The sequence below is a fragment of the Streptomyces sp. NBC_01476 genome (assembly GCF_036227265.1).
In the GTDB taxonomy this organism is placed as follows: domain Bacteria; phylum Actinomycetota; class Actinomycetes; order Streptomycetales; family Streptomycetaceae; genus Actinacidiphila.
Genome location: NZ_CP109446.1, coordinates 1,111,065 through 1,167,979, shown reverse-complemented (window position 1 = coordinate 1,167,979; position 56,915 = coordinate 1,111,065). Strand labels below are relative to the sequence as shown.

Here is a 56,915-nt window from a genome sequence, read left to right as displayed (position 1 = left end):
TGGTGCCGCCCGGGGTCAGGACGGTGAACTCCCACAGGGAGTAGCCGTACTGGGTGGCCCGGACGGTGCCGTACATCCGCACATAGCGGCCGGTGGCGGTGAAGTTGTGCGTCTCGGTGCCGCCCGCTCCGGTGGTGGTGGAGTAGACGGTGTTCCAGGCCGACCCGTTGTCGGAGGTCTGGATCTGGAACGCCTTGCCGTACGCCGTCTCCCAGGTGAGGGTCACCCCGCACAGCGGCTGCGAGCTGCCGAGGTCCACCTGGACCCACTGCGGGTCGGCGGCGGCGCTGGACCAGCGGGTGCCGGGGTCGCCGTCGAAGGCCGCCGAGGCCGGGGTGCCGGCGTTCTCGGTGGAGGAGGCGGTGGCGGGCTTGCCGACGGCCGCGGTGGTCGTGGCGCAGACGGTCGGGGTGGTGCCGCCGGAGCCGCCGTACACCTGGAACTCCCACAGGGAGTAGCCGTACGCGGTCGCCCTGGCGGTGCCGTTGATCCGCACATAGCGGCCGGTGCCGGTCACGTTGAGGGTCTGGGTGCCGCCGGTGCCGGTGGTGGTCGAGTAGACGCTGGTCCAGTTCTGCGCGTCCGTCGAGGTCTGGATCTGGAAGGACGTGGCGTACGCCGCCTCCCAGTTCAGCACGACCTTGGATATCGGCTGGCTGGACCCGAGGTCCACCTGCAGCCACTGCGGGTCGCTGAAGCCGCTGGACCAGCGGGTGCCGGCGTCGCCGTCCACGGCCGCGGAGGCCGGGGTGCCGGCGTTCTCGGTGGAGGAGGCGGTGGCCGGCCTGCCCTGCGAGAGCAGCACCGGGTCGGCGGCGCCGGCCAGGTGCGGGGTCGCGACCAGCGCGAGGGCCGCGACGAGGGCGAAGCCGATCAGGGCGGCGATCCGCGAGCGGCGGGTCGCGGCCCGCCGCCGGGCCCGGCCCGGCGGCCGTGGGGGTGGGCTGAACGGGGAGTGCCAAGCGAGCTGCATCGATTCGCCTCTCGGGTGCGGCCGTGGGGGCCGGAAGAGGTGGGGTGGGGGGGAAGACCGGCCGCCCCGGGCCCAGTTGCGGGCCCGGGGCGGCCGGTGGGCACCGGCTACTGCGAGACGCGCACGTAGTCGATGAGCATCCGCTGCGGGAGGACGGTGGTGGCGTCCGGGTTGCCGGGCCAGTCACCGCCCACCGCGTTGTTGAGGATGATGTAGAACGGGTGGTCGTACACCCACGGGCCGCGGGTCGACTCGACCGTCGCCTTGTCGGCGGTGAAGAAGGCGTGGCCGTCCACCGAGAAGGTCATGTGGCTGGAGTCCCAGTCGACCGCATAGGTGTGGAAGTCGTTCGCGAAGTCGCTGCCGGCCACGGTGTACGGCGAGCCGTAGCCGTTGCCGCCGTTGTACGCCGGGGCGTGCAGCGTCGAGTACACCGAGTCCGCGACCTTGCCGACGTGCTCCATGATGTCGATCTCACCGGAGTTGGGCCACGGCGTGCCGGTCTTGAAGTTCGAGCCCAGCATCCAGAACGCGGGCCACAGACCCTGCGTACCGGAGACCTTGATCCGGGCCTCGACATGGCCGTAGGTGAAGTTGAAGTGGTCGGAGGTGTTGATCCGGCCCGAGGTGTACTGCCCGTTGGCCTCCTTGCGGGCCTCGATGACGAGGTTGCCGTTGCCGTCCATGGTGGTGTTGTCACCGTTGGTGTAGGTCTCCAGCTCGCCGTTCTGGCCGTTGCCGGGGTCCTGGCTCCACTTGCCGGTGTCCGGCTTGGTGCCCGCGGCTCCGTTGAACTCGTCGCTCCACACGAGGTGTTCGGGGTTGCCCGGGTTCGGCGGCAGGGCGGGCGGGGCGGTGGGGTTGCCGCCAGTGCCGTACACGTCGAAGGTCCACAGGGAGTAGCCGTAGCCGTTGCTGCGGGCGGTGCCGTACATCCGCACATAACGGCCGTTGCCGTCGACGTTCAGGGTCTCCTTGAAGCCCTTGCCGGTGGTGGTGGAGTAGATGCTGGTCCAGTTGGTGCCGTCCGCCGAGGTCTGGATCTGGTAGGCGACCGCGTAGGCCGGGTCCCACTGCAGGACGACCTTGGTGATGTGCGCGGTGGCGCCGAGGTCGACCGCGATCCAGCCGGGGTCGACCCAGCCGTTGGAGTCACTGGTGGCCCAGCGGGTCGCGGGGTCCTCGTCGAACGCCTTGGCCGGGGTGCAGCCGACGCAGCTGTTGGCGTTCTGGTAGGTCGAGGCGGTGGCGGGCTTGTTGTACGACAGCAGGGTGGCGCCGTCGGACGGCGGGGGAGTGGTGCCGCCCGTACCGCCGCCGGTGGAGCCGCCGTTGCCGCCGGAGCCGCCGGTGAAGACCTGGAACTCCCACAGCGAGTAGCCGTACTGAGTGGCGCGCTGCGTGCCGTACACCCGGATGTACCGGCCGGTGGCGGTGAGGTCGATCAGCTCGGTGGCGCCGGGGCCGGTGGTCGTGGAGTAGGCGCTGGTCCAGTTGGTGCCGTCCGCCGAGACCTGGAGCTGGTAGGCCTTCGCGTACGCGGCCTCCCAGCTCAGCTGCGCTCCGCAGATGTTCTGCGACGAGCCGAGGTCGACCTGGAGCCACTGCGGGTCTGCGGCGGCCGACGACCAGCGGGTGCCGGTGTTGCCGTCGACGGCCGCCGAGGCGGGGGTGCCGGCGTTCTCGGTGGAGGACGCGGTGGCGGGCTTGTTCAGCGCGGCGTTGGTGGTCGAGCAGGCCGCGTTGCCGGTCTGCGTCGAGCCGTAGACCTGGAACTCCCAGAGGGAGACGCCGTATTGGGTGGCGCGCTGGGTCGTGTAGATGCGGACATAGCGCCCGGAACCGTTTACGGAAAGCGTCTGCGTGCCACCGGTCGCCGTCGTGGTGGAGTAGACGCTCGTCCAGTTGGTGCCGTCGGCGGAGGTCTGGAGCTGGTACGCCTTCGCGTACGCCGTCTCCCAGTTGAGGGTCACCTGGGAGACGGTGGAGGTGGCGCCGAGGTCGACCTGGAGCCACTGCGGGTCGGCGGCGGCCGACGACCAGCGGGTGCCGGCGTTGCCGTCGACGGCCGCGGAGGCGGGGGTGCCGGCGTTCTCGGTGGAGGAGGCGGTCACCGGCTTGCCCTGGGAGAGCAGGGTGCCCGCGGCCCTGGCCGGGGTCTGGAGGATCACCAGTGCGAAGGTCGCGATCAGCGCCGCGACGCAGACGAAGATCAGCGGTCGGGGGTTGGTACGGGACAGACGTGGGGGGGAGCCAGTCACGGCGTCTCCTGGGGGTGTCGCTGAGGGTGAGAGAGCGCTCTCTGGATGCTGCGATGATTACGGCGCTGTTGCTGACACGTCAAGAAAGTGAACAGGATTCGTCCCACTGATTCACGGCTTCGCAAGCTCGTTGTCGACACCCGAAGCCGAGGTGAACTTCTCGTCCGGTTAAGGGAGTTATGCCGGTTGTGGCTGTGTGCAAGAGCTTGACGCGGGCGATCGGCCCCGAAGACGCCGGTGGCGGCGGAGATCGCTCTCCGCCGCCACCGTTGGTTCATCAGGGCTCAGCACCGGCTCGCTGCCCGCTCGGCACCCGGTCGGCCGCAGGCCGGCCCCAGCTCAGCCGCAGCTCAGCACCGGCCCGGCCCAGTCGGCGTGGTCGTAGTCGATGCCGTCGCCGCCGTCGGTGACCACCAGGCGGAGCGTGCTCCCGCCGCGCAGGTCCGCGGTCAGCTGCCGGGGCGGATCGTTCTGGGTGACCACTCCGCTGTCGGCGACCTTCGTGCCGTCCCGGAAGATCTGGAAGTCCACCGATCCGCCGGCGGTCGACTCGTCGTCCACACCGGCGTACGTACGGAGCGACGAGCAGTTTCCGCCCAGGTAGTAGGTGATGTCGGCGGCGGCGTGGACGCCGAGGCCCTTGGGGTAGGCGGTGCCGCCGATGGTGAGGGTCCGGCCGTCGCCCGCGGCCTGTTCGCCGTTGCTGCGGTCGCGCTCCACCGGCCCCCAGCCGCTGACCGCCGAGGTCCACGGCAGGGCGCTGAGTTCGTTCGCCCCGGCCGGCGGCGGCACCGGCGAGCCCGGCGTCACCCGGTACATCACCGTGCCGTGCGCCGGCACCGACGCGCTGATCGTGCCGCTGGTCGAGGAGGCGGCCTTGGACCACAAATCCTTGACCGCGTAGGAGGACGCGCCGCCGAGCCCGATGGCCTGCACGGTGGTGCCCACCGTCTGCGCCGAGCCGTTCTCGTTGGTGAGCGTCACCGCGCGGGCGCCGTCGGCCAGCGGCTTGGACATCACCACCAGCCCGCCGGACGACGACACCACGGTGCCCTGCCGGCCCAGCGGGTCCTGGTCCACCGCGATCACATCGGTGTTCTTCAGGATCGCCAGGGTCGCGGCGCTCGCGCTGCGCAGATCGCTGCCGATCAGCAGCGGCGCGGCCATCTGCGACCAGAGGCTGAAGTGGGTGCGGTACTCGGTGTCGGTCATGCCGCCGTTGCCGACCTCCAGCATGTCCGGGTCGTTCCAGGCGCCGGGTCCGGCATACCGTGCCAGCGGCTGGTTCTGGTGTGCGATACCGATCATGCTCGACCAGGAGTCGGCGATGTCGCCGGTGGTGCGCCAGGAGTTTCCGAGCCCGGGGGCCCAGTTCCAGGGCTGGTTCGAGCCCCACTCGCAGATGCTGTAGAGGATCGGCCGGCCGGTGGCCTTCAGCGCGTCACCCATCGCCTTGTAGCGGGCCTGCGCGTCGGCGCCGGTGTTGTTGCAGTTGTCGTACTTCAGGTAGTCGACGCCCCAGGACGCCCAGAGGTTCGCGTCCTGCTGCTCGTGGCCGAGGCCGCCGGGGAAGCCGTCGCTGTCACAGGTCTTGGTGCCGGCGCTGGAGTACAGGCCGAACTTCAGGCCCTTGGAGTGCACATAGTCGGCGACGGCCTTGATGCCGTGCGGGAAGCGGACGGGGTCCGGGACCAGGTTGCCCTGGGCGTTCCGGTCGGGCAGCGCCCAGCAGTCGTCGATGTTCACATAGGTGTATCCGGCGGCCTTGAGGCCCTGCGAGACGAAGATGTCGGCGATGCCCTCGACCATCGACTCGTTGAACTCGGCCCGGCAGTGCGTGGAGTTCCAGTTGTTGAAGCCCATCTGCGGGGTCCTCGCCAGGCCGTTGTCCACCGCCGCGGCGGGCCCGGCGGTGGCGATCTGGGCGGTGACGGCGGCCCCCGCGGTGAGCGCGGCGACCCCGGTCAGGCCGCCCGCGGCCAGCGCCGCGGAGACGACCGAGGCGGTCAGCCGGCGGCGGAGAGCGGTCAGCGCCGTGCGCCGGAGAGCGGGTCCGCCGGCCGGGGCGGGGGCATGGCGATCGTACGTTCGGTGCGGCATGTGCGGCTCCGGGTGGGGGGTCAGTAGCGCACAATCCAACGGGGTCGAACGAAAGCAACCACATCACAGCGTCGCCGGGCGGACATGTCAACGACCCGCGCGCAGGAAAAGGCGCCGCCCGGCGGGCGCGCGGGTGAACGGGCGGCGCCGCGCCGTGCCAGCGGCGGTTCCGGCGCCGATCGACTTTAGGCTGTGCCCAGCGCGGCGCGGGAGCAGCCCAGGCGTGCGTCAGCGGGGTGCGCCGCGGCCCGGCGGTGTGCCGCAGGCCACGGTGTGCCGGAGCAGTCGGATCGCCGAGAGCGGGAAAGGGCAGGAGATGCCCGACGTACCAGAGCCCGTGGTCAAGCTGGTCCGGTGGACCACCGAGCCGGCCGGCGCCCAGATCGCCAGGTCCACCGCCGCCGCCGTCATCGCCTACCAGGTCGCCGTCTGGCTGACCCCCCAACCCGCCCCGCTCACCGCGCCGCTGACCGCCCTGCTGGTGGTCCAGGTGACCCTCTACTCCACTCTCACCACCGGCATCCGCCGGGTGAACTCGGTGGTGGTGGGGGTGGTGATCGCGATCACCTTCAGCGCACTGGTGGGGCTGAGCTGGTGGAGCCTGGGGCTGACCATCTTCACCGCGCTGCTGATCGGCCGGGTGGTGCGGGTCGGTGAGTTCGTCGTCGAGGTGGCGATCAGCGCGATGCTGGTGCTCGGGGTCGCCCGGGTGGCCGACACCGCGTGGGACCGGGTCCTTGAGACGCTGATCGGCGCCGCGGTCGGACTGCTCTTCAACCTGCTCTTCGCACCACCGGTGTGGGTGCAGTCGGCGGGGAGTTCCATCGACTCCCTCGCCCGCCGGATGGCCGCGCTCATCCGGGACATGGGCGGCGAGGTGGCCGGCCAGCTGTCGGTCGAGCGGGCCGCGGCGCGGCTGCACGAGGCGCGCCGGGTGGACCACGCCATCACCGAGGTCGACGCCTCGCTCCGCCAGGCCGAGGACAGCCTGCGCTGGAACCCCCGGGTGCGGGAGGGGCTGCTCTCCCGGATCGTGCTGCGTACCGGCCTTGACACGCTGGAAATCTGCGCGGTGGTGATGCGGGTGCTCTCCCGCAGCCTCACCGACCTGGCCAAACACCGTACCGACGAGCCGCTCTTCCCCGAAGAGGTGGCCCACGAGCTGGAGATCCTCTTCGACCACGTGGCCAAGGCGGTCGAGAGCTTCGCCGAGCTGATCACCACTCAGGTGGCCGCCAACGCCGAGGACGCGGAGGAGCGGCTGGCGCAGGCGCTCGCCGGCGCCGCCGTCAGCCGGGACCGGGTCGCCGACCTGCTGCTGGCCGGGGTCCAGCGGCACCCCCGGCAGTGGCAGCTGCACGGCGCGCTGCTCGCCGAGGTGGACCGCATCCTGGACGAGCTGGCGGTGGAGAAGCGGTCCGAGCGGCTGGTGGAGGAGCTGGACCGCAACTCCCGCGAGCTGAGCAACCGTCACCCGCGGCTGGCGCTGATCAGGCGCCGGCTGACCGGCAGCCGGGTCTTCTACCGCCGCTCGTCGTCGGCCCGGGACGCCTTCAGATAACGCCCGCCCGGCGCCCGCCGCGGGCCTCCGTCCGCGCCCGCCGAACGCCCGCCGCGGCGGCCTTCGGACCTGCCCCGCCGCCGCGGCCGGCCGACCCGGCGCCCCCGCCGCCGAACGTTTTCCGCCGCCACGACCGGATCGCGCCGGCCGGCCCGCGGGGTCGGCCGGTTTCCGGTGCCGGGACACGAATCGTTGCCTTCCGAGGCGTAGACGCCGCCGTAGCGCGTCTGTAACACTGCGCCAACACGCGCGCAAATTATGAGCAGAACAGCGATGGATCCGTATGGGAAGAGCGCAACTTCATCGGCTCAACCCGCACGTTCCAGATTGTCGAGTAGTTCGTCTCCTGATCCTCCGGACAACGACATAGAGGGACGCTATGAGATTGAAGCGCTCCGTACCTCGGCTGACGGCGGGGGTGATCTCGGCCAGTCTGCTGTTCCTCGGCGTCCAGGCCGTCCCCGCGATAGCCGCGGGGGGACCGAATCTGGCGACCGACAAGGCGGTCTCGGCCAGTAGCACGGACGGCGGCAGGACCGCCGCCAACCTCAACGACGGCGACCAGAGCACCTACTGGCAGAGCAAGAGCGGCAGCGCTCCGCAGTGGGCGCAGGTGGACCTGGGCAGGACCACCAGGGTCGGCCAGGTCCAGCTGAAGGTGCCGGCCGCGTGGAGTGCCCGTACCGAGACCCTCTCGCTCCAGTCGAGCACCGACGGCACCTTGTTCGACACGCTGACCACCTCGGCGGCGTACACGTTCAAGCCGTCGGCGGACAACACGGTCACCATCAAGTTCCCTGCCACCCTGGCCCGTTACGTACGGGCCGATGTCACCGGCAACTCGGCCGGCGGCAGCGCGCAGCTCTCCGAGATGACCGTCCAGGCGGCCGCCGCCGAGACGGGCAACCTCGCCCAGGGCCGTCCCACCGCGGAATCCGGCCACGCCGACGTCTACGGCTCGGGCAACGCGGTCGACGGCAACGCCAACACCTACTGGGAGAGCACCAACAACGCCTTCCCGCAGACGCTGCGGGTGGACCTCGGCAGCGCCGTGCCGGTCAACCAGGTGGTGCTCAAGCTCCCGCCGGCCACCGCGTGGGCGACCCGCACCCAGACGCTGTCGGTCCAGGGCAGCACCGACGGCAACACCTTCTCTGACATCGTCGCGTCGAACGGGTACGTCTTCAACCCGTCGTCGGCGAACACCGTCACCATTCCGTTCAACACGGTGACCACCCGCTACGTCCGGCTGAACATCACCGGGAACACCGGCTGGCCGGCCGGCCAGATCGGCGAGTTCGAGGTGTACGGGCCGGCCACCGGTGACATCACCGCGCCCAGCGCGCCGACCGGTCTGGCCTACACCCAGCCGGCCTCCGGCCAGATCAGGCTCACCTGGAACGCGGCCACCGACGACACCGGGGTCACCGGCTACGACATCTATGCCAACGGTCAGCTGCGCACCTCGGTGGCCGGCAATGTGCTGACCTACACCGACACCCAGCCGGACACCGCGACGGTCACCTACACCGTCAAGGCCAAGGACGCGGCAGGCAACCAGTCGGCGGCCAGCAACAGCGTGACCCGCACCGGCAGCACCGGTGACACGCAGGCGCCGACCGCACCGGGCAACCTCGCCTACACCCAGCCCGGCGGCGGCCAGATCAAGCTGACCTGGAGTGCCTCCAGCGACAACACCGCGGTCACCGGCTACGAGGTCTTCCGCAACGGCAGCCAGATCGCCACCACCGCGGCGAACGTGCTGACCTACACCGACACCCAGCCGGACACCGCCACGGTCAGCTACACCGTGAAGGCCAAGGACGCGGCGGGCAACGAGTCGGCGAACAGCAACACGGTGACCCGCAACGGCACCACCCCGCCCACCGGCGGCACCGACCAGGCGCTCGGCAAGCCGATCAGCGCCTCCTCCACGGTGCTGCAGTTCGTGGCCGCCAACGCCAACGACGGTGACGTGACCACGTACTGGGAGGGCAGCGGCACCAGCACGCTGACGGTCAAGCTCGGCGCCAACGTCGACACCTCCTCGGTCGTGGTGAAGCTCAACCCGAGCTCCGCCTGGGGCCCGCGGACGCAGACCATCGCGGTCGCCGGACGCGAGCAGAGCGCCACCGGCTTCACCCAGCTCTCGCCGGCCACGCAGTACAGCTTCAACCCGGCCACCGGCAACACGGTGACCATCCCGGTGACCGGCCGGGTCGCCGATGTGCAGCTGACCTTCAGCAACAACTCCGGTGCGGGCGGCGGCCAGGCGGCCGAGGTCCAGGTCATCGGCGTGCCCGGGCCGAACCCCGACCTGACGGTCACCGGCCTCACCGCGTCCCCGGCGGCGCCGGTGGAGACCGACCCGATCACGCTCAACGCGACGGTGAAGAACATCGGCACCAACGCGTCCGCGGCCACCAACGTCACCTTCTACCTGGGCACCACCAAGGTCGGCACCGCCAACGTCGGGGCACTGGCCGCCGGCGCGACCGCGACCGCCTCGGTGAACATCGGCGCGAAGGACGCGGCGACCTACCAGCTGTCCGCCAAGGTGGACGAAGCCAACACGGTCGTCGAGCAGAACGAGACCAACAACACCTTCACCAGCTCCTCGGGCCTGGTGGTCAAGCCGGTCGACACCTCCGACCTGATCGCGGCCCCCGTGGCCTGGTCGCCTGGCAACCCGTCGGCGGGCAACAACGTCACCTTCACGGTGGCGGTCAAGAACCAGGGCACGGTCGCCTCGGCGGGCGGCGCGCACGGCATCACGCTGTCGATCCTGGACGCCACCTCGGGCAGCGTCATCAAGACGCTGACCGGCTCGTACAGCGGTTCGCTCGCGCCCGGGGCCACCAGCAGCCCGGTGAGCCTGGGCAGCTGGACGGCGGTGAACGGCAAGTACACCGTCAGAACGGTGATCGCGGTCGACAGCAACGAGGTCTCGACCAAGCAGGCGAACAACACCAGCAACCAGTCCTTCTTCGTGGGCCGCGGCGCCAACCTGCCGTACGACTCCTACGAGGCCGAGGACGGCGTACTCGGCGGCGGTGCCACGGTCCTCGGGCCGAACCGCACCATCGGCGACCCCGCGGGTGAGGCGTCCGGCCGGAAGGCCGTGCACCTGGCCGCCAACGGTGCCTCCGTGTCGTTCACCACCCGCGCCAGCACCAACACGCTGGTGACCCGCTTCAACATCCCCGACGGCACCGACTCGACGACGCTGAACGTATACGTCGACGGCTCGCTGCTGAAGACGATCAGCCTCACCTCGAAGTTCGAGTGGCTCTACGGTGACGAGACCAGCCCGAACAACTCCCCGGGCTCCGGTGCTCCCCGGCACATCTACGACGAGGCAAATGTGCTGCTCGGGACCACCGTCCCGGCCGGTCACACCATCAAGCTGGAGAAGGACGCGGCCAACACCGCGGCCTACTACAACATCGACTTCATCAACCTGGAGCAGGCGACCGCGGTCGCCAACCCGGACCCGACGAAGTACGTGGTGCCGGCCGGCTTCACCCAGCAGGACGTGCAGAACGCGCTGGACACCGCCCGGCAGGACACCACCAAGCTCGGCGTCTACCTGCCCGCGGGTGAGTACTCCACGTCCAACAAGTTCAACGTCTACGGCCGTGCCATCAACGTGATCGGCGCCGGTCCCTGGTTCACCCGGTTCTCCACGCCGCAGGGCCAGGAGAACACCGACGCCGGCTTCGCGGCCTCGGTGAGCGGCACCAAGTTCAGCGGGTTCGCCTTCTACGGCAACTACACCAGCCGGATCGACGGGCCGGGCAAGCCGTTCGACCTGACCGGCGTCTCGAACATCACCATCGACAACATCTGGTTCGAGCACACCATCGTCGGGGTGTGGGCCACCAACGTCGACAACTCGACGTTCACCAACCTCCGCATCCGCGACACCTTCGCCGACGGCGTCAACCTCACCAACGGCAGCAGCGGCAACCTGGTCAGCAACAACGAGGCCAGGTCGACCGGCGACGACAGCTTCGCGCTCTTCCCGGCCACCGACCACTCCTCGGAACAGGAGACCAACAACACCTTCCAGAACCTCACCGTCTCGACCGTCTGGCGCGCGGCGGGTCTGGCCGTGTACGGCGGCGCCGGCAACACGTTCAGCAACCTCTACATCGCCGACAGCCTGACCTACCCCGGCATCACCATCGGGTCGCTGGCCTTCGGCGGTATCCCGGCGCTGGGCTTCGACGCCACGCCGCAGACCACCTTCGACAACATCTCGCTGGTACGGGACGGCGGCCACTTCTGGGGCCAGCAGTCGTTCCCCGCGCTGTGGATCTACTCCGCGGAATTCACCTTCCAGGGGATCCGGATCAGCAACGTCGACATAACAGACCCGACGTACTCCGGAATCATGTTCCAGACCAAGTGGAACGGCAGCACCCCGCAGCACAACATCACGGACACGGTCTTCACCAACATCAGCATCAGCGGCGCGCACAAGAGCGGTGACGCGTTCGACGCGAAGTCCGGGTTCGGTCTGTGGGCCAATGAGCAGCCAGAACCGGGACAGGGGCCGGCCTCCGGGTCTGTCACCTTCAACGGGCTGCATCTGAGCGACAACGCGGTGGACATCCAGAACACCACGTCCACTTTCACCATCAACGTCAACAACTAGCGGACAACCCGCCCGCACCCGGCGCGCCCGCGTTCGTATCCCGAACGCGGGCGCGCCTTTCTGTTACAGAAACAGAGAAGAGCGGAGAACTTCTCCCGGCGCGCCTTCAGTTGCCGAACTCAGGGTATTGACTCGGCATTGGTCTAGTCCTACGGTCACCCTCGGAAGCCGACAGTCACGTCGGCGACTCTCGTTCATTCCGCTGAATGCAACGGGCTCAGGCTGCCCGCTACCGGAAGGCCCCTCCCCCCATGAGAAAACCGCGTCTTAGGCTCAAGGCGCTCGGCGCCCTCATCGCCACCCCGACGCTCGCCGCCGGCGTTCTGCTGGCCACCGGCGGTACGGCACACGCCGCCGCCAACCCCGGCCCGGGTTTCCCCGCCCACTACGCGGCCCCCTACGCCGAGGTGTGGAACTCCCCGTCGGCGCTCGCCACCGTGAAGAACGCCACCGGGCTGAAGTACTTCACGCTGGCCTTCGTCATCGACGGCGGTGGCTGCAACGCCACCTTCAACGGTGACACCTCGATCACCGACGGCAGTTGGACCTCGGCCATCAACAGCCTGCGCTCCGGCGGCGGCGACGTCATCGCCTCCTTCGGCGGTGCGTCCGGCACGGAGATCGGCATCTCGTGTACCTCGGTGTCGGCGCTGGAGACCCAGTACAAGCGGGTCATCGACGGTCTGAACCTGACGCGGCTCGACTTCGACATCGAGGGCTCCGCGCTCAACAACACCGCGGCCAACGACCGGCGCAACACCGCGCTGGCCGACCTGCAGCAGCAGTACGCCGCGGCCGGCAAGAAGCTCGACATCGACTACACCCTGCCGGTCAACCCGACCGGCCTGGAGTCCAACTCGCTCAGCCTGCTGAACAACGCCAAGAGCCACGGGCTGAACGTCAACCTGGTCAACATCATGACGATGGACTACGGGTCCGCGATGGACATGGGCAACGCGGCCATCAGCGCCGCCAACGCCCTGCACACCCAGCTCGGCCAGATCTGGAACACCAAGACCTCGGCCCAGCTCTGGTCGATGGAGGGCAACACGCCGATGATCGGCGTGAACGACACCTCCAGTGAGGTCTTCTCCACCTCGGACGCCACGGATCTGGCGAACTTCGCCAAGACCAACGGCATCCAGGAGCTCTCCTTCTGGTCGCTCGGCCGCGACAAGGCGTGCGCCACCAACGGCGGTTCGGCGCAGGACTCGTGCAGCGGCACCTCGCAGTCGCAGTACCAGTTCTCCAGCATCTTCAACGGCATCACCGGCGGCGGCACCACCCCGCCGCCCACCGGTGGCGGCACCGGGCCGATCCAGTCGGGTTACGCCGGCAAGTGCGTCGACGTCGCCGCGGCCTCCACCGCCAACGGCACGGCGGTGCAGCTCTACGACTGCAACGGCACCAACGCGCAGAGCTGGACCGTCGGCAGCGACGGCACGCTGAAGTCGCTCGGCAAGTGCATGGACGTCGTCGCGGCGGGCACCGCCAACGGCACGCAGGTCGACCTCTACGACTGCAACGGCACCGGTTCCCAGGTGTGGCAGAAGTCGGGCAGCACGCTGGTCAACCCGCAGTCCGGCAAGTGCCTGGACGCCACCGGGCCCAGCTCGGCCAACGGCACCCGGCTGCAGATCTGGACCTGCGCCGGCTCCACCAACCAGCAGTGGACGCTGCCTGCTTGATCACCCTGCTTGACCACCGTGTCGAGCGGCACGTGAGGAATGACCGATGACGCCGGTCCCGGGCGGGGGATGCCTCCGCCCGGGACCGGCGTCTTTCCGCGCCGCTCCGTCCGGGCCGGCCGTCCTGGGTGTCCGCCCGGGCGGACAGGCGGCGGTCGGCGGATGGCGGTCGGCGGATGGCGGGTTTCGTACGGCGCCGCCGGGCAGTCGTGGGGAGAATGCGGATGGCCGCCCCGGAACCCGCGAAGAGGAGCCCCATGAACAGCGCTGACCTGCTCGCCGACGCTTTCGGCCGGATCCAGGAAGAGGTGCACGACGCCGTCGGGGGACTGACACCCGCCGAACTCGCCGAACGTCCCGACCCCGCCGCCAACTCGGTCGGCTGGCTGATCTGGCACCTCACCCGGGTGCAGGACGACCATGTCGCCGACGCGGCCGGCGACGACCAGATCTGGACCTCGCAGGGCTGGTACGACCGCTTCGGCCTGCCCTTCCCGCCGGAGGCCATCGGCTACGGCTTCGGCCCCGACGAGGTCGCCGCGGTCGAGATCGCCGACCCGTCGCTGCTCACCGGGTACTACGACGCGGTGCACGAGCGGACCATCGCCTATGTGGCGGACCTGAGCGACGCGGATCTGGACCGGATCGTCGACAAGCGCTGGAACCCGCCGGTCAGCCTGGGTGTCCGGCTGGTCAGCGTGATCGGCGACGACCTCCAGCACGTCGGCCAGGCGGCCTATCTGCGCGGGCTGCTGCTGCGCCGGCGCTGACGCGGCGCCGCCCGCCGGGCGGACGGCGGAGAACGGGGGTGCGCGGCCCTGGCCGCGCGCCCTTCGTGCCTCCGTGCCCGTCCTGCGGGGGCCACCCCGCGATGCTAGAGTTACTTAACCTAAGTTAAGTAACTGATCCGGGTGGGGTGTGAACCGTCCAATGGCGAACGAAGACGCGACACGAATACGGCGGCGGACACCGCGTATCGACGCGGACCATCCGCACTACAAGTGGGTGGCGCTGTCCAATACGACACTGGGCATGCTGATCGCCACCATCAACTCGTCCATCGTGCTCATCTCGCTGCCCGCGATCTTCACCGGCATCCGGCTCGACCCCCTGGAGCCCGGCAACGTCAGCTACCTGCTGTGGATGCTGATGGGGTACATGCTGATCACCGCCGTTCTGGTGGTGACCCTCGGCCGGCTCGGCGACATCCTCGGCCGGGTGAAGATCTACAACGCGGGCTTCCTGATCTTCACCGTCACCTCGGTGATCCTCTCGGTGGACCCGATACACGGCGGCGGCGGAGCGCTCTGGCTGATCGGCTGGCGGGTCGCCCAGGCGGTCGGCGGCTCGATGCTGATGGCCAACTCCGCGGCGATCATCACCGACGCCTTCCCGGCCCGCCAGCGCGGCATGGCACTGGGCGTCAACATGGTGGCCGGCATCGCCGGCTCCTTCATCGGACTGGTGCTCGGCGGACTGCTCGCCGAGTGGAACTGGCGCTCCATCTTCTGGGTCAATGTGCCGATCGGCCTGATCGGCACCGTCTGGGCCTACCGCTCGCTGCACGACACCGGCATCCGCCGCCCGGCGAAGATGGACTGGTGGGGCAACATCAGCTTCGCCGTCGGCCTGACCGCGCTGCTGGCCGGCATCACCTACGGCATCCAGCCCTACGGCGGCCACACCATGGGCTGGACCAACCCGTGGGTGCTGGCCGGCCTGATCGGCGGCGTCGCCATCCTGGTGGGCTTCTGCGTGATCGAGTCCAGGGTCGCCGAGCCGATGTTCCCGCTGGGGCTCTTCCGCAGCAAGACCTTCGCCGGCGGCAACGCGGCCACCTTGCTGGGCTCCATCGCCCGGGGCGGCCTGCAGTTCATGCTGATCATCTGGCTGCAGGGCATCTGGCTGCCGCTGCACGGCTACAACTACGACGACACCCCGCTGTGGGCCGGTATCTACCTGCTGCCGCTGACCGTCGGTTTCCTCGCCGCGGGACCGATCGCCGGCTACCTCTCCGACCGCTACGGCGCCCGGCTCTTCGCCGCCTCCGGCTTCGTGGTGATGGCCGCCTCCTTCGGCGGACTGCTGGCGCTCCCGACCGACTTCAGCTACTGGGTCTTCGCCCTGGTGATCTTCCTCAACGGCCTGGGCGGCGGCCTGTTCGCGGCGCCGAACACCTCGATCATCATGGCGAGCGTGCCGGCCGAGGCCCGCGGCGCCGCCTCCGGCATGCGGGCCACCTTCCAGAACGCCGGCATGGTGCTCTCCATCGGCGTCTTCTTCTCGCTGATGGTGGCCGGCCTGGCCCGCTCGCTGCCGAGCACCCTGTCCTCGGGCCTGACCGCGCAGGGCGTACCGGCGGGCAGCGCCCACCAGGTGGCCACCCTGCCACCGGTCGGCACCCTGTTCGCGGCCTTCCTCGGCTACAACCCGATCCAGCAGCTGCTCGGTCCCGACCTGCTCGGCAAGCTCCCGGCGGTCAACGCGCACACCCTCACCGGCCGTGAGTTCTTCCCGCACCTGATCTCCGGTCCGTTCCACGACGGCCTCGTCATAGTCTTCGGACTGGCGATCGTGATGTCCTTGGTCGCGGCGGCGGCCTCACTGATCCGCAGCCGCCCCGAGCGGGGCACCACCGCCGGCTCGGGTACGGCGACGGGCACGGCCACCACCGTGACCGCCGTGACGCCCGCGGGCTCCGGCCCGGAGAAGTAGACCGCACGCAGCAAGGCACCGAGGAGGGCGCCCGCCATGACCGCCGAAACCGACGGCCCGGGGGCGCCCTCCCCGTCCGAGGTGGCCCGGCTGCGGCTGCTCATCGCCCGGCTGTACCGGCAGATGGCGCAGGCGTCCGGCGGTGACCTCAACCTCACCTACGCGCAGCTGTCCGCGCTCGCCAGGATCGGCGAGCACGGTCCGCTGCGGCTGGGCGAGCTCGCCGCGTACGAGCAGGTCGCCGCCCCCTCGCTGACCCGTACCGTGCACCCGCTGGCCGCCGCCGGGCTCATCCGCAAGGAACCCGACCCGTCCGACGGCCGCTCCTGGCTGGTCAGCATGGCCCCCGCGGGCGACGAACTGCTCACCCGGATCCGCCGGGAGCGCTCGGAGCTGCTGACCCGCCGGATGTCCCGGCTCACCGCCGAGCAGAGCGACACCCTGCGGGCGGCCCTGCCGGTACTGGAGCTGCTGCTGACCGAGCCGGAGGATCCCGCCTCCTGAAGGCCCTCAGGCGGGGGCGGGTCAGGCCGTCTTGCGGGCGGCGGTGGCGCCCGGCTCCAGCGGCGGTGAGGAGAACCCGCAGTTCGTCCGGCACTGCGGCTGCGCCTGCTGCTCCCCGTCCTCCTTGAGCGCCCCGGACGGCACCAGCAGCGCCGCAAGCGCCGCGGCCACGGCGCAGAGCCCGGCGCAGATCCACATCGCCTTGCCGAAGGCGGAGTTCACGGCGTCCGGCGAACGGTACGCCCGGTCCGAGAGCCCGATCGCCAGCGGCAGCGCGGCCACCGCCAGCAGCTGGGCGACCCGGGCGGCGGCGTTGTTGACCCCGCTGGCGATCCCGGAGTGGTCCACCTCCACCGAGGCCAGCACGGTCGCGGTCAGCGGCGCCACGAACATGCTCATCCCCAGCCCCTGCACCACCACCGCGGGCAGCACATCCGGGAAGTACGCCGAGGAGCCGGGCGACACCCGGGTGAGGAGCAGCAGCCCGGCACCGGTCACCAGCGGCCCGGCCGTCAGCAGCGGCCGCGGGCCGATCCTCTGCGCCAGCGCGCCGGCCGGCGCCGACAGCAGCAGCATCAGCACCGTCACCGGCAAGGTGGCGATGCCGGCCCGCAGCGCGCTGTACCCCGCCGCGATCTGCAGCTGCACCGGCAGGACGAAGAAGACCCCGCCGATCGCCGCGTACAGACAGACCGTCACCACGTTCATCGAGGTGAACAGCCGTGAGGAGAAGATGGACAGCGGCAGCATCGGGTGCCGGCGCCGCTGCTCGACCCGGATGAAGGCCGCACCGCAGAGCAGCCCGGCGACGGCCGGCGCGATCACCCTGACGGGGGAGGGGTGCCCGGACGCGGCGATCAGCGCGTAGGTGACCCCGGCCAGGCAGAGCGCGGCCAGCGCCGCGCCGCCCATGTCGAAGGAGCCCGACGCGGTACGGTCCCGGCTCTCCGGTACGTGCCGCAGGGCGATGGCCACCACCACCGCGGCGATCGGCACATTGATCAGGAAGATCCACCGCCAGCCGGGGCCGTCCACCAGATAGCCGCCGAGGAAGGGCCCCACCGCGCCCGCCACCCCGCCGAGCCCCGACCACGCGCCGACCGCCTTGGCGCGGTCCTCGGGCCGGAAGGACGACTGCACCAGCGCCAGCGAACCGGGCGTGAGCAGCGCCCCGCCCACGCCCTGGAGGGCGCGCGCCGCGATCAGCATGGCGCTGTCCTGGGCGATGCCGCACAGCGCGGAGGCCACCGCGAACCAGACCACCCCGATGACGAAGACCTTGCGCCGCCCGTAGCGGTCACCGAGGCCGCCGCCGAGCAGGATCAGCCCGGCCAGCGTCAGCAGATAGCCGTTCACCGTCCACTGCAGGTCCGACAGCGGGGCGTTGAGGTCCTCGCCGATCCGGGGGAGTGCGATGTTGACGACCGTGCCGTCCAGCATCGCCATCCCGGAGCCGAGCACCGAGCACGCCAGCACCCACCGGCCCTTGGCCGACGCGAGCCGCACTCCTTGCGAGGCAGGCAGATCAACCGTGCTCATCGCGTATGCCTCTTCCCTACGACGCCGCCGGGGCGCCCCCACCCTAGCGCCGGGCCCGCCGCGGGTGGTCCCGGCGGTGCGGGCGACGCGCCCGGCGGGCGTGCCGTGCGGCGGACCGGTGGCGGGCGGGACAATGGGGAACGCGCAAGACGGGGAACGCTGAAGACGAAGTCACGCCGAGACAAGGAGACGCGGATGCCGCACGAGCGTGCCGGAACACCGGCCCGGCCGGAGGACCTGGTGGACGTCGCCCGACTGGTCACCGCCTATTACGCTCTGCACCCCGATCCCGGCGAGGCGGCCCAGCGGGTGGCTTTCGGCACCTCGGGCCACCGGGGCTCGGCGTTCAGCACCGCCTTCAACGAGGACCACATCGCCGCCACCAGTCAGGCGATCTGCGACTACCGGACCGGGCAGAACACCACCGGTCCGCTCTTCCTCGGCGCCGACACGCACGCCCTGTCCGAGCCCGCCCGGGTCACCGCGCTGGAGGTGTTCGCCGCCAACGACGTCACCGTGCTGATCGACGAGGGCGACGGCTGGACCCCGACCCCGGCGGTGTCGCACGCGATCCTCACCCACAACCGCGGGCGCGGCGACGCGTTCGCCGACGGTGTGGTGGTCACCCCGTCGCACAACCCGCCCGCCGACGGCGGCTTCAAGTACAACCCGCCGACCGGTGGCCCGGCCGCCTCCGGCGCCACCAGCTGGATCCAGGACCGCGCCAACGCGCTGATCGCCGACGGCCTCAAGGACGTCCGCCGGCTGCCGTACGCGAGAGCGCTGGCCGCCGACACCACCGGCCGCTACGACTTCCTGGGCCGCTATGTGGACGACCTGCCCTCCGTGCTGGACCTGGACGCGGTCCGCGGCAGTGGGCTCACCATCGGCGCGGACCCGCTCGGCGGCGCCTCGGTGGACTACTGGGGGCGGATCGCCGAGACGCACCGGCTCGACCTGACGGTGGTCAACCCGTATGCCGACCCCACCTGGCGGTTCATGACGCTGGACTGGGACGGCAAGATCCGGATGGACTGCTCCTCGCCGTACGCGATGGCGTCGCTGATCGCCCGCAAGGACGCGTACGGCATCGCCACCGGAAACGACGCGGACGCCGACCGGCACGGCATCGTCACCCCCGACGGCGGCCTGATGAACCCCAACCACTACCTCGCGGTCGCCATCTCGTACCTGATCGGGCACCGCGAGCAGTGGAGCCCCGAACTGGCCGTCGGCAAGACCCTGGTGTCGTCCTCGATGATCGACAAGGTGGTGGCGGGGCTCGGCCGTACCCTCACCGAGGTCCCGGTCGGCTTCAAGTGGTTCGTGGACGGACTGCTCGGCGGCACCCTCGCGTTCGGCGGCGAGGAGTCCGCGGGGGCGTCCTTCCTGCGGCGCGACGGCAGCGTGTGGACCACCGACAAGGACGGCATCCTGCTGGCGCTGCTGGCCGCCGAGATCACCGCGGTCACCGGCCGCACCCCCTCCGAGCACTATGCCGGCCTGACCGGCGAGTTCGGCGCCCCTGCCTACGCCCGGATCGACGCGCCCGCCACCCGTGAGCAGAAGGCGGTACTGGCCAAGCTCTCGGCAGAGCAGGTGCCGGCCGAGGAACTGGCCGGGGAGCGGGTCACCGCGGTGCTCACCGAGGCGCCCGGCAACGGCGCCGCCCTCGGCGGTGTCAAGGTCTGCACCGAGAACGCCTGGTTCGCCGCCCGGCCGTCCGGGACCGAGGACGTCTACAAGGTGTACGCCGAGTCCTTCCTCGGCCAGGAGCACCTGGGGAAGGTGCAGCAGGAGGCGCAGGCGATCGTCTCGGCGGCGCTGGGCGGCTGATCGCCCGGCCCGCCTGATCGCCGGGCCCGCTGTGGCCACCCCGGCCGCCTGACCCCTTGACCACCCCGACCCCCTGACCACCCCGTCCCCGGGGGTCCCGGCGCGTGCCGGGCCCCCGGCGGACCGTCAGGACTCAGGCCAGCTGCGCCGCCTGCAGTCCCGCGTAGGCGCCGCCGCTGCGCAGCAGCTCCGCGTGCGAGCCGATCTCCACGATCCGCCCGTCGTCCAGCACCACGATGCGGTCCGCGTTCCTGATCGTGGAGAGCCGGTGGGCGACGACGAAGACCGTACGGCCGCGGACCAGCCGGGTGAGCGCCTGCTGGACCAGCGCCTCCGAGCGGGAGTCCAGTGCCGAGGTGGCCTCGTCAAGGACCAGCACCCGCGGATCGCGGATCAGCGCCCGGGCGATGGCCAGACGCTGCTTCTGGCCGCCGGACAGCCGCGCCCCGCGCTCGCCCACCACCGTGTCGAGGCCGAGCGGCAGCCGGTCGATGAACTCCAGCGCGTTGGCGTCCCGCAGCGCCGCGCGCACCGCCTCGTCGGCCACGTCGGTCATGCCGTAGGTGACGTTCTCCCGGATGCTGCCCTCGAAGAGGATCGACTCCTGCGGCACCACCGAGAGCCAGTTGCGGTAGTCGCGCAGGTCCAGAGTCTCCATGTCGACACCGTCGAGCAGTATCCGGCCTTCGGTGGGCCGCAGGAAGCCGATCACCAGGTTGAGCACGGTGGACTTGCCGGCGCCCGAACCGCCGACCAGCGCGATCGTCTCGCCGGGCCGGACGTCGAGGTCGAAGCCGGCGACCGAGGGGCGGTCGCTCTCCGGGTAGGTGTGGCCGGTCCCACGGAACTCGAAGTGGCCCACCACACCGGTGACCTCGGCCTTGCCGTCGTTCTGTTCCAGGTCCGGTGCCTGCAGCACCTCGCCGATGGAGCGCACCGACTCCAGTCCCTTGCCGATCTGCGGGGTGAGGGTCAGCAGGGTGGTCACCGACGCGGTGAGGCTGGAGAAGTAGGCGCTGAGCATCACCACGGTGCCGGGGGTGACGTTCAGCCAGCCGTAGTACGCGACCAGCGCAGAGCCGGACAGGCAGGCGACACCGATGGCGTTGAGCAGGATCCAGGCGATCGAGCCGAACCAGCCGTTGAGCCGGTCCAGCCGCAGCCCGGCGTGCAGCACCTCGCCCAGGGTGCGGTCCACCCGGTGCAGCGCGGTGTTCTCCAGGCCGTGCGCCCGGGTGATCGGGATCAGCGTCGTCATCTCACTGACCCGGGAGGAGAGTTGCTCCACCTGCTGGCGGAAGGACTCGTTGTTGTCCCGCAGCCGGCTGCGCAGCTTCACCACCAGCAGGGCGGAGGCAGGCACCACGATCAGGAAGACGGGCAGGAAGGCCGGGGCCTGGATGCCGATCACCACCAGCCCGCCGGAGAGGGTGGCGACCGCGGCCAGCCCGTTGTCGGCGGTCTGCTGGGCGGCGGTCTCGATGCTCTCCACGTCCCGGATCACCTTGGCCTGCAGCACCCCGGCGCTGACCCGGGAGTGGTAGCCGATGGAGAGCTGCTGCATCCGCTGGCAGAGCGCGGTGCGCAACCGGGTGCCAGTACGGCGGATCGAGCCCTGCATGCAGCGCACGTATGCCAGGTGCAGCGGCAGGTTGAGCAGCAGGATCACCAGCAGGACGGCTGAGTTCCACCAGAGCACCGATATCGGGCGGTGCTGGACCACGACATCCACGATGTTGGCGGTGATCAGCGGCAGCAGCCAGACCGGAGTGTGCTTGCCGAAGAACGCGAGCACGGCCAGGGCGACCCGGCCGCGATCGGGGTGGAAGAGGTAACGGAGGGTACGGACCGGGTGCTCGCCACGGTAACGGTGGCTGAGCGTGCCTTCCGGCAACGCCATTGCGGGGCTCCTCGGATCACGTCTTCGCGACACAAGTGGGGTATGAGCGGTGCGACGGCACACGTACGCGCCGGCCACACGGAGGCGCGTCCGCGCGTCCTTGCGCCGACGCGTCCATGTGTACGCATACACCCTAGAGGCCGGGCGCCCCGCGGTGCCCGGCCCGGTTGGTGTCCCCGCTGGTAGGAGGGGTACGGATAACGGCTTGACCGTTTTGGAAACGGCCTCAGCGGCTGCTCAACGGCCGCCTGGCGCCCGTTCGTTCGCACCCCCCGGACTCCTGCGGGAGTCCCCCCGGTCAGCCGCGGCCGGGGCGGTACCTGCGGTAGAGGGCCGCGCCACCGAGCAGCAGACCGACACTGCCGGCCGCCGTCCAGCCCAGGCCGTCCGAGCCGGTGTGCGCCAGCACGGGGCCGGTGGTCTCCGGCACCACCGCGTTGCCCGGCGGCGCGGGGATCGGCAGGTGCTTCGGCGGCGCGGGCGGCGTCGCGACCGGCGGGGCCGGTGCCGGCGGGGCCGGAGTGTCGCCGTTGACCGAGGAGTTGCCGATGCTGGGGTTGCCGATGCCCACCACGTTCACCGAGTTGCCGGAGAGGTTGACCGGGATGTGGATGGGCAGCTGGAGGCTGTTGCCGGAGATCACACCGGGCGAGCCGGTGGTGCGGCCGGCGGCCTGCGCGCCGTCACCGGCGCTGCGGGCACCGGGGATCCTGGCGTGCGCGCCCGGTCCCCGATTCCCCCTGGCCGGACCGCCGGACTCCACCGCCGGGGCGCCCGCGTGCCGGGCCCAGCTGGACGCCTTGGTGCTCTGCGATACCGAAGGCGCCGTGGTCACCGAGGTGTTGGCGCAGCTGTTGCCCAGCGTGGGATTCAGCAGGCCGATGACATTGATCGTATTTCCACATACGTTCACCGGAATGTCCACCGGTACCTGGACCGCATTGCCCGACAGGACTCCGGGCGAGCCTGCGGCTTCTCCGTCAGCCGCCGAATCCGCCTGGGCGTACCCCGCCGAGGCCAGCACGCCACCGGCGACCATCGCGGTGACGAGTCCCTTTCGAGCGACCCTGTTCATAGGCTCCCTGCCTTCCGGAATTTCCGCACGGACCGTACGTCCGCAAGGGGAACAACGCGCCGGGGAGCCAATCAGGTCATGCCGAACCGCTAATTCATCCCAACGGGTGACGGTGCGCCGTTGGCCGCACGGTCCGTCGGATATCCGTTCCGACCAGCGCTTTTTCAGTAATTCAGCGGGCCGTGCGGAGTATTCCTACGAATTTCCCACCAGTGCGCGGAGTGGACCATTCCGGTGTGTCGGGGCCGGGGCATCCGCCGTCAGGCCGCCGCGCTCTGCGGGACGGTGCTCTGCGGGACGGAGCTCTCCGCGAACACCGAGCTCTCCATGTGCTCGCGGGCGGCGGCGAGCGCCGCGGCCACGTCCCGCGTCCCGGTGGACACGCACAGCGTGTAGACGGTGTCCTGCAGCTGCTGCCGGATGTGGGGGTCGACGCTCTCGCAGCCGTGCGCTTCTCCGGTCTCCCCGGCGCCGGACCGGCCGGCGAGCGCGTGGAGCGTCTCATAGCGATCCACCAGGGTCCGCAGCACGGTCGGGTGAGCCATCAGCATCGTCGTACTCCTCGGTGTTCGGCGAAGTCGAGGCGCGTCTGCCCGGAGCCGGCGGACGCATGCGTGCTGCACCGGAAAAAAATCCGGCCCGCCCCGCGCGGTGACGCCCCGCCGGGGCCGCCGCAGGGGGAGGGCGGGACCGCTCAGTCGATGCTGCGCAGGATGTGTGTCTCGGACGGATCGTCCTCGTAACCGGCCAGCCGGATCGGCGCGCACCGCGCCCAGGCGTCCAGTGGAGCCTCCACGTCGAGCAGGGCGATCCCGTCGCCGCGCTCGGCGGCCTTCTCCTTGAACTTGAGCTGATCAGGTGACACAGCGCACTCCTCACGTCGCGTGGCCGACAGCGCCTGACCCGGCCGCGGCGGGGCCTCGGCGCCAGGGGATCCTTCTTCGGGCGTTGCGGACGCGGTGGCGCCCAGGGTCCCCCGTGCCGCAGATCACGGGGGCGACTGGAGCCGGAACCGGGCCGAGGTGGCGACCTGTTCCGGGCCTGGCTCCGGGGCCCGGTACCACCCCGGGAGCCAGTTCGTTGGGCACAGCGTATGCCGGTCGGCCGCCCGCCACCAGCCGTTTTGGCCGGCACCCGGAGGCCGGGCCGGGTGCGCCGGCGGTCCCGGGTACGCCCCCGGCCGCGGTCAGGACCGGCGCGATTGTTACGGTTCTACGTGCTCAACAGTGAGAAGGACCGCCGCGAGCGCCCTGGGCCATCCGGGTCGCGCATACCCGAAACCGTGCCCGCCCGGCGGGGGTCCCGATTCACCCGGATGCTCGCGGACATCAGTCCGCTCCGCGACCACCCCGACTTCCGCCGGCTCTGGGTCGGCAACACCGTCTCCTACATCGGCCAGCAGATGACCGCGATGGCGGTCTCGCTCCAGGTCTACGCGATCACCGGCTCCAGCTTCTACGTCGGCCTGGTGGGTCTCTGCTCGCTCGTCCCGCTGATCGTCTTCGGCCTCTACGGCGGGGCGATCGCCGACGTGGTCGACCGCCGCAAGCTCGGCCTGATCACCTCGTCCGCGCTGACGCTGCTCTCCCTGGCGCTCGCGCTGGTGGCCATCGCCGACCTCCGGTCGGTGGCGGTGCTGTATACGATCGTGGCCCTGCAGGCGGTCTTCTTCGCGATGAACTCGCCGGCCCGCTCCTCGATGATCCCGCGGTTGCTCCCCGCGGCCCAGCTGCCCGCCGCCAACGCCCTGGCCTCGCTGGCCAGCGGCGTCGGACAGATGGCCGGTCCCATGCTGGGCGGTGTCTTCGTCGGCTTCTGGGGCTACCAGGCGGCCTACCTGATCGACGTCGGCGCCTTCACCGCCTCGCTCTACGCGATGTGGCGGCTGCCCGCGATGCGGCCGGAGACCGAACTGGCCGCGGCCGACGCCGGGACGAAGGCGGGCGCGGTGGCCCGGCGCCGGCCCTCGGTACTGGAAGGGCTCCGCTACCTCGGTGCCCGCCCCAACCTGCGGACCACCTTCGTCTCCGACCTCGCCGCGATGGTGCTGGCCCAGCCGCGGGTGCTCTTCCCCGCGGTGGCCGTGCTCTGGTTCGGCGGCCACTCCAGTACGGTCGGCCTGCTCGCGGCGGCGCCGGCCGTCGGGGCGCTGCTCGGCAGCGTCTTCTCGGGCTGGCTCGGCCGGGTGAACCGCCAGGGGCTCGCGGTGCTGATCGCCATCGGCTCGTGGGGCGCGGCGATCGCGGTCTTCGGCCTCACCCGCAACCTCTGGCTCGGCCTGCTCTTCCTCGGCCTCGCGGGCTGCGCGGACACGGTCTCCATGGTGTTCCGCAACACCATGCTCCAGGCCGCCGCCCCCGACGACATGCGCGGCCGGCTTCAGGGCGTCTTCCTCGTCGTGGTGGTCGGCGGCCCCCGCCTCGGCGACTTCCTGGCCGGCTCCGCCGCCGACCTCTTCAGCCCCACCGGAGCGCTGGTCGGCGGCGGCCTGGCCTGCATCCTGGCGATCACCCTGATCGGCCTCTTCCAGCGCGGCTTCGCGCGGTACGACGCCCGCAACCCGATCGCCTAGGACGGGACCCGGCCCCCGGACCCTGGCCTCCGGGCCCCCCGGACGCCGGCCTCAGCCCGCCTCGCCGACGTACACCCAGTGGCCGTCCGCGCGGGTGAAGGCGCTCTTCTCGCGCTGCTCGCCGTCCATGCCGGACAGCCGGTAGCGGGCGCGGAAGTCCACCGTGCCCTCGGTGTGGAAGGCGGTGCCGCCGGTGGTGGCGAGGATCTGCAGACCGGTCCAGCGCACCCGCGGGTCGAGTTCCAGCGCGGGCGGGCGGGTGGCCGCGGACCAGGTCCGCAGCAGATAGTCCTGGTCGCCCACCGCGAAGGCGCTGTACCGCGAGCGCATCAGGCGTTCCGCGGTGGGTGCCGCGGCGGCGCCCCGGTGGAAGAGGCCGCAGCACTCGCCGTAGGGCGCGGCGAGCCCGCAGGGGCAGGGCGCGGCGGGGGAGTGCGCCGGCCGGCCGGGGGTACGTGAAGGCTTTCGGGACATTCCCCGATTCTGCCGGACCCGGCCGGCCCGCCCACGCCCCACCGGTACCCCCATTCGCAGCAGCCCCGGGTTTTGCCGGGCTCTCACCGGAAATGCGCTCACCATGGTGCAAATCGGGTACACGATGATGACCGAGCATTCCGGTCCCCGCGAGCTCGTCGATCATGTCGTCGCGGCGGAGGCCGCGGGCTTCGACTTCTCCGTGACCTCGGACCACTACTTCCCCTGGCTGGACTCCCAGGGCCATGCCCCGTACGCCTGGAGCGTGCTCGGCGCCGCGGCCCAGGCCACCAGCCGGATCCCGCTGATGACCTATGTGACCTGTCCGACGACCCGCTACCACCCGGCCGTCGTCGCCCAGAAGGCCGCCACGATGCAGTTGCTCTCGCAGGGCCGCTTCCGGCTCGGCCTGGGCTCGGGCGAGAACCTCAACGAGCATGTGACCGGCGGCGGCTGGCCTTCGGCCTCGGTCCGGCTGGACAAGCTGGAGGAGGCGGTGGGCATCATCCGCGCTCTGTTCGACGGGGAGGAGCTGACCCACCACGGCACGCACTTCGACGTGACCGGCGCCCGGCTGTGGGACCTGCCCGACGCCCCGCCGCCGATCGGCGTGGCCGTCTCAGGTGACCGCTCCTGCCGGCTGGCCGGCGAGCTCGCCGACCTGGTGATCGCGGTGGAACCCAAGGCCGAGCTGATCGAGTCCTTCGACGCTTACGGCGGCGCGGGCAAGCCGCGGGTCGGCCAGCTCCCGGTCAGCTTCGACACCGACCACGACGCCGCCGTCGCCCGCGCCCACGACCAGTTCCGCTGGTTCGGCGGCGGCTGGAAGGTCAACTCCGAACTGCCGAACCCGGCGGCCTTCGCCGGCGCCACCCGGTTCGTCACGCCGGAGGACGTCGCGGCCGGCATCCCCTGCGGCGACGACGTGGATGTCTTCATCGACGCGGTACGCCCGTACGCCGACGCGGGCTTCGACGAGATCGCACTGGTCCAGGTCGGCGGCGACCAGCAGGAGCCGTTCATCCAGTGGGCCGAGAAGACCCTGCTGCCCGCGCTGCGGGACGCCCTGTGACCCTGTGACCCCGTGACCCCGTGACCCCGTAATTCCCTGTCCCTCAGGCCACTTCGGCCCTCCTCAGCCCTTCGATCCCCCTCGCCGTTCCCCGGAAGGAACCATCGTGACCACCGCGCCAGACCAGACCGCAGACCCGTCCGCCCAGGTGGCCGTCACCCTCGACGGGTGCGGCAAGGAGGACGCCCGCACCGTGCTCACCGCGCTCAACTCCAGTTTCCCGTCCGACCGCGCCGACGACGACGCGCCGGCCGACGACGACAGCGGCCTGCCCACCGTGTGGACGGCCACCTACGACGTCTCCACCACCCTGGGCCTGCCCGGACCGGCCCGGCTGACCGAGCCGGTCACCGTCACCGCCCAGGGCGGCTACCGCGCGGTGGACCGGCTGCGCGAAAGCCTCTCCGAGGCGTTCGCGGTACGCGTCATCGGTACGGCCGCCGGCGACCAGGAGCAGGAGGCCCGGCTGCGGCTGGAGAACCAGTGAGGCGCTGAACGCGTTCCGGTCTCCCGGAGTTTCGGCGTCCCGGCCGGGGACAGACGCTGCCCGTGGCATCGGAGTGGCCCGGTGTGGCGTGTCCCGGCCGGGACACGGCGCGCGGCGGTGACCGCCCGGTATACCGGGCGGAGACCGCCGGGTGGCGGCCACCGCGAGGGTGAGGGAGGGGCTGGGCATGGGACGCGGGCTGCCGGCGACCGTCGTCAACGTGCTGATCTGGTGGGGCCTGCTCTTCCTGCTCTACCTCACATGCGTCTCCACCGTCCCCCCGCTCGAAGTGCTGGTCGGCCTCGGCTCCGCGCTGCTCGGCGCGGTCACCGCGGAAGCCGTCCGGCGCGCCGAACACCCCCGCCTCCGCGGCAGCCGCCGGATCGGGGTGGCTGCCGCGGGTTTTCCGCTCACCTTGCTGGCCGAGACGGGCCGGCTCGCCGTCACCGTCGTCCGGGCGCTGCGCGGAACCGCGGGTCCCGGCAGCGTCGTCACCATCGGGCTTCCCCCGGGCACCGACGCCGCTCTCGCCGCGGTGCTGCTGTCCGCCTCCCCGGGCGCCTGTGTCCTCGACATCGCCGACACCACCCGGGACAAGACGGCCGCCACCCCCGCCACCGGCCGCACCCTGACGGCCCACGTGCTCGGCCCGCAGGTCTCCCGGCTGGAGCGGGCCCTGGGCGGAAGGCGGGACTGAGGTGAACGCCTGGATCGTGGCCGCCTGCGTCCTGCTGCCCGCCGGGCTCGGGCCGTGCCTGTGGCGCGCCTGCCGCGGGGAGCCGGCCCAGCGGCTGGCCGGGATGTCGCTGGCCGGGGTGATGGCGGTGGCCGTCTTCCTGCTGGTCGCCCGCGGGGTGCACCGCACCTCGTACGTGGACGTGGCCCTGGTGATGGCGGCGCTGACCCCGGCCGGGACGCTGGTCTTCGCCCGCTGCCTGGCCGGCGGCAGCGGACAGACCCCGCAGCAGTGGCGGCGGGCCGGGGACCAGGGGCGGGGCTGAGATGGACGTACGCCACGGGTTCGCGGTCGCGCTGCTGGTCTGCGGCATGGCCGCGCTGCTGCTCTCCGCCCTCGCGCTGCTCGCGCTGCCGACGCCGTACGCCCGGCTGCACGCGCTGTCGCCGGCCGCGAGCCTCGGGGTGCCGCTGATCTGCCTGGCGCTGGCGCTCGACGCCGGGCCGGGGCGGGCCGCGCTGAAACTGCTCTTCATCGGGGCGCTGACGGCGGTGTCGGGCCCGGTGGTCACGATCGTCATCGGCCGCACGATGGCCCGCGAGGGCGAACAGCCGGGCGGCGACGCCCCGGGGGAGCCGCCGGCGTGAACAACAGCCCCGGAGCCGTCGACTTCCTGGTGGTCACCGCCCTTGTGCTGGTGACCGTCGCCGCCACGGTCGCGGCGCTGACCCGCGACCCGGTACGGCAGTCCGTGGTGCTCTCCGTGCTCGGGGTGTGCCTGGCGCTGCTCTTCCTGGTGGTGCAGGCGCCCGACGTGGCCCTCTCCCAGCTCGCGGTCGGCACCGCCGTGACCCCGCTGCTGATCCTGCTGACGGTACGCAAGATCCGCCGCGGGCCCGGCGGTTCCGGTGACCGCGGGCAGGGGGACGACCGGTGAGCCGCCGGGTACGCGTCCTGCTGTTCCTGTCGGCCGCCGTGGTCTTCGCGGTCGCCTTCACCGCCGCCTGCACCGGTCTGCCGCACTTCGGCACGCAGTCCCACCCGTACGGCGACCGGGCGGTCCACGCGGCGCTGCAGCACCGCACCGCCAATGTGATCTCCGCCGTCAACTTCGACCAGCGCGCCCTCGACACCCTCGGCGAGGAGTCGATCCTCTTCGGCGCGGTGCTCGGCGCCGTGGCACTGCTGCGCCGGGCCCGCGACGAGAACCGCGGGGCGCCCGAGCCCGGCCGGGTGCTCCCCTCCACCTTGCTGCTCGGCGCCGGACTGCTGCCGGTGACCGTCCTGGTGGGCGTCTACATCGTCGCCCACGGCCAGCTCAGCCCCGGCGGCGGCTTCCAGGGCGGGGTGGTGCTGGCCACCGGGCTGCATCTGGCCTACGTCGCCGCCGACTACCGGGTGCTGCGCCGGGTACGGCCGCTGGCCGTCTTCTCCGCGCTCGACGCGGTCGGCGCCGGCGCGTTCACCGCGCTCGGCCTTGCCGGGCTGATCGCGGGCGCCGCGTATCTGCAGAACGTGCTGCCGCTCGGCACCTTCGGCCGGCTCTCGTCGGCCGGCCTGGTGCCGCTGGTGAACGCCGCCGTCGGCGTGGAAGTCGCCTCCGGGGTGATCGTGCTGATCGCCCAATTCCTCGACCAGGCGGTGGAGATCGCGCCTCCCGACGACAACTCCCCGCCGCAGGAGGCCGGAACGTGACCGTACTGCCCTTCCTCGCAGCAGGCTGGATCTTCCTGGCCGGCGTCTACGGCATGGTGACCAGCCGCAATCTCGTGCACGCCGTCGGCTGCCTCGCCGTCGCCCAGTCCTCCACCTACGTCCTGCTGCTCGGCGTCGGCTACCGGCGCGGCGCGACCGCACCGGTCTTCTCCGACATCCCGGTGAACACCCCCGTGGTGGACCCGGTGGTGCAGGCGCTGGTCCTCACCGATGTGGTGGTCGGCGCCACCGTCACCGCCCTGCTGCTCAGCCTGGTGATCCAGATCCGCAAGCGCACCGGGACCGTGAACCCCGAAGAACTCACCGAGTTGAAGGGCTGAGGGCCGCACGTGCCGACCACGGCTGACCTCTTCCCGCTGGCGGTCGCCATCCCCTTGACGGGCGCGGTGCTGCTGGTGCTCGGCGGCAAACTCCTGCCCCGGGTGGCCCTCGACGCCATCGCGGCCGGCTTCGCCGTGCTCACCACCGCCGACCTCGCCTGGCTGTGGGTCAAGGTAGGCGGAACGGGCGACGGGCGGGCGGTCTCCTGGGCGGGCGGCTGGACCCTGCGAGACGGGCACAGCGTCGGCATCGTGCTGGTCGGCGACCGGGTCGGCGTCGGCCTCGCCCTGCTGGTCGCCGCGCTGATGCTGGCCGTACTCGCCTACTCCTGGCGCTACTTCGACGAGCCGCCCCGCCACCACCAGGGCACCTTCCCCGCGCTGCTGCTGCTCTTCGAGGCCGGCATGTGCGGATTCGCCCTCACCGGCGACCTGTTCAACGCCTTCGTCTTCTTCGAACTGATGGGCGTGGTCGCCTACGCGCTGACCGGCTTCCGGATCGAGGACCCGCGGCCGGTGCACGGTGCCCTCACCTTCGGCGTGATCAACTCCCTTGCCGCGTACGTCTCGCTGCTCGGCATCGGCCTGCTGTACGCGCGCACCGGCGAGCTGGGGATGGCGCAGACCGGCGCCGCGCTCGCCGGGCACCGCGCCGACGCGCTCACCGTCACCGCGTTCGTCCTGGTGATGGCCAGCATGCTGGTGAAGTCCGCGACCGTGCCCTTCCACTTCTGGCTGCCGGACGCGCACGCGGTGGCGCCCACCCCGGTCTGCATGCTGATGTCCGGGGTGATGGTGGAACTGGGCGTGTACGGCGTCGCCCGCCTCTACCTCACCGTCTTCGGCGGCCGCGGCGGCGTACCCGCGGCGGCCTTCACCCACACGATGGCCGCGCTCGGGGTGCTGACCGCGGTGGTCGGTTCGGTGATGTGCTGGCAGCAGCGGCACCTCAAGCGGCTGCTGGCCTTCTCCACCATCGGCCACACCGGGCTGTGGCTGCTGGGCCTGAGCCTGCTCAGCCCGGCCGCCACCACCGGGACCGCGCTGTACGTGGCCGGGCACGCCGGGGTGAAGGCGGCGCTCTTCGCGCTCACCGGGGTGCTGCTCGACCGGCACGGGTCGGTGGACGAGTACGGGCTGCACGGCCGCGGGCGCGGCTCCCCGCTGACCGGCGCGCTCTTCGTCGCCGGCGGCCTCGCGCTGGCCGGGCTGCCGCCGTTCGGGACCGGCCTCGGCAAAGCGGTCGCCGAGCACGCGGCGGGCGAGGACGCCGGATGGCTCCCCGCGGTCTTCGTCCTGGTCTCCGCGCTGACCGGCGGCGCGGTGCTGCGCGCGGGCCTGCGGATCTTCTACGGGGCGGGGCCGCAGCCCGAGCCCAGCTGCTCCGACATCGAGACCAGCGGCGACGCCGAGGAGCCCGAGGTCCGCGACCCCCGCCGGGCGGTGCCGCTGGTGATGACCGCCGTCCCGGCGCTGCTGCTCACCGCCGCGCTCGCGGTCGGCGTCGTCCCGGGCGTCGGGCGCGCGCTGGCCGCCGCCGCCCGCACCTTCGGTGACCGGGCCGGCTACCTCGCCGAGGTCCAGAACCTCCCGGTGCCCGCGCTCCGTGTCCCGGTCCCCGACACCGCGTGGACCACCTCAGGCGTGCTGCTCGGGGTGCTCTCCACCGCCCTGGCCGCCGCCCTGGCCGCCGCCGCGGTGTGGCTGCCCGCCCGTACGTCTCCGGTGGCCCGCGCCCTGCGTGCGCAGGCATCCGCGGGCGACCGCCGCCTCATCGCGCCGCTGCGCCGCCTCCACTCCGGTCTGCTGGGCGACTACCTCACCTGGCTCACGGTCGGTCTCGCGGTGCTGCTGGTGGCGGTGGGCGCGCAGATGTAGCCGCCCGGGCCGGCCGGGGCCGGCCGGGGTCAGTGCGCCGCGTACCGGCCGGCCTGCTCCCGGACCTGCTCGGCCGCGTTCTTGTCCAGCGCGACCCGGACCAGTGCCGCGGCCAGCACGGCCGGCTCGGTGTCGCCGGCCGCCCGGAGCAGGGCCGCCGGGGTGTCGGGCAGGTCGAGGCGGCGGGCACCGTCCAGGGCCTTGGCGTCCAGGTAGGGCGCCACCTCCGGCCAGACCGCCTGGACCTCCCGCAGGAAGATGTCCGCGCCCGCCGGGCCGACACCGGGGAACTCACGCAGCTCCCGGCGGAGTTCTGCGATGTCACCGCCCGCGCGCTCGCGCATCCGGCGCAGGTCGCCGCCGTAGCGCTCGACGACCAGCCGGGCGCCGTCACCGAGCTGGGTCGCGGTGCGCTCGTCGTAGCGCCGGTAGCCGCCCCGGCCGAGCGCGTCGACCCGCTCCTGCCAGGTGGCGGCGGCCATCCGGTGCGGGTCGCGCATGCCCGCCTCGGTCAGGGCCTTCGCCGAGGCGACCGCGACGCCGGCCCGGATCCGCGCGCTCAGCAGGCTCGCCAGCACCAGCAGCCGGTACAGCGGCTGCGGGGTGTCCTTCAAGGCGATGCCCGCCTCCTCGGCGTACGTCTGCCCGTACCTGTCCAGCAGTGCCCGCACCGCATCGCGCTGTGTCGTGGTCATCGCGCTTCGCCTCCTGTCAGCTGCTCGCGGCCCTTCGGGTACCCGGCGCGCTCCGCCCGCAACCACCTGCCGCCGGCCACGACTGGCCGGGGCCGCCCCGGGTACCCGAGCAGCGAGTCCGGATTGTCCGCTCGGTGTGCGGGAGGAAGCCCCCCATGACGATGTACGGCTACTTCTTGTCCTGCGAGGAGTTCACGCCCCATGAGCTGCTCGAACAGGCCCGGATGGCGGAGCAGGCCGGCTTTCGGGCGCTGGCGATCTCCGACCACTTCCACCCGTGGAACGACGAGCAGGGCCAGAGCCCCTTCGTCTGGTCGATGATCGGCGCGCTCTCCCAGGTCACCTCGCTGCCGGTGACCACCCTGGTGAGCTGCCCGACCGTACGGCTGCACCCGGCGGTCAGCGCGCAGGCCGCCGCCACCTCCGCGAACCTCTCCGACGGCGGCTTCCGCTTCGGCGTGGGGAGCGGCGAGGCGCTCAACGAGCACATCGTCGGCGCCGACTGGCCGGACGCGGGGGTCAGGCTGCAGATGCTGGAGGAGGCCGTGCAGATCATCCGCCGGCTCTTCACCGGCGAGCGGGTCACCCACCGCGGCAACCACTTCACCGTCGAGAACGCCCGTCTCTACACGCTGCCCGACACCCCGCCCCCGATCTACGTCTCCGGTTTCGGCCCGCAGGCCGCAGCCCTGGCCGGGCGGCTCGGCGACGGCTTCGTCACCATGCAGCCGGACGCCGGTCTGGTGGGCCAGTTCCGGCGTGGCGGGGGCGGCGACAAGCCGGTGCTCGGCGGCCTCAAGGTCTGCTGGGACAGCGACCGGGACCGGGCGGTCAAGACCGTGCACCGGCTGTGGCCCAATGAGCAGCTGCCCGGCGAACTGCCGCAGATCCTGCCCACCCCTGAGCACTTCGAGCAGGCGTCCTCCCTGGTCACCGAGGAGATGACGGCCGCCGCCGGTACCTTCGGGGACGACCCGCAGGAGCACCTGACGGCGATCCGGGCCTTCGCGGACGCCGACTTCGACGAGGTGTACATCAACCAGATCGGGCCGGACCAGCGGCAGTTCTTCGACTTCTACCGCACGTCCGTGCTGCCGGAGCTCGGCTGAGGACGTCAGCCCACCGCGTGCGCGGCCCGTACGGTGGCCACCGTGTCCGCCTCGGCGGCCGGCTTGTCCTCCCGGTAGCGGATCACCCGGGCGAAGCGCAGGGTCAGGCCCGCCGGATAGCGCGGTGAGGTCTGCACCCCGTCGTAGGCGATCTCCACCACCAGCTCCGGGCGTACCGTCACCGTCCAGCCGTCGTCGGCGACCGCCAGCGCGCCCAGGCGCTCGGTCTGCCAGTCGAGCAGCTCGTCGGTCAGGCCCTTGAAGGTCTTGCCGAGCATCACGAAGGAGCCGTCCTCGTCCCGCGCCCCCAGATGCAGGTTGGAGAGTTTGCCGGTCCGCCTGCCGTGGCCGCGCTCGACCGCGAGCACCACCAGGTCCAGGGTGTGCACCGGTTTGACCTTGAGCCATGAGGCGCCGCGCCGCCCGGCCGCGTACGGGCTGCCGGCCGCTTTGACCACGACGCCCTCGTGGCCCCGGCCGAGCGTCTCGGTGAAGAAGTCGGTGGCCGCCCGGAGCTGAGCGGGGTCCTCGGGGGCGGCGACGACCGCCCGCCGGACCCGCAGATCGGCCGGCACCAGGGCCTCAAGCGCCACGTGGCGCTCGACGTACGGCAGGTCCAGCAGGTCGCGGCCGTCCACCGAGAGCACGTCGAAGAAGACCGCGTGCACCGGCAGGGTGACGGCCGCGGACTCGACGTCGACCCGGGAGCCGACCCGGCCCGCGGTCTCCTGGAACGGCCGCGGGCGCCCGGTGCCGTCGAAGGCCAGCACCTCGCCGTCGAGGATGAAGCGCTCGGCGGGCAGGGCGGCCACCGCCTCGACCACCTCCGGCAGCCGCGCCGTCACCTCGTCCAGTGTGCGGGTGTAGAGCCGCACCCCGTTCGCGTCCCGGTGGACCTGCACCCGGATGCCGTCCAGCTTCTCCTCGACCCCGCACGGACCGGCCTTGGCGACGGCCTCCTCGACGCTCTTGGCGGTGCTCGCCAGCATCGGCAGCAGCGGGGTGCCCACGGTCAGCGCGAAGTCGTCCAGTGCCTCGGGGCCCCGGGCCAGCAGCGCCGTCGCCACCGGCTCCAGCGCCCCGGCCAGCATCACCGCCCGGCGCACCGCGGCCGGCGGGGCCCCGGTCGCCGCCGCCAGGCCCTCGGCGGCGGACGCGTCCAGCGCGCCCTGCCGCACCTCGCCGGTGAGCAGGCCCAGCAGGTACTCCTGCTCCCCGGCGGTCGCGGCGGCGAACAGCTCCTGCAGCAGTGCCCGCCGGCCGGCCTGCGAGCCCGCCCCGGACAGCGCGCCCACCGCGGTCAGGGCGGCGTCCACCGCCGCCACGGTCAGCGTCGCCCGCGCGGCCGGCTCGGCCCGGTCCCGCAGCGCCGCCCAGCCCACACCGAGGCGCCCCTGCGGCAGCCGGCCGGCCAGGTACGCGATGGCGACCGGCGCGTCGGCGGGCTCCGCTGCTCGGAAGAACTCGGCGAGCAGCGCGGTCTTGCGGGACCGGGCGGAGGTCCGCGCGATCTCCCGGGACACCCGGGCGACTTCGGCGAAGAGCATGCCCCCATCCTGCGTCGCGGGCTCCGATCGCGCCTTCCGTTCGGACAGAATCGAATGTACGTACGACAGCCGGTGTAAAGTGGCAACCATGCACCTCCAGCAGGGATCCCTTTTCGCCACGGGCGCCCCCGGCCTCGGTGACCTGGCCGCGGTCCACCGCACCGAGCTGGGCCGGGGCGCCTGGATCGACACCTTCCCGGGCTGGCTCACCGGCGCGGACGACCTCTTCGACCGGCTGGCCGCCGAGGTCCCGTGGCGCGCCGAGGAGCGCCGGATGTACGACAACGTGGTGGCCGTCCCCCGGCTGCTCGCCCACTACGGAGCCGGGGCCCAGCTGCCCGACGCGCTGCTCGCCGAGGCGCGCAGCCGTCTCACCGCGCACTACGCCGCCGAACTCGGCGAGCCCTTCGTCACCGCCGGCCTGTGCTACTACCGCGACGGCCGGGACAGCGTCGCCTGGCACGGCGACCGGATCGGCCGCGGCGACGCCCAGGACACGATGGTCGCCATCGTCTCCCTCGGCGCACCGCGTCCCCTGCTGCTGCGCCCCCGCGGCGGCGGCCCGGCGACGGTCCGCCGGCCGCTCGGGCACGGCGACCTCATCGTGATGGGCGGCTCCTGCCAGCGCACCTGGGACCACGCCGTCCCGAAGACCCGGGCCGTGGTGGGCGGCCGGATCAGCGTCCAGTTCCGGCCGCGGGGCGTGGCATAGGGGGGTGTCGCACGTCAGCCGTGGTCGGCGCCCGCCGGGTGCGGCTGCTCCCGGCCCCGACCGCCCGCCTCGCCTTCCGGACGGTTGGGCGGGCCGGTGAAGATGTCCACCAGCGTGACCACCAGGGCGAGGGCGGCCAGACCGGACGCGGTGAGCAGGCCGAGCTGGAAACCCCCCGACCAGTCGGCGTGCCGGCTGTCCACCCGGCTGAAGAAGACCGAGCCGACCGCGGCGATGCCCGCCGCGGAGCCGATCCGCTGCGCGGTCTGCAGCACACCGCCCGCGCTTCCCGCCCGGGCCACCGGCACCTCGCTCAGCGTCAGCGTCTGGTTCGGCGAGATGACCAGTCCGCTGCCGAGCCCGGCAAGCAGCAGCGGAGCCGCGGTGGCGAAACCGACGCTGCGGGTCGAGTCCAGATGCACCGCGAGGGCCGTGCCCAGCAGCCCGATCAGCACCATGACGAGCCCGGCGGCCACCAGCGGACGCCCGATCCGGTTCACCACCCGGCCGCCCACCGCCGCCGCGGCCCCCGAGCCGAGCGCGAACGGCATGATCGACAGGCCCGCCTCCAGCGCGGTGTACCGCATCCCGTTCTGCAGATAGAGCGTCAGGATGAAGAAGATCGCGGTGAACCCGGCGAAGTACAGCAGCGACAGCAGCACCCCGAGCCCGTAGGACCGCTGCCGGAAGAGGGCGAGGTCGACCAGTGGATCGTGCCCCCTGGCGTACGCCCGCTCCCACAGCACGAAACCGGCCAGGATCAGCAGCGCCACCGGCACCAGCGCCCACTTCTCCGGGCCCCGCCACTGCTGCTCCTGGACGAACGGCAGCAGCAGGACGACCGTGCCGGCGCCGAGCAGCAGCACCCCCACCGGGTCGAGGTGGGTGCGCTCGCGCTCCTCGCCGGGTGCCCGCCGCGGCGGACCCGGCAGCAGCCGGTGGGCCAGCGGCAGCGCGGCGATACCGATCGGCAGGTTGACGTAGAAGACCCAGCGCCAGCCCTCATGGGTGCCGAACGCCTGGATCAGCAGGCCGCCGAGCAGCGGGCCGACCGCGGTGGACACACCGATGGTCGCGCCGAGCAGGCCGAACGCCCGGCCGCGTTCCGCGCCGCGGAACATCTGCTGGATGAAGCCGGAGACCTGCGGGACGAGGATGCCGCCCGCGACGCCCTGCAGCAGCCGCGCGACGACCAGCCAGGTCTCGTTCTGCGCCGCGCCCGCCAGCGCGCTGGTCGCGGTGAACATCGCCAGGCCGGCGAGGAAGACCGCACGCCGGCCGCGGATGTCGCCCAGCCGGCCGGCCGGGACCAGCACCAGGCCGAAGGTGAGCGCGTAACCCGACAGGACCCACTGCAGACCGCTCTGCGAGGCGTCGATACCGGTCCTGATCGACGGCAGCGCCACATTGACGATGCTGACGTCGAGCAGGGTCATGAAACTCGCGGTCAGACAGACCGCGAGCGCCGGCCACCGGCGGTCCCGGCCGCCGCCCGGCCGGTCCGGCCCGTCGCCGGACCGGCCTCGCGGTTGCGACGGTGAGGAGTGCGCTCTGCCCACGGTGCGGTCCTTCCCTCGGGCGCCGGCCGGTGTACGGAAAACGGGTGCCCTGTCGGCGCCGCCGTCATGCGTACGACCTGCGGACGGGCAGCCGCCCGGTCCATTCCGCCGGGTCCTGCGGGCGGCCGACGGTGAGCGCGGGGATCGGGGGTAGGCCATCTGCATGACGACCCCGACCGCCACCCTCGGCGTTGAAGAGGAGTACCTGCTGCTCGACCGGGACACCGGGCTGCCCGCACCCAGGGCCGGGCAGGTGCAGGAGGCCGCAGACCTGGAGCCCGTACTGGGCCGGGACGAGGTGGACAACGAGCTGCTCCAGGCGCAGGTCGAGGTGGCCACCCCGGTGTGCACCGGCCTGGACGACATCACAGGACACCTGGTCCGCTTCCGGCAGGCCGTCGGCGCCGCCGCCGACCGGGCCGGCTGCCGGCTCGCCGCCACCGGTGGCGCCCCGATGACCTCGCAGCGGGACGTACCGGTCACCGAGAAGCGCCGCTATCTGGAGATGCGGGCCGACGCCGGCCGGCTGGTGGACGAGCAGCTGATCTGCGGGATGCACATCCATGTGGCGGTGCCCGACCGCTCGGCCGGCGCCGCCGCCCTCGGCCGGCTGCGCCCCTGGCTGCCCGTGCTGGTCGCGCTCGGCGCCAACTCACCCTTCTGGGCCGGCCGCGACACCGGCTTCGCCAGCTGGCGCACGGTCGTCTTCGGCCGCTGGCCGGTGGCCGGCTCGCCGCCCTTCATCGCCGACGGGGCGGAGTACGAGCGGCGGGTCGGCGCGCTGCTGGACACCGGGGTGATCCGGGACCGGCACCAGCTCTACTGGCACGCCCGGCTCTCCGACACCTACCCGACGCTGGAGGTGCGCGCCCCCGACGTCCAGGTCGACATCGACAGCGCCGTCACCCTCGCCGGGATCGCCCGCGGCCTGGTGGCGACCGCGTTGCGCGAAGGGCGGCGCGGCGCGCGCCCGCTGGACCCGCCGGGCAGCATCCTGAACGCGGCCGGCTGGCACGCGGCCCGCCACGGACTGACCGGCGACCTCGTCGACCCGCGGCACGGCACACCCGCCAAGGCGGCCGGCGTGGTGGGCGCCCTGCTCGACCACATCGCCCCGGCACTCGCCGAACTCGGGGACACCGCACGCGTCACCGAAGGCGTCCAGCGGCTGCTCGACAACGGCACCGGCGCCACCCGGCAGCGGCGAGCGGTCGCCGAGGGCGGGGTGGACGCCCTGCTCGACCTGATCGCGCCCGGACCGGCCGGGCGCGACGGCGCCCCCGGCATCGTGGAGGAAGCAGCCCGGCCATGACCGACCAGCACCGCGGCGACGACAGTGCGGGGGCCCACCGCGACCCCGGTGACGGACGGGTGGACGCCCGTGGCCGCGACGAGACACCCGAGGAGCGCGCCGACCGGCGCTGGGGCGACCTGCTCCAGGAGCTGCGGGTCGCCCAGACCGGTGTGCAGATCCTCTTCGGCTTCCTGCTGACCGTCGTCTTCCAGCAGCGCTTCACCGACCTGTCCAGTACCGACCGGCACATCTACACGGTCACCGTGGTGCTGGGCGCGGCCACCACCGGCGCGCTGATCGGGCCGGTGGCCATGCACCGGCTGCTCACCGGCCGGCGGCTCAAGCCCGAGACCGTCGTGCTGGCGTCCCGGCTCACCGTGCTCGGCCTGGTGCTGCTGCTGTGCACGATGGCCAGCTCCCTGCTGCTGGTGCTGCGGGTGGCCATCAGGGACACCTCCGCGGCCTGGCTGGTCGGCGCGATGGCGGTGTGGTTCGTGCTCTGCTGGTTCGTACTGCCGCTCTGGGCCCGGCACCGCAGCGGGCCCGGCCCCGAGTAACGGCCCGCTCGCCGCCCCCGCCCGGCCTGATCAGGCGAAGTCGCGGTGAGCGGCAGATGATGGAGGGGAGGGCGTCCGCCGGGCGGCCGCCCTCCCGGGTGCCGGGCCGGCGGGCGGGATGTCCGTTTCCGTGCCGGACCCTCGGGTAGGCGACCGCCCGTAGCCGCGGAGGGCCGGGCACGACCCGGATCCCGGAAAGGGTGACGTCCGGGACCGGCCTTCCGCCGAACCGACCGAGAAGCGAGAGGACGTGATCGTCCGTGCGAACCGCATTCCTGGTGGCGCCGGAGGGCGTCGAGCAGATCGAACTCACCTCGCCGTGGCAGGCGCTCACCGAGACCGGTGAGACCCCGCAGCTGGTGTCCACCGCACCCGGCCGGATCCAGGCGTTCAACCACCTGGACAAGGGCGACACCTTCCCGGTTGACCTGACGGTGGACCGGACCTCGGCGTCCGACTTCGACCTGCTGGTGCTGCCCGGGGGCGTGGCCAACCCGGACGCGCTGCGCATGGACGACGCGGCGGTGGCATTCGTCCGCGGCTTCTTCGACGCGGGCAAGCCGGTCGCGGCGATCTGCCACGCACCGTGGACGCTGATCGAGGCCGACGTGGTACGCGGCCGGACACTCACCTCCTGGCCGAGCCTGCAGACCGACATCCGCAACGCGGGCGGCACCTGGGTGGACCAGAAGGCCGTGGTGTGCACCGAGCGCCCGAGCACCCTGATCACCAGCCGCAAACCCGATGACCTGGACGCCTTCAACAAGGCGGTCCTGCGTGAAGTGGGAGCGATGACATGACCGACCCCGGCGATTTCGGGATGGGGGACGACGTGTACCAGCCGGACGAGGACGACAGCGAGATCCGCGAGGACGCCGGGCCGCTGGAGCCCGAGGACACGCTGGTCGACCGCGGTCTGGAGGATGTGCTCGACGAGGGGTACTCGCCGCCGGAGAAGCCGCTGGCCGTCGAGGACGTCGGCACCACGGCGGACGAGCAGCGCACCGGCGAGTCGCTGGACGAGCGGCTGCGCCGGGAGGTCCCGGACGGGCAGGTGCCCGAGGGCGACGGCATCGGTGACGACAGCGACACCGACGGCGAACTCCTGGACGGCGAGGTCGGCGACCGCCGCTCCGGCCGGCTGGTCGGCCCCGACGAGGGCGCCCACGTGCGGCGCGACGGCGTGTCCGGTGAGGACGTCGGCATCGACGGCGGCGCCGCCTCCGCGGAGGAGGCAGCGGTGCACGTCGTCCCGGACGACGAGGACGACTGGGTCTGACCGTCCGCGGTTCCCCCGGCGGCCCTGGCCGCCGGGAGGAGCGGGCGGCCGGAGGTGAGACCGCCGGGGGCCGAGGAACACAGGCACGAGAAGGAGCCGGTGGACATGGCAGCAGCGAATGAGCGCAATGAGCCGGGCCGGGAGGCCCGCGGTCCCGACCGGGCAGCGGGTCCCCGTGCCGCGGCGGATTCCGGCGTGGAGCCGCCCGAGCGGAAGGGCACGGACACCGGTGAGGCGATGCCCGGCGGCACCGGGCGGGCCCGGGCCGGCGGGCCGGGCACGCCCGCTGCGGGGCGCCCGGCACCGGACCGCGCCGGGCAGCCGGAAGAAGGCGGCCCGGCGTCCGGTCAGACCTGCTCGGTGCCACGGCGGGCCGGCGACGCCTCCCGGTCGGCGGGACTCGCCCCGGAGAAGGAGACGGCGGCCCGGGAGAGCGACGGGGAGCCGCGCGGGGAGCGCCGGCGCCGCTCGCTGCACTGGCCGCACCGCCGCCGCAAGGACGGCCCCGGCGCCGCGGTCACCGAGGTGGCCGAGGAGAGGACGTACGGCCGCAACGGCCAGCGGGTGCCCACCGGGCTGGGCGCGAGCCTGACCACCTCCGGCGGGATGCTGCTCGCCATGGTCGAGGACGTACGGATGCGCGGCAGCGTGGCACCGGAGCAGGTACGCCCGCTGGCCGATGCCTTCGCCCGGCACCTCGCCGCCAAGGAGGCCACCGTCCGCAAGGTCCTGATCAGGCACGACATCGCCACCAAGGTCGTCGAACGCGACCGGCAGGAGGGCGAGCTGATCCAGGGCATCCTGGACCGGGCCCTGATGGGGCGGCACCCGGAGGAGACCCGGATGCTGACCGTGGACGGCGCGCTGACCCAGATGTACCAGTACCTCTCCCACGAGCGCCGCGACCTCGTACCCGCCATCGACACGGCGCTGTCGCGCGAGGACAGCGAGAGCCTCGCCGCCGCCTTCGAGGCCATCTCCGACCCCGCCGCCTGACCGGCCGCACCGACCGGCCGCACCGACCGGCCGCACCGGGCCCGGCTCCGCCGATGAAACCGCGGAGCCGGGCCCTGGCGTCAACGCGGGTAGCGGCAGGCGCATACTGGCGCAGCCGGAACATCTGTCCGAAAGGGGGCCGAGGGCATGACGGCCACGGACCCACGGCAGACGACGAAGGCGGCCCACCCGGCCGTGACGTCGCGATGACGACTGCCTCCGCCTTCCGGCACCCCGCCTTCTTCTACCGCGACGACGCGGAGTACACCGCCCGCACCAGCGCTTTCGTACGGGCCGGGCTCGCGGCCGGCGAAGGGGTCGCGGTGGCCGCCCCGCCGGACCGGCTGCGGCTGCTGCACGGCGCGCTCGGCCCGGACGCGGCGGCCGTCCGCTTCACCGACATGACCGGCGCGGGCCGCAACCCCGGCCGGATCATCCCCCTGGTGCTCCGGGCGTTCTGCGACGCCCAGCCGCCGGGCCGCCGGGTGCGGATCGTCGGCGAACCGGTGTGGCCCGGCCGCACCTCGCTGGAGTATCCGGCCTGCGTCCAGCACGAAGCGCTGATCAACACCGCCTTCGAGGGCCGGCCTGTCACCATCCTGTGCCCTTATGACGCGGCCCGGCTCACCCCCTCCGTGCTGGCCGATGCCCGCGCGACCCATCCGGCGGTCATCGAAGGCGGCCGGGAATCCCTGAGCCCCGGTTACGCGCCGCAGCGGGCCGCCGCCGCGTACAACACCCCGCCGGCCGCGCCCCGGGACGCGGCCTGCCAGCAGTTCGACCGCCAAGGGCTGCGCGGCGCAAGGGAGTTCGCGGTACGTGTGGCCGGCGGGCTGGGCATGGCCGGGAGCCGGCTCGACGACCTGGCGCTCACGGTCGCCGAGCTGACCACCAACAGCGTGCTGCACGGCGGCGGTTCAGGCGTCGTCCGGGTGTGGGCGGCGGACGGCGGACTGGCCTGCGAGGTGCGCGACGGCGGGCGCATCGGCGACCCGCTGGCCGGCCGCACCGTCCCGCCCCCCGGCCGCCCCGGCGGCCGGGGACTGCTGATGGTCCATCAACTCGCGGACCTGGTACGCGAACACACCGGCGCCGGCGGCACGGTGATCCGCTGCTACTTCTCGCTGCGTCCGCAGGAAGCCGATCACATCCGCATGCCGCCGACCGGCTGAGCGCGCGCGGCCCGGTGCCGGTGTCCGACACCTCCGGGCCGCCGGGCGGGAGGACGGCGCTGCCGGTGCGGCATGGCCTAGTTCACGCAGAACTCGTTGCCCTCCGGGTCCCGCATGACCCACCAGTGCCCGGCCGGACCCTGGTCCACCTCGCGGACCCGGGTGGCGCCCAGCGATTCCAGCCGGGCCACCAGCGCGTCGCGGCCACCGGGCTCGCTGTGCAGGTCCAGGTGGAGGCGGTTCTTCACGGTCTTCTCCTCCGGCACCTCCTGGAAGAGCAGCCGCCGGCCCTGCCCGATGCCGCTGACCTCGTCGAACGGATCGTCCGGGTGCCGGACCGCGGCGTACCCCCGCAGTCCCCGCCGCCCCCGGTGCTCGACCACGGCGTCCTCGGCGATCTGCCCGGCGGCCAGCAGCCGGCCGACGAGGACGCTCGCGTCCTCCACCTCGTACTCCAGCGCCGCGGCCCAGAAGTCCGCGAGTGCGGGCGCGTTCCTGCTGTCGATGACCAGCTTCCAGTGCAGTGGCATGCGGCCGGTTATACCCGGGCCGGGGCGGCGGCGCCCGGATCCGGCGTGACCGTGTCGGAGTGCGCCGCGATGCGGGCGGGCCTGAGTGAATCCAGTGGCCGCTCAGGCGGAGGCACGGCCATGATGCGGGGATGGCGCGTACTTTCGAGGAACTGGTGGCCGAGGCCGACGCGGTACCGGTCGACGGGTGGGACTTCTCCTGGCTGGAGGGACGGGCCACCGAGCAGCGGCCCTCCTGGGGATACCAGCGGCTGATGGCCGAACGGCTGGCCGCGGTGGGCGCGGCGCTGGACATCCAGACCGGCGGCGGCGAAGTGCTCGCCGGAGCGCCGAAGCTGCCGCCGGTGATGGCCGCCACCGAGTCGTGGCCGCCGAACATCGCCAAGGCCACCGCCCTGCTGCACCCGCGTGGCGCGGTGGTGGTCGCCGACGCCGACGAGCCGCCGCTGCCGTTCGCCGGAGCGGCCTTCGACCTGGTGACCAGCCGCCACCCGGTGACCGTGTGGTGGGAGGAGATCGCCCGGGTGCTGCGGCCCGGGGGCAGCTACTTCTCCCAGCACGTCGGTCCGGCCAGTGCCTTCGAGGTGGTGGAGTTCTTCCTCGGCCCGCAGCCGGCGCGGGTACGCGAGGGCCGCCATCCGGACCGGGCCCGGGCCGCCGCCGCGGCGGCCGGGCTCGACGTCGTGGACCTGCGCTCCGAGCGTCTGCGGATGGAGTTCTCCGACGTCGGCGCGGTCGTCTACTTCCTCCGCAAGGTGATCTGGATGGTGCCGGGCTTCACTGTCGCCCACTACCGCGACCGGCTCCTCGACCTCCACCGGCTCATCGACGCGGAAGGACCGTTCCTCGCGCACTCCGCCCGCTACCTGATCGAGACCCGCAAACCGTCCTGACCACCGCCCAGCCCGGGCCCGCGGCGCGCGGTGCGACGGTGCGGGCGGGGACCACCGGCCGGCGGTGCGCGCCGCTTGTCGCGGAGGCGGCGGGCCGGGCCGCGGGCCGCGTGGGCGGTGGCCGGTCAGTTGCCGGTGCCGAAGGTGCCGAAGGCGCCGTCGTGGTGGACCAGTGGTGCGGACCGGGCCGGGCCGCCGGCCGTCAGTAGTCGACCGACCACCAGGAAGTGGTCGCCGATGTCGTGCACCTGGACGGTGCGCGCGGTCAGCCACGCGTCCACCCCGGCCAGCAGCGGCACCCCGCCCTCCCCGGGCGCCCACTCCACCCCGGTGAACCGGTCGACCCCGCTGCGGGCGAACCCCCGTGCCAGCTCGGTCTGTTCAGCGGCCAGCAGATGGACGGCGAAGACGTCGGCGGCCCGCACCGCCGGGGCGGTCGACGCGCCGGCCGCCAGGTAGAAGGAGACCAGGGCGGGTTCGAGGGAGGCGGAGGTGAAAGAGGTGGCCGTGAACCCGGCGGGACCTGGCACGGTCACCACCGCCACGGTGTTCGCCTGCCGGCGAAGAGTCCTGCGCAGCAGGTCGCCGGTGCTGGGGACGGTTGTCGGAGTGGTCACGGTCATGACGAGCGGTTCCTTCCGGAGAGGGAGGACGGGGGACGGCCTGGCGCCACGGCTGCCCGGCGGTGCCGGTTACGGCCTCGCCGGGCAGCGGGTCACACGACGGGAGCGCCCTCGACGGTCAGCAGGGGTCCGTGCGCGCGGAGCCGTTCCAGCCACTGGACGATGAGCGCCGCCACACTGCGGTGCTGGATGTCGTTGAAGGTGTCGTGCCGGCCGTCGGTGACGGTGGCCAGGGTCGAGCCGGGCAGCCGGGCGGCCAGCGCGCGGGCCACCTCCGGAGGCGACACGGGGTCGGCCGCGCCGTGCAGCAGCAGCACCGGAACGGCGGGCGGGGCCGCGAGGGCCGCCTCGGCCGCCGCGGCGAGCTCCGCAGGAACCGGTACCGCCAGCGCGCCCTGGGCGAACCGCGGGTCGGCGCCGAGCCGGCCGCGGTGCGTCGGGCAGGCGGTCCGCGCCTCCAGTTCCCCGTCCCACGGCGGTGAGCCGGCCGCGGGGGACCAGGCGCCGTCGCCCGGCACCCCCGCCAGCAGCAGCGCGTCCGGCGGGGCCGAGGTCCGCCCCGCCGCCGCCAGCGCGTGCAGCGCCCCGGTGTCGGAGCCGGCCAGGATCAGCGGGGCCGGCGTGTCGGCGGCCACCGCGTCCACGGCCGCCGCGATCCCGGCCGGGCTCGCGCCGGGGTCCGCGTCCAGCACCTGGACGACGTACGCGTCCGCGGCCAGCCGGCGGCCCAGCCGTTCGTAGACCCCGGGGTGTTCCCCGCGGCCGGGGAGCAGGACGACGGTTCCCCGGTGCAGCAGGCCCTCGGCCGGGTACCACTGCGCGGTGTCGAGTGCGACAGTCATCGGGCCGCGCCGACGGGTGCCCCGGCCGGGCGGACGGCGTCGCGGCGGGCCACCTCCGCACGGACCAGCGGGAGCAGTTCACGGCCGTAGTCGACGGCGTCCTCCAGCGGGTCGTAACCGCGGATCAGCAAGGTGGTGACGCCGATGTCGACGTAGTCGAGCAGGGCCTGGGCGACGGTCTCCGGCGTGCCGACCAGGGCGGTGGAGTTGCCCGCCGCGCCGGTCGCGCTTGCGGTCGGCGTCCACAGGGCGCGGTCGTGGAGTTCGCCCTTGGCGGCGGCGGCCAGCAGCCGCTGCGAACCGGTGTTCTGCGGCTGCGCGTCGGGGCCGGCCGGCAGGATCGGGCGCCGGCTGCCGACGAAGGAGCCGGCCGCGCCCCGGGAGTTGATGGTGTCCAGGATGCGGTGCGCCCGGTCCCATGCCTCCTCCTCGGTCCTGCCGAGGATCGGGCGGAAGGAGACGCTGAACCGCGGCGGTTCTGTCCGGCCGGCGGCGGCAGCGGCGGCCCGCACCGAGGCGATCTGCTCGGCGGTCCCGGCCAGCGGCTCGCCCCACAGCGCGAAGACGTCGGCCTGCTTGCCGCCGACCCGGTAGGCGGCCTGCGACGAGCCGCCGAAGTAGAGCGGGATACGGGGCTCGGTGACCGGTTTGACCTCCGAGAAGAAGTCCTGCAGCCGGTAGAAACGCCCCTCGTGGTCGAACGGCTCGGTGCTCGTCCAGACCCGCTTGACGATGTCCAGGTACTCGTCGGTACGGGCGTACCGGTCGTCCTTGCTCAGGTAGTCGCCGTCCCGGCGCTGCTCCGCGTCGTGCCCGCCGGTGATGATGTGCACCGCGACCCGGCCGCCGGAGAAGCGGTCGAGGGTGGCGAAGGTACGGGCGGCCAGGGTGGGGGCGACGAAGCCGGGGCGGTGCGCCACCAGCAGCCCCAGCCGTTCGGTCCTCGCGGCCACGTAGGCGGCCACCTGGGTGCCGTCCGGGCTGCTGGAACCGTAGCCGATCAGGATGCGGTCGAAGCCGGCCTCCTCGTGGGCGCGGGCGAAGCGCAGCGTGTAGTCGGGGTCGACGACGGGACCCGCGGGCGGGCGGATCTCGGAGACGTCGCGGGTGCCGATCATGCCGATGAACTCGACGGGCATGGCAGGGCCTTTCGGGAGAGTCGGAGCCGGCGTGGGCGGTGGGTGGTGCGGGGGGCGGTCAGCTGCCGAGGGCCGCGCGGCCCGCCGACAGCAGTACGGAGTCGTCCTGCGGGGTGTGCACCCGGCTGCACAGCACGTCCCGCAGGTGCCGTTGCAGCGGGTTGTCCTGGGTGAGGCCGTTGTTGCCGATGAGGGCGACGGCCTGCTGGACGGAGTCGATGGCGGCCCGGGTGCCGAGCAGCTTCGCGCCGGGCGCCTGCGCTGCCGCGCCCTGGTCGCCGTCGTCCACCGCCCGGGCCAGCGCGGTCACCAGCCGCTCCGCGCCGGCGAGTCGCACCTCGATCTCGCCGACCGCGGACTGGAAGCGGGGGAGCGAGGCGAGCGGTGCGCCCAGGGCGCTGGGCACGCGCTCGTGCAGGAAACCGGTGAGCCAGCGCTGGGCGGTACGCGCCACCCCGAGGTAAAGGGCGGTCAGGCCGAGGGAGTTCCAGGCGCCGCCGATCACGTCCCGGCCGCCGTCGGCCCCCGGCCCGGCGAGCCCGGCCACCCGGTCTGCGGGCACCCGGACGGTGTCGAAGAGCACGTCGTCGCTGCGGCTGGCCCGTAGGCCCAGGTGGTTCCAGGTCGGGCGGATCTCGATGCCGGGGGTGTCGGTGCGCACCAGGAAGGTGCCGACCCGTACCGGGTCCTCGTCGGTACGGGCCCAGACCGCCATCCAGCGCAGTGCCACCGCGCCGGTGGAGAAGATCTTGTGACCGGTCAGCTCCCAGTGGCCGGCGCCGTCGGCGCCGTCGGCGCGGCGGGCGGTGGTGGCGGGCAGGCCGCCGCGGACCGGGCTGCCCAGGTCGGGTTCGACCCGCAGCGCGTTGACGAGCGCGGGGCGTCCGGCCGACTCGGCCAGGAGCCCGGCGTAGGCGGCGGCGGGCCAGTGGGCGGCGCGGGCCTCGGCGGCGTGCGTGAAGAGGGTCATCGCGGTGACCAGGGCGACGGCCGGGTCACCGGCGCCGAGCGCCTGCAGGATGCGGGTGGTGTCGGCGAGACCGGCGCCGGGGCCGCCGTGCCGGGCGGCGACGGTCGCGGTGAGCAGACCGGCGGCGTGCGCGGCGGCCACCCCCTCGTGCGGGAAGGTGGCGTCCCGGTCGTGCTCGGCGGCGTGCTCGGCGAGGGCGTCGGTGACCGCGGGCAGCCGGTCGTAGGCGGGGGCGGGCAGGACGGTGGCGGTCGCGGTGTCCGTGGTCACGAGGTGGCTTCCCTGTCGTCGGGGGCGTGCGGGTCAGGGGCTCGGCGGGAGTCCGGGGCCGGCGGCCCGGATCCGGTGCCCGGTGGCCTGGGGTCCGCCGTGAAGGGCGGCGGCCGGCGGACCGTGACCGGGGGCGGCTCGCCGCCGCTCCAGGGCTCCAGCTCGACCAGCGCGTGCTGGCCGGTGCAGCCCTGGGAGAGGCGGGAGCTCGGGACGTCCGCGGTGAGGACGTTGGGGTTGCCGTGCGCGCACAGCGGCGGCTCGTGGCCGGGCACCGGGTCGAACCACGCGCCGGTGGGCAGCCGCAGGACGCCGGGGCTGACCCGGTCGGTGAGCACGGCGCCGGCCAGGCACGCGCCGCGGTCGTTGAAGATCCGCACCAGGTCGCCGTCCCGGATGCCGCGGCCGGCCGCGTCGGCGGGGTGGATCTGGACCGCCTCGCGGCCCGCGACCTTGGCGGCGAGGCTGACCTCCCCGGTGTCGAGCTGGCTGTGCAGCCGGGTGGCGGGCTGGTTGGCGATCAGCAGCAGCGGCAGCCGGCCGGCCGCCGGGGCGCCCGGCCACTCGTCCGGTGCGAGCCAGGTGGGGTGTCCCGGGCAGTCCGGCAGACCGAAGGAGGCGATGGTCCGGCTGTACAGCTCGATCCGTCCGCTGGGGGTGGCCAGCGGCGCGCGCCGCGGGTCGGCCCGGAAGTCCGCGAACAGGGTGCGGTGGGCGGGCTCCTGGGGCAGCTCCCACTCGCCGGCCGCCCAGAAGTCCGCGAAGGACGGCGGTTGTCCCGCGCCCTGGGCGGTCAACTCACGCGCCCACTCGGTGTAGAGGTGCTCCAGCCACTGCGCCGGAGTGCGGCCTTGCGTGAACTCCTCGGCGAAACCGAGCCGTTCGGCCAGGCCGGCGAGAATGGCGTGGTCGTCGCGGGCCTCGCCGAGCGGTTCGACGGCGCGGTGCATCGCGATCAGGTGGGTGTCCCGCCGCCCGCCGCCGAGGTCGTCGCGCTCCAGCGAGGTGGTGGCGGGGAACACCAGGTCGGCGTGGCGGGCGGTGGCCGTCCAGTGGGTCTCGTGGACCAGGACCGTGTCGGGCCGGCCGAAGGCGCGGCGGAGCCGGCCCAGGTCCTGGTGGTGGTGGAAGGGGTTGCCGCCGGCCCAGTGGACCAGGCGGATGTCGGGGTAGCGGCGGCGGGTGCCGTCGTAGTCGTACTCCTCACCCGGGTGCAGCAGCAGGTCGGCGATCCGCGCGCAGGGGATGAACTCCTCGACCGGATTGGGGCCTTGGGGAAGGTAGGGGAGCCGCAGCTGCGGGCCGGTGTCGCCGACGTCGCCCATCGAGCCGTAGCCGTGGCCGAAGCCGCCGCCGGGCAGGCCGATCTGCCCCAGCAGGGCGGCCAGCGCGAGGGCGGCCCAGACCGGCTGTTCGCCGTGCTGGATGCGCTGCAGGGACCAGGTGACGGTGACCAGGGTGCGCAGGCGGGCGGCGCGGCGGGCCAGCGCGCGGATGCGGTCGGCGGTCACCCCGGTGATCGCGGCGGCCCAGTCGGCGTCCTTGGGCGTACCGCCGTCGGCGCCGCGCAGATGGCGCAGGAACTGTTCGCTTCCGGTGCAGTAGCGCTCCAGGAACTCCTGGTCGTGCAGGCCCTCGTCGGCCAGGGTGTGGCAGAGCGCCAGCAGCAGGGCGGTGTCGGTGGCCGGGCGGACCGGGTACCAGTCGGCGTGCACGGAGTCGGGCAGGTCGTCGCGGAGCGGGCTGACCAGGGCGACCTCGGCGCCGGCCGCGGCCAGCTCGGCGAGGTGGCCAGGGGTGCCGTGGCGGGTGACGCCGCCCGGGGTGACATGGACGTTCTTCGCCGGGATACCGCCGAAGGCGATGACCAGTTCGGTGTTCGCGGTGATCGTCGGCCAACTGGAGGAGGCACGCAGCACGGCTTCCGCGTCGCCGACCAGGTGGGGCAGCAGGACCAGCGAGGTGCCCAGGCTGTAGGAGTTGCGCGAGCCGGTGTATCCGCCGAACCGGGCCAGGAAACGGTGCAGTTGGCTCTGGGCGTGGTGGAAGCGCCCGGCGCTCGCCCAGCCGTAGGAGCCGCCGAAGACCGCCTGATTGCCGTGCAGGTCGCGGACCCGGGCGAGTTCGGCGGCGGCCAGGTCGAGTGCCTCGTCCCAGTCGAGCTCCACGAAGGCGTCGGCGCCGCGCCGGCCGGTGGGCCCCGGGCCGTGCTCCAGCCAGCCGCGCCGGGCGGCGGGCCGCAGGACCCGGGTCGGGTGGTGGAGGGAGCCCGGGACCCCGCGCAGCAGCGGGGACGGCGAGGGGTCGGCGGGGTGCGGGACGGCGTGGACCGTCCCTTCCGCGTCCCGCCGAACCCCGAACGCACCCCAGTGGGAGGTGGTCGGCGTGACGGTCCCGGTCATCTCGCTCATACGGCAGCGGCCCCCGCCAGCGCCGCGCCGTCCGCCTGCTCGCGCACCAGCCGCACCAGGGCCCCGTAGTCGCGGGAGTCCTCCAGCGGGCTGAAGCCGCGGATCAGCAAGGTGGAGACGCCCAACCGCACGTAGTCCAGCAGCGATTCGGCGACCTGCTCGTAACTGCCCACCAGAGCTGTGGAGTTGCCGGCGGCGCCGGTGACCTTGGCCAGCGCGGTCCACAGCCGCTTGTCGTGCACGTCGCCCTTGGCGGCGTACTCCAGCAGGCGGCGGGAGCCCTCCTGCTCGGCGTGGTCCAGATTGAACGCCTTGCGCAGTTCGCCGGAGCGCTCCTTGGTCAGCCGCAGGATGTCCTCGGCCCGCCGCCACGCCTCGGCCTCGGTCGCCGCGGGGACGGGGCGCAGGCTGACGCTGAAGCGCGGGTCCCGGCCGTAGGGCGCGGCGGCCTCCCGGACCTGGCGGATGCGCTCGGCGATGCCGGCCAGCGGCTCGCCCCAGAAGGCGTACACATCGGCGTGCCGGCCGCCGACCCGGACCGCGTCCTGCGACGCGCCGCCGAAGTACACCGGGATCGGCCGCTGCGGCCGGACCGAGGACCAGCCGCCGCGCACCGTGTAGAACTCGCCCTCGAAGTCGAAGGGTTCTGCCGAGTCCCACTCCTTCCGCACCACCTGCAGGAACTCGTCCGTGCGGCGGTAGCGGGTCGGCTTGTCGCTGATGTCGCCGTCACGGGCCTGGTCGGCGTCGTCGCCGCCGGTGATCACATGCAGCGCGATCCGGCCGGGGTGGAAGGCGTCCAGCGTGGCGTACTTGCGGGCGGTCTGGGTCGGTGCGACGAAGCCGGGCCGGTGCGCGAGCAGCACACCGAGCCGGGTGGTCCGGCCCAGCACCTGGTCGGCGACGGTGAAGCCGTCGGGGCTCGCCGAGGAGTGCGCGACCAGCACCCGGTCGAAGCCGGACTCCTCGTGGGCCAGGGCCAGTTCGGTCAGATAAGCGGGGTCCACGACCGGGCCTGGGGTGATTCCGGTCTCGCTGTGGGCCTGGGTGCCGGCGATGCCGATGAACTCGATGGGCACGGGGTCCCTCCCGGGAAGGTCGGTGGTCAGGGGGCCAGTTGGGCGATCGGGTGGTGGCAGGCCGCGGCCCGCCCACCGGGGTGCGGGGTGTCCGGCGGCTGCGTACGGCAGGCGGCGTCGGCGAACGGGCAGCGGTGCGCGAAGACACAGGCACCGGGCTGCGCCGCCCAGTCCGGCGGTTCGGTGCGGGCCGGGACCGGGGTGCGGGCGGCGCTCCGCCCGATCCGCGGCGCGGAGGCGGTGAGCAGCGCGGTGTACGGGTGCAGCGGGCGGCTCAGCACCTGGGCGGTGGGGCCCTGTTCGATGAGCCGGCCGCGGTAGAGCACCGCTGTCCGGTCGGCGATGCCGGCCAGGGAGCTGAGGTCGTGGGAGATGACGACGATCGCCACTCCGAGGTCGCGGCGCAGCTCGTCCAGCAGCCGCAGCACATGGTTGCGGTTGGAGGCATCCAGGGCGCTCACCGGTTCGTCGGCGAGCAGCAGCGCGGGACGGGTGACGATGGCCCGGGCCAGCGAGACCCGCTGGCGCTGGCCGCCGGAGAGCTCGGCCGGAATCCGGTCGCCGAGCGCTCGCGCGTCGAGTCCCACCCGGTGCAGCGCCTCGGCGGCGCGGGCCCGCCGCTCCCCCCGCTCCACCCCGGCCACCGCCAGCGGCTCGCCGACCAGGTCGGTCACCGTCAGATCGGGGTCGAGTGAACGCAGCGGGTCCTGGAACATGTACTGCACCCGGCCCGACCTGCGGTGCTCCCGCAGTGCCCGGCCGCGCAGCGCGCCGACCCCGACCCCCGCGACGGTGATCCGCCCGGCGGTGACCGGCGCGGCCCCGACCACTGCCCGGGCCAGCGTGGTCTTGCCCGATCCGGTCTCCCCGATCACGCCGAGGATCTGACCCGCCGTCACATCGAGGCCGACGCCGGACAGTACGGGCACGGTGCCGCCGCGGACACCGCGGCCGGGGTAGGCCACGGCGAGCCCGTCGATGCTCAGCACGGGCCGGCCGCCCTCGGCACCGGTGGCTCGGCCCGCCGCCGCTCCGGTGGAGGCGGTGGGTTCCGCGGGTTCCGAGGGTTCCGCGGGTTCCGCGGGTTCCGCGGGTACCTTGCCGGTCCCGGGCAGGCCGCCGGCCGCGGGCTCGGCCGGGCCGGCGGCGGACGCCCGCGGGCCGGCCTGCTCGGTGGTGGCCGGCGTCGTGGACCCGCTGGTGGAGACGGTCATGCGGGCACCTCCTCGAAGGCGTCGGAATCGGCCAGGACGGCGGCGAGTTCGGTGCTGCGCAGGCAACGCACCCGGCGGCCGTCCGCGGTCTCGGTGACCGGCACCGGGCCGGTGCGGCAGCGGTCCTCGGCGAACGGGCAGCGGTCGGCGAACCGGCAGCCGGTCAGTTCCGCGCCGGCCTCGGGCGGCCGGCCGGGGATCACGGCCAGGGCCCGCCGTTCCCAGTCACCGGCCGAGGCGACGCTCAACAGGGCGGCGGTGTACGGGTGCGCGGGGCGGCTGATCACATCCGCGGTACGGCCGTCCTCGACGACCTCGCCGGCGTAGAAGACCAGAACGCGGTCGGTGACCTCGGCGACCACCGCGAGGTCGTGGCTGACCAGCAGCAGGGCCAGGCCCCGCTCGTCGCGCAACCGGGCCAGCAGGTCGAGGACTTCGGCCTGGACCACGGTGTCCAGCGCGGTGGTCGCCTCGTCCGCGACGAGCAACCGCGGGTCACCGGCGACCGCGATGGCGATCAGCACGCGCTGGAGCATGCCGCCGGAGAGCTCGTGCGGATACTGGTGGAAGACCTCGGCGGGTGCGTGCAGGCCGACCGAGCCGAAGAGTTCGACGGCCCGGGCGTGGGCCTCGGCGCGGTTGAGCCCGTGCCGTACCCGCAGTGGTTCGGTGAGCTGGCGGCCGACGGTGAGCGCCGGGTTGAGGTACGAGGCCGGGTCCTGGAAGACCGCGCCGAGCGCGACGCCCCGCAGCCGCTCCCACTGCCGGGTGGTCAGGGAGGTCAGTTCGGTGCCGGCCAGCCGGGCACTGCCCGCCGAGACCGCGCACCCCGGCGGCAGGACGCCCAGCAGCGAGCGGCAGGTGAGCGTCTTGCCGCTGCCGGACTCGCCGACCACGCCGACCGCCTCACCGGCCCGGACGGTGAAGGAGACATCGCGCACGGCCTCGCTCCGGCCGCCGCCGACGGTGATGTGCAGGCCCTCGACCGCGAGTACCGGCTGCTCCGGCTCCGGCCGCACGCCGGCCGGTCCGGAACCCCGCTCAGACCGCGACAGGCTCATCGGTCCTCCTCTCCGGCGTGGCCGCGTCCCGCAGCGGGTCAACCCGCCGCTTCCCTGCGGGCGCCTGCGCGCCGTCCGCGGCGCCGCTGTCGCGTACCGCGTCGGCCAGCAGGTTCAGCGCCCCGACGGTGATCATGATCAGTACGGCCGGCAGTACCGGCGCCCACGGCTGCTGGGCGAGATATCCCAGGTCGCTGGCGAGCACCCCGCCCCAGGTGGGGGCCGGGGGCTGGATGCCGACGCCGAGGAAGGTCAGCGAGGTGACGGTGAGCAGCGCGGTGGCCAGCGCGTGCGCGGTGGTGACGGCCACCGTCGGCAGGATCTTCGCCACGATGTGGGTGCGCAGCACCCGCCCGCGGGAGGCCCCCATCAGCTCGGCGGCCTCCACGTACTGCGCCTGCTTCAGCCCGAGCGCGGCGGCCCGGGAGACCCGGAAGAACAGCGGGGAGAGCAGGACGCCCAGCGCCAGCATGGCCTGGTTGAGGCCGTTGCCGAAGACACCGATCGCCGCGATGGCGAAGAGCGTGAACGGCAGCGTCATCAGCGCGTCCACCGCCCGCAGCGCGGTCCACTCGAAGACCCGGCCGAGCCAGAGCGACGCCAGTCCGGGGAGCACCCCGAGCAGCATGGCCGCGCCGACCGCCTCCACCGCACCGAGCACCGACCGGCCGGTACCGGCCAGCAGCCGGCTCAGCACATCGCGGCCGAGGTAGTCGGTGCCCAGCAGGTGCGCCCCGCTGGGGCCCTGGAGCACCCGGGTGGTGTCCTGCGCCAGCGGGTCCTGCGGGGCGATGACGCCGCCGAAGACCGCCAGCACGGCGACCAGGAGGAGCACCGCGAGGGCGAACCGGGCCGCGGGCAGCCGCCAGGTGCGGCGCAGTGTCCTCACGACACACCGTCCACGGCCGGCTCCTGCGCCGCGGCGGCCACCGAACGGCGCCTGCGGGCAGCGGGGTTGAGCGCCACCAGACCCGCGTTGATCGCCAGGTTGGCGATCAGCACCACGCCGACGGTCACCAGCAACGTGCCCTGGATGACCGGTACATCGTGCTGCTGGGCGGCCTGCAGCGACAACTGCGCGATGCCCGGCAGGTTGAAGATCCGCTCGGTGACGACCGCGCTGCCGATCAGCATCGGCACGCTCATCCCGAGCACGGTCAGCGCCGGGCCCGCTGCGTTGCGCAGCACATGCCCGAAGAGCACCCGGCGGGCCGAGAGCCCGCGCATCGCCGCGCCGGTGACGTAGTTCGCCCGCAACTCGCCGACCAGCGAGGCCCGTAGCTGCCGTGCCACGTTCGCCGCGGTGTCCAGGCTCAGCGCGAAGGCCGGCAGGATCGCGAACCGCAGCCACTGCTCAGGACTCTGCCCGAAGGACGTGTAGCCGCCGGACGGCAGCCAGCCGAGCTTCACCGACACCACCGCGATCAGCCCGATGGCCACCACGAAGGCGGGCAGGGTGCCGAGCACCGAGCAGAGCAGCGTGATCGCCCGGTCGAGCCGCCCGCCGTTGCTGTGCGCGGCGGCGATCCCGCCGAGCGAGCCGAGCAGCACCGCGATCAGCAGCGCCAGCCCGGCGATCGACAGGTCGACCGGCAGCGCCTGGAAGACGCTGGTGGACACCGGCAGGGTGGTGAACCAGGACCGGCCCAGATCGCCGGTGAAGGCGTGACCGAGCCAGGTCACGTACTGCACCGGCAGTGAACGGTCCAGCCCGAAGACGTGGTTGAGCCGGTCGATGTCCGCCGGGGTCGCGGTGTCGCCGAGCACCGCCGCCGCCGGGTTGGCGTTCGACAGCGCGCCGAGCCCGAAGGTCAGCAGTGAGGAGAGCAGGAACACAGTGGCGGCGGTGAGCAGCGCCCGGCCGATCGGCTGCGGTGCCCGCGCGGCCCGGCGGACCAGGGACGCGCGGCGCCGGTCCGGCAGCGCCGCGGTGAGCACGCTCATCCGGCGGTCACCCCCTCGAACCGCTGCACCACGGTGGTCTCCGGCAGCGCCGACACGCTCTTGGCGCGGGCGAGGATGCGCGGCACCGTGTAGAGGAAGACATTGGGCGTGTTGCGGACCGCGTACGCGGTGGCCGCCTGCAGCGCCTTGGGGTAGTCGGGGGAGTCGAGCGGGGTCCGGGTCACCTTGTCCAGCGCCGCGGTCAGCTCCGGCGGAGTGGTCCGGCCGGGGTTCATCAGCCCCTGCTCGCCGAAGAGCACCTGGAACGCCTGGACGGCCGAGTCGCGCCCCGCGAACTGGTCGACGCTCAGCTGCCGGTCGTGCTGGATGTAGACGATCTGGGTGAACTGCGTCGCCGGGATCACCTGGATCTTCGCGTTGATCCCGACCTGCTTGAGCTGTGCCTGGATCTGCTCCGGCGCGCCCTCGGCCACCGAGGTGGTCAGCGTGACGTCCAGACCGTTGGGGTAACCCGCCTGCGCCAGCAGTTCCTTGGCCTTCGCCGGGTTGTACGGGAAGAGGTCCGCGCTGTTCGGGTCGTACCCCGCGTACCCCTTGGGGAAGGGCTGGTAGGCGGCCTCGCCGTGGCCGAACTCCTGGGTCTTCACCAGCGCTTCGCGGTCGATCGCGTACTTCAGCGCCTCGACCACCAGCGGCTTGTCGAACGGCGCCTTGGCGCTGTTGACGTCGAGGGTGGCGACCACCATCGACGGGATCACCTGCACCTCCAGGCCGGCCGCCTTCGCCGCGTCCACCTGACTGCCGGGGATCTGCGCCACGTTGTACTGCCCGGACTGCAGGGCGGCCACCACGGTGGAGGCGTCCGGCAGCGGGTAGAGCTCGAAGCCGGTCAGCTTGATCGAGGCCGCGTCCCAGTAGCCGGGGTTGCGGCGCAGCACCGCCTTGGCGTTCTGCGTGTACGAGGTCAGGGTGAACGGTCCGGCGCCGGCCGGCTTGGCGGCGATCCCGGCGGCGTCGGTGGTGAAGGCCGCCGGGTTGACGATCATGCCGG

The 56,915-nt window shown here is 72.9% G+C and carries 50 protein-coding genes (2 of these 50 cut by a window edge); 26 read left to right on the top strand and 24 right to left on the bottom strand.

Features of this window, described 5'->3' with window-relative positions; genetic code table 11:
* The 3 genes from OG552_RS05130 to OG552_RS05120 form a co-directional block, all read right to left on the bottom strand.
* Window positions 1–973, bottom strand: the beginning of a protein-coding gene (locus tag OG552_RS05130) for a discoidin domain-containing protein (RefSeq protein WP_329129976.1). Its footprint begins 2,336 nt before the window's first position; only the first 973 of its 3,309 coding nucleotides appear in the window; its start codon is at window positions 971–973; its stop codon lies off the left edge, out of view.
* Window positions 974–1,080: 107 nt separating this feature from the next.
* Window positions 1,081–3,234, bottom strand: a complete 2,154-nt coding sequence (locus tag OG552_RS05125; protein ID WP_443070871.1) for a discoidin domain-containing protein — start codon at window positions 3,232–3,234, stop codon at window positions 1,081–1,083.
* A gap of 339 nt (window positions 3,235–3,573) precedes the next feature.
* The gene (locus OG552_RS05120; protein WP_443070870.1) at window positions 3,574–5,334 is read right to left on the bottom strand and encodes an NPCBM/NEW2 domain-containing protein; all 1,761 of its coding nucleotides are present in this window, start codon (window positions 5,332–5,334) and stop codon (window positions 3,574–3,576) included.
* A 316-nt stretch (window positions 5,335–5,650) separates the two neighbouring features.
* Between OG552_RS05120 and OG552_RS05115 the strand changes: the two genes are divergently transcribed.
* From OG552_RS05115 to OG552_RS05090, 6 genes are all read left to right on the top strand, one after another.
* A complete protein-coding gene (locus OG552_RS05115) occupies window positions 5,651–6,895 on the top strand; it encodes an FUSC family protein (protein WP_329129975.1) in 1,245 nt (414 codons plus the stop codon).
* A gap of 379 nt (window positions 6,896–7,274) precedes the next feature.
* A complete protein-coding gene (locus tag OG552_RS05110; RefSeq protein WP_329129974.1) occupies window positions 7,275–11,555 on the top strand; it encodes a discoidin domain-containing protein in 4,281 nt (1,426 codons plus the stop codon).
* Between the two features lie 251 nt (window positions 11,556–11,806).
* Window positions 11,807–13,243 (top strand): ricin-type beta-trefoil lectin domain protein, encoded by a 1,437-nt coding sequence (locus tag OG552_RS05105; protein ID WP_329129972.1) that lies wholly within the window; start codon window positions 11,807–11,809, stop codon window positions 13,241–13,243.
* Between the two features lie 257 nt (window positions 13,244–13,500).
* Complete coding sequence (locus OG552_RS05100) at window positions 13,501–14,013, top strand: mycothiol transferase (RefSeq protein WP_329129970.1); 513 nt, start codon at window positions 13,501–13,503, stop codon at window positions 14,011–14,013.
* Between the two features lie 160 nt (window positions 14,014–14,173).
* The gene (locus OG552_RS05095) at window positions 14,174–15,958 is read left to right on the top strand and encodes an MFS transporter (RefSeq protein ID WP_443070869.1); all 1,785 of its coding nucleotides are present in this window, start codon (window positions 14,174–14,176) and stop codon (window positions 15,956–15,958) included.
* 36 nt (window positions 15,959–15,994) lie between these two features.
* Window positions 15,995–16,462, top strand: coding sequence for a MarR family winged helix-turn-helix transcriptional regulator (locus tag OG552_RS05090; RefSeq protein WP_329129969.1), 468 nt, complete (start codon window positions 15,995–15,997; stop codon window positions 16,460–16,462).
* Window positions 16,463–16,483: 21 nt separating this feature from the next.
* Here the strand turns inward: OG552_RS05090 and OG552_RS05085 are convergent, their stop codons facing one another.
* On the bottom strand, window positions 16,484–18,001 hold the full coding sequence (locus OG552_RS05085; RefSeq protein ID WP_329129968.1) for an MFS transporter: 1,518 nt from the start codon (window positions 17,999–18,001) through the stop codon (window positions 16,484–16,486).
* A gap of 195 nt (window positions 18,002–18,196) precedes the next feature.
* On the opposite strand from OG552_RS05085, the gene pgm reads away from it, so the two are divergent.
* Window positions 18,197–19,837, top strand: a complete 1,641-nt coding sequence (gene pgm / locus OG552_RS05080; RefSeq protein ID WP_329129966.1) for a phosphoglucomutase (alpha-D-glucose-1,6-bisphosphate-dependent) — start codon at window positions 18,197–18,199, stop codon at window positions 19,835–19,837.
* Between the two features lie 133 nt (window positions 19,838–19,970).
* On the opposite strand, the gene OG552_RS05075 is transcribed toward pgm, so the two are convergent.
* The 4 genes from OG552_RS05075 to OG552_RS05060 all read right to left on the bottom strand — a co-directional run bounded on the left by OG552_RS05075 (window position 19,971) and on the right by OG552_RS05060 (window position 23,677).
* Window positions 19,971–21,737 carry an ABC transporter ATP-binding protein gene (locus OG552_RS05075; RefSeq protein ID WP_329129965.1) on the bottom strand — a complete coding sequence of 589 codons (1,767 nt, stop codon included), beginning with the start codon at window positions 21,735–21,737 and terminating at the stop codon, window positions 19,971–19,973.
* A 298-nt stretch (window positions 21,738–22,035) separates the two neighbouring features.
* Entirely contained in the window at window positions 22,036–22,812 is a 777-nt protein-coding gene (locus tag OG552_RS05070) for a chaplin (RefSeq protein ID WP_329129964.1), read from the bottom strand.
* A gap of 260 nt (window positions 22,813–23,072) precedes the next feature.
* Window positions 23,073–23,363 (bottom strand): DUF5133 domain-containing protein, encoded by a 291-nt coding sequence (locus tag OG552_RS05065; RefSeq protein WP_329129962.1) that lies wholly within the window; start codon window positions 23,361–23,363, stop codon window positions 23,073–23,075.
* 143 nt (window positions 23,364–23,506) lie between these two features.
* Window positions 23,507–23,677 carry a hypothetical protein gene (locus OG552_RS05060; RefSeq protein WP_329129961.1) on the bottom strand — a complete coding sequence of 57 codons (171 nt, stop codon included), beginning with the start codon at window positions 23,675–23,677 and terminating at the stop codon, window positions 23,507–23,509.
* A 450-nt stretch (window positions 23,678–24,127) separates the two neighbouring features.
* On the opposite strand from OG552_RS05060, the gene OG552_RS05055 reads away from it, so the two are divergent.
* The gene (locus OG552_RS05055) at window positions 24,128–25,384 is read left to right on the top strand and encodes an MFS transporter (protein ID WP_329129959.1); all 1,257 of its coding nucleotides are present in this window, start codon (window positions 24,128–24,130) and stop codon (window positions 25,382–25,384) included.
* 51 nt (window positions 25,385–25,435) lie between these two features.
* On the opposite strand, the gene OG552_RS05050 is transcribed toward OG552_RS05055, so the two are convergent.
* Window positions 25,436–25,858, bottom strand: a complete 423-nt coding sequence (locus OG552_RS05050; protein ID WP_329129958.1) for a YchJ family protein — start codon at window positions 25,856–25,858, stop codon at window positions 25,436–25,438.
* Between the two features lie 103 nt (window positions 25,859–25,961).
* Between OG552_RS05050 and OG552_RS05045 the strand changes: the two genes are divergently transcribed.
* From OG552_RS05045 to OG552_RS05005, 9 genes are all read left to right on the top strand, one after another.
* Window positions 25,962–26,930 (top strand): LLM class F420-dependent oxidoreductase, encoded by a 969-nt coding sequence (locus OG552_RS05045; RefSeq protein ID WP_329129957.1) that lies wholly within the window; start codon window positions 25,962–25,964, stop codon window positions 26,928–26,930.
* Window positions 26,931–27,036: 106 nt separating this feature from the next.
* Window positions 27,037–27,417: a hypothetical protein gene (locus OG552_RS05040; RefSeq protein WP_329129956.1), complete on the top strand. Its 381-nt coding sequence runs from the start codon at window positions 27,037–27,039 to the stop codon at window positions 27,415–27,417.
* A gap of 187 nt (window positions 27,418–27,604) precedes the next feature.
* Window positions 27,605–28,114: a hypothetical protein gene (locus OG552_RS05035; RefSeq protein ID WP_329129954.1), complete on the top strand. Its 510-nt coding sequence runs from the start codon at window positions 27,605–27,607 to the stop codon at window positions 28,112–28,114.
* Between the two features lies 1 nt (window position 28,115).
* Window positions 28,116–28,418: a monovalent cation/H+ antiporter complex subunit F gene (locus tag OG552_RS05030; RefSeq protein ID WP_329129953.1), complete on the top strand. Its 303-nt coding sequence runs from the start codon at window positions 28,116–28,118 to the stop codon at window positions 28,416–28,418.
* A gap of 1 nt (window position 28,419) precedes the next feature.
* A complete protein-coding gene (locus OG552_RS05025) occupies window positions 28,420–28,740 on the top strand; it encodes a cation:proton antiporter (protein ID WP_329129952.1) in 321 nt (106 codons plus the stop codon).
* A complete protein-coding gene (locus OG552_RS05020; RefSeq protein ID WP_329129950.1) occupies window positions 28,737–29,030 on the top strand; it encodes a Na(+)/H(+) antiporter subunit B in 294 nt (97 codons plus the stop codon). The genes OG552_RS05025 and OG552_RS05020 overlap by 4 nt, the downstream gene beginning before the upstream one ends.
* Window positions 29,027–29,788 carry an MnhB domain-containing protein gene (locus OG552_RS05015; protein ID WP_329129949.1) on the top strand — a complete coding sequence of 254 codons (762 nt, stop codon included), beginning with the start codon at window positions 29,027–29,029 and terminating at the stop codon, window positions 29,786–29,788. Before OG552_RS05020 ends, OG552_RS05015 begins: the two co-directional genes overlap by 4 nt.
* Window positions 29,785–30,129, top strand: a complete 345-nt coding sequence (locus tag OG552_RS05010) for a sodium:proton antiporter (RefSeq protein WP_329129948.1) — start codon at window positions 29,785–29,787, stop codon at window positions 30,127–30,129. The genes OG552_RS05015 and OG552_RS05010 overlap by 4 nt, the downstream gene beginning before the upstream one ends.
* A gap of 9 nt (window positions 30,130–30,138) precedes the next feature.
* Complete coding sequence (locus OG552_RS05005) at window positions 30,139–32,007, top strand: complex I subunit 5 family protein (RefSeq protein ID WP_329129946.1); 1,869 nt, start codon at window positions 30,139–30,141, stop codon at window positions 32,005–32,007.
* A 29-nt stretch (window positions 32,008–32,036) separates the two neighbouring features.
* On the opposite strand, the gene OG552_RS05000 is transcribed toward OG552_RS05005, so the two are convergent.
* Window positions 32,037–32,702 carry an endonuclease gene (locus OG552_RS05000; RefSeq protein ID WP_329129944.1) on the bottom strand — a complete coding sequence of 222 codons (666 nt, stop codon included), beginning with the start codon at window positions 32,700–32,702 and terminating at the stop codon, window positions 32,037–32,039.
* A 155-nt stretch (window positions 32,703–32,857) separates the two neighbouring features.
* On the opposite strand from OG552_RS05000, the gene OG552_RS04995 reads away from it, so the two are divergent.
* Window positions 32,858–33,811: an LLM class F420-dependent oxidoreductase gene (locus OG552_RS04995; protein ID WP_329129942.1), complete on the top strand. Its 954-nt coding sequence runs from the start codon at window positions 32,858–32,860 to the stop codon at window positions 33,809–33,811.
* 5 nt (window positions 33,812–33,816) lie between these two features.
* Here the strand turns inward: OG552_RS04995 and OG552_RS04990 are convergent, their stop codons facing one another.
* Window positions 33,817–35,358: an ATP-dependent DNA ligase gene (locus tag OG552_RS04990; protein WP_329129939.1), complete on the bottom strand. Its 1,542-nt coding sequence runs from the start codon at window positions 35,356–35,358 to the stop codon at window positions 33,817–33,819.
* A gap of 88 nt (window positions 35,359–35,446) precedes the next feature.
* Between OG552_RS04990 and OG552_RS04985 the strand changes: the two genes are divergently transcribed.
* Window positions 35,447–36,070, top strand: coding sequence for an alpha-ketoglutarate-dependent dioxygenase AlkB (locus OG552_RS04985; protein WP_329129937.1), 624 nt, complete (start codon window positions 35,447–35,449; stop codon window positions 36,068–36,070).
* A gap of 14 nt (window positions 36,071–36,084) precedes the next feature.
* Here OG552_RS04985 and OG552_RS04980 read toward each other — a convergent pair whose 3' ends face one another.
* Window positions 36,085–37,506 carry an MFS transporter gene (locus OG552_RS04980; RefSeq protein ID WP_443070868.1) on the bottom strand — a complete coding sequence of 474 codons (1,422 nt, stop codon included), beginning with the start codon at window positions 37,504–37,506 and terminating at the stop codon, window positions 36,085–36,087.
* A 286-nt stretch (window positions 37,507–37,792) separates the two neighbouring features.
* On the opposite strand from OG552_RS04980, the gene OG552_RS04975 reads away from it, so the two are divergent.
* The 6 genes from OG552_RS04975 (at window position 37,793) to OG552_RS04950 (ending at window position 42,927) form a co-directional block, all read left to right on the top strand.
* Complete coding sequence (locus tag OG552_RS04975; protein WP_329129932.1) at window positions 37,793–38,941, top strand: carboxylate-amine ligase; 1,149 nt, start codon at window positions 37,793–37,795, stop codon at window positions 38,939–38,941.
* Window positions 38,938–39,480, top strand: coding sequence for a DUF6328 family protein (locus tag OG552_RS04970; protein ID WP_329129930.1), 543 nt, complete (start codon window positions 38,938–38,940; stop codon window positions 39,478–39,480). The genes OG552_RS04975 and OG552_RS04970 overlap by 4 nt, the downstream gene beginning before the upstream one ends.
* A 260-nt stretch (window positions 39,481–39,740) precedes the next feature.
* A complete protein-coding gene (locus OG552_RS04965) occupies window positions 39,741–40,280 on the top strand; it encodes a type 1 glutamine amidotransferase domain-containing protein (RefSeq protein ID WP_329129928.1) in 540 nt (179 codons plus the stop codon).
* Complete coding sequence (locus OG552_RS04960) at window positions 40,277–40,759, top strand: DUF5709 domain-containing protein (RefSeq protein ID WP_329129927.1); 483 nt, start codon at window positions 40,277–40,279, stop codon at window positions 40,757–40,759. Before OG552_RS04965 ends, OG552_RS04960 begins: the two co-directional genes overlap by 4 nt.
* A gap of 105 nt (window positions 40,760–40,864) precedes the next feature.
* A complete protein-coding gene (locus OG552_RS04955; protein ID WP_329129926.1) occupies window positions 40,865–41,755 on the top strand; it encodes a hypothetical protein in 891 nt (296 codons plus the stop codon).
* Between the two features lie 206 nt (window positions 41,756–41,961).
* The gene (locus tag OG552_RS04950) at window positions 41,962–42,927 is read left to right on the top strand and encodes a sensor histidine kinase (protein ID WP_329129924.1); all 966 of its coding nucleotides are present in this window, start codon (window positions 41,962–41,964) and stop codon (window positions 42,925–42,927) included.
* A 77-nt stretch (window positions 42,928–43,004) separates the two neighbouring features.
* Here OG552_RS04950 and OG552_RS04945 read toward each other — a convergent pair whose 3' ends face one another.
* A complete protein-coding gene (locus tag OG552_RS04945; protein WP_329129923.1) occupies window positions 43,005–43,457 on the bottom strand; it encodes a VOC family protein in 453 nt (150 codons plus the stop codon).
* Window positions 43,458–43,588: 131 nt separating this feature from the next.
* Between OG552_RS04945 and OG552_RS04940 the strand changes: the two genes are divergently transcribed.
* Window positions 43,589–44,350, top strand: coding sequence for a class I SAM-dependent methyltransferase (locus OG552_RS04940; RefSeq protein ID WP_329129921.1), 762 nt, complete (start codon window positions 43,589–43,591; stop codon window positions 44,348–44,350).
* A gap of 125 nt (window positions 44,351–44,475) precedes the next feature.
* Here OG552_RS04940 and OG552_RS04935 read toward each other — a convergent pair whose 3' ends face one another.
* From OG552_RS04935 to OG552_RS04885, 11 genes are all read right to left on the bottom strand, one after another.
* Entirely contained in the window at window positions 44,476–44,973 is a 498-nt protein-coding gene (locus OG552_RS04935) for a flavin reductase family protein (RefSeq protein ID WP_329129919.1), read from the bottom strand.
* A 92-nt stretch (window positions 44,974–45,065) separates the two neighbouring features.
* Window positions 45,066–45,815, bottom strand: coding sequence for a serine aminopeptidase domain-containing protein (locus OG552_RS04930; protein WP_329129917.1), 750 nt, complete (start codon window positions 45,813–45,815; stop codon window positions 45,066–45,068).
* Window positions 45,812–46,954, bottom strand: coding sequence for an LLM class flavin-dependent oxidoreductase (locus OG552_RS04925; protein WP_329129916.1), 1,143 nt, complete (start codon window positions 46,952–46,954; stop codon window positions 45,812–45,814). The genes OG552_RS04930 and OG552_RS04925 overlap by 4 nt, the downstream gene beginning before the upstream one ends.
* Window positions 46,955–47,012: 58 nt before the next feature.
* Entirely contained in the window at window positions 47,013–48,194 is a 1,182-nt protein-coding gene (locus OG552_RS04920; protein WP_329129914.1) for an acyl-CoA dehydrogenase family protein, read from the bottom strand.
* Window positions 48,191–50,605, bottom strand: a complete 2,415-nt coding sequence (locus OG552_RS04915; protein ID WP_329129913.1) for a molybdopterin-dependent oxidoreductase — start codon at window positions 50,603–50,605, stop codon at window positions 48,191–48,193. The genes OG552_RS04920 and OG552_RS04915 overlap by 4 nt, the downstream gene beginning before the upstream one ends.
* On the bottom strand, window positions 50,602–51,684 hold the full coding sequence (locus OG552_RS04910) for an LLM class flavin-dependent oxidoreductase (protein ID WP_329129910.1): 1,083 nt from the start codon (window positions 51,682–51,684) through the stop codon (window positions 50,602–50,604). The genes OG552_RS04915 and OG552_RS04910 overlap by 4 nt, the downstream gene beginning before the upstream one ends.
* A 26-nt stretch (window positions 51,685–51,710) precedes the next feature.
* Window positions 51,711–52,898, bottom strand: coding sequence for an ABC transporter ATP-binding protein (locus OG552_RS04905; RefSeq protein ID WP_329129909.1), 1,188 nt, complete (start codon window positions 52,896–52,898; stop codon window positions 51,711–51,713).
* Window positions 52,895–53,959 carry an ABC transporter ATP-binding protein gene (locus tag OG552_RS04900; protein WP_329129908.1) on the bottom strand — a complete coding sequence of 355 codons (1,065 nt, stop codon included), beginning with the start codon at window positions 53,957–53,959 and terminating at the stop codon, window positions 52,895–52,897. The genes OG552_RS04905 and OG552_RS04900 overlap by 4 nt, the downstream gene beginning before the upstream one ends.
* Window positions 53,940–54,848: an ABC transporter permease gene (locus OG552_RS04895; protein ID WP_329129906.1), complete on the bottom strand. Its 909-nt coding sequence runs from the start codon at window positions 54,846–54,848 to the stop codon at window positions 53,940–53,942. Before OG552_RS04895 ends, OG552_RS04900 begins: the two co-directional genes overlap by 20 nt.
* Window positions 54,845–55,903 carry an ABC transporter permease gene (locus OG552_RS04890; RefSeq protein ID WP_329129904.1) on the bottom strand — a complete coding sequence of 353 codons (1,059 nt, stop codon included), beginning with the start codon at window positions 55,901–55,903 and terminating at the stop codon, window positions 54,845–54,847. Before OG552_RS04890 ends, OG552_RS04895 begins: the two co-directional genes overlap by 4 nt.
* Window positions 55,900–56,915: the 3' portion of an ABC transporter substrate-binding protein gene (locus OG552_RS04885; RefSeq protein WP_329129903.1), read on the bottom strand. It continues 544 nt past the right edge of the window; the window shows 1,016 of its 1,560 coding nt (coding positions 545–1,560); its start codon lies off the right edge, out of view — the gene reads right to left on this strand; it ends in the stop codon at window positions 55,900–55,902. Before OG552_RS04885 ends, OG552_RS04890 begins: the two co-directional genes overlap by 4 nt.

Bases quoted from the DNA above. Each gene is read 5' to 3' on its own strand.
- OG552_RS05120 (WP_443070870.1), bottom strand. From the start codon at position 5,334: ATGCCGCACCGAACGTACGATCGCCATGCCCCCGCCCCGGCCGGCGGA.
- OG552_RS05115 (WP_329129975.1), top strand. From the start codon at position 5,651: ATGCCCGACGTACCAGAGCCCGTGGTCAAGCTGGTCCGGTGGACCACC.
- OG552_RS05110 (WP_329129974.1), top strand. From the start codon at position 7,275: ATGAGATTGAAGCGCTCCGTACCTCGGCTGACGGCGGGGGTGATCTCG.
- OG552_RS05105 (WP_329129972.1), top strand. From the start codon at position 11,807: ATGAGAAAACCGCGTCTTAGGCTCAAGGCGCTCGGCGCCCTCATCGCC.
- OG552_RS05100 (WP_329129970.1), top strand. From the start codon at position 13,501: ATGAACAGCGCTGACCTGCTCGCCGACGCTTTCGGCCGGATCCAGGAA.
- OG552_RS05095 (WP_443070869.1), top strand. From the start codon at position 14,174: ATGGCGAACGAAGACGCGACACGAATACGGCGGCGGACACCGCGTATC.
- OG552_RS05090 (WP_329129969.1), top strand. From the start codon at position 15,995: ATGACCGCCGAAACCGACGGCCCGGGGGCGCCCTCCCCGTCCGAGGTG.
- OG552_RS05085 (WP_329129968.1), bottom strand. From the start codon at position 18,001: ATGAGCACGGTTGATCTGCCTGCCTCGCAAGGAGTGCGGCTCGCGTCG.
- pgm (WP_329129966.1), top strand. From the start codon at position 18,197: ATGCCGCACGAGCGTGCCGGAACACCGGCCCGGCCGGAGGACCTGGTG.
- OG552_RS05075 (WP_329129965.1), bottom strand. From the start codon at position 21,737: ATGGCGTTGCCGGAAGGCACGCTCAGCCACCGTTACCGTGGCGAGCAC.
- OG552_RS05070 (WP_329129964.1), bottom strand. From the start codon at position 22,812: ATGAACAGGGTCGCTCGAAAGGGACTCGTCACCGCGATGGTCGCCGGT.
- OG552_RS05065 (WP_329129962.1), bottom strand. From the start codon at position 23,363: ATGCTGATGGCTCACCCGACCGTGCTGCGGACCCTGGTGGATCGCTAT.
- OG552_RS05055 (WP_329129959.1), top strand. From the start codon at position 24,128: ATGCTCGCGGACATCAGTCCGCTCCGCGACCACCCCGACTTCCGCCGG.
- OG552_RS05050 (WP_329129958.1), bottom strand. From the start codon at position 25,858: ATGTCCCGAAAGCCTTCACGTACCCCCGGCCGGCCGGCGCACTCCCCC.
- OG552_RS05045 (WP_329129957.1), top strand. From the start codon at position 25,962: ATGGTGCAAATCGGGTACACGATGATGACCGAGCATTCCGGTCCCCGC.
- OG552_RS05035 (WP_329129954.1), top strand. From the start codon at position 27,605: ATGGGACGCGGGCTGCCGGCGACCGTCGTCAACGTGCTGATCTGGTGG.
- OG552_RS05025 (WP_329129952.1), top strand. From the start codon at position 28,420: ATGGACGTACGCCACGGGTTCGCGGTCGCGCTGCTGGTCTGCGGCATG.
- OG552_RS05000 (WP_329129944.1), bottom strand. From the start codon at position 32,702: ATGACCACGACACAGCGCGATGCGGTGCGGGCACTGCTGGACAGGTAC.
- OG552_RS04995 (WP_329129942.1), top strand. From the start codon at position 32,858: ATGACGATGTACGGCTACTTCTTGTCCTGCGAGGAGTTCACGCCCCAT.
- OG552_RS04990 (WP_329129939.1), bottom strand. From the start codon at position 35,358: ATGCTCTTCGCCGAAGTCGCCCGGGTGTCCCGGGAGATCGCGCGGACC.
- OG552_RS04985 (WP_329129937.1), top strand. From the start codon at position 35,447: ATGCACCTCCAGCAGGGATCCCTTTTCGCCACGGGCGCCCCCGGCCTC.
- OG552_RS04980 (WP_443070868.1), bottom strand. From the start codon at position 37,506: ATGACCCTGCTCGACGTCAGCATCGTCAATGTGGCGCTGCCGTCGATC.
- OG552_RS04975 (WP_329129932.1), top strand. From the start codon at position 37,793: ATGACGACCCCGACCGCCACCCTCGGCGTTGAAGAGGAGTACCTGCTG.
- OG552_RS04970 (WP_329129930.1), top strand. From the start codon at position 38,938: ATGACCGACCAGCACCGCGGCGACGACAGTGCGGGGGCCCACCGCGAC.
- OG552_RS04960 (WP_329129927.1), top strand. From the start codon at position 40,277: ATGACCGACCCCGGCGATTTCGGGATGGGGGACGACGTGTACCAGCCG.
- OG552_RS04955 (WP_329129926.1), top strand. From the start codon at position 40,865: ATGGCAGCAGCGAATGAGCGCAATGAGCCGGGCCGGGAGGCCCGCGGT.
- OG552_RS04950 (WP_329129924.1), top strand. From the start codon at position 41,962: ATGACGACTGCCTCCGCCTTCCGGCACCCCGCCTTCTTCTACCGCGAC.
- OG552_RS04945 (WP_329129923.1), bottom strand. From the start codon at position 43,457: ATGCCACTGCACTGGAAGCTGGTCATCGACAGCAGGAACGCGCCCGCA.
- OG552_RS04940 (WP_329129921.1), top strand. From the start codon at position 43,589: ATGGCGCGTACTTTCGAGGAACTGGTGGCCGAGGCCGACGCGGTACCG.
- OG552_RS04935 (WP_329129919.1), bottom strand. From the start codon at position 44,973: ATGACCGTGACCACTCCGACAACCGTCCCCAGCACCGGCGACCTGCTG.
- OG552_RS04930 (WP_329129917.1), bottom strand. From the start codon at position 45,815: ATGACTGTCGCACTCGACACCGCGCAGTGGTACCCGGCCGAGGGCCTG.
- OG552_RS04925 (WP_329129916.1), bottom strand. From the start codon at position 46,954: ATGCCCGTCGAGTTCATCGGCATGATCGGCACCCGCGACGTCTCCGAG.
- OG552_RS04915 (WP_329129913.1), bottom strand. From the start codon at position 50,605: ATGAGCGAGATGACCGGGACCGTCACGCCGACCACCTCCCACTGGGGT.
- OG552_RS04905 (WP_329129909.1), bottom strand. From the start codon at position 52,898: ATGACCGTCTCCACCAGCGGGTCCACGACGCCGGCCACCACCGAGCAG.
- OG552_RS04900 (WP_329129908.1), bottom strand. From the start codon at position 53,959: ATGAGCCTGTCGCGGTCTGAGCGGGGTTCCGGACCGGCCGGCGTGCGG.
- OG552_RS04890 (WP_329129904.1), bottom strand. From the start codon at position 55,903: ATGAGCGTGCTCACCGCGGCGCTGCCGGACCGGCGCCGCGCGTCCCTG.